Here is a 57,671-nt window from a genome sequence, read left to right on the forward strand (position 1 = left end):
CGCAACGATTTGCCCGAACAGCGGTTCCGGAAAGTAATCTTTTTGTTGTTAAAATCGGCCATCACCATGCCGATGACAAAGAGTACCACCGCGGTCAGCGGATAAAGCGCCGCGTTCATATAAATCTTGTACCACTCGGTTTGGCCGGTCTGGCGGCGAGTCGATCCCACCATCCGAACCTCGGCTTTTTCCTGCAGCGCGCCGTCTAACCGTTCATAATTAATCCCGCCGTCCTTATCCCGGCTCAGGTTGAGCAAATACATATAACCGCTCAGATCCTGGACGGCCTTATAAGCCGTGGTCGAAAAGGTACTTTGATGCACCTCGATCTCCCGCTCCCCGCCGGCCTCGGCAAAGCCCTTAGGAATAACCGCGACCATGTCAAACAAACCCATATAAATCTGCTCATCGATATCCTGCTTATCCGGCGCCGGCAGTAGTGTATTGCCCGCCGCTAAATACTCGCTTAAATGCCGGGCCGCCGGGCCGCCGTCCTCGTCAATCAGCGCGATATTGGCTTTGACCGCCGTATACTGCTGCCCGCCTCCATCCTGCTGCGCCGCCATGATCCCGATCACCACGAACATCACCACATACATGCTGGCCGCCAAATGATAGCGGCCTAATATTTTTAAAAAATATCTAAAAACTGTCATAACTTCTCCTCCGTAAAGCCCGAACCGACAGCAGCGCAAACATCGTGCTCAGAGCCAGCAGGATGAAAATCCCCCTGCCGTAATAATTGTAATTGCCCAGCAGATTAATCCGGTAAAGTCCGCTGGTAATGATTGAAACCGGATTGATTTGATCCAGCCACGGCAAGCAGCGCATAATCATGGTCTTGATCGATATACTCATCATCCCGGAAAGAGCCGATAAAAACAAGGGAATCCCAATCCCCAAGCCCGTTTTCAGCTGCGGACTCAGGCGGCTGTTCGAGCCCAGCCAGACGCCCATCGTGATGCCCACCAGATTTCCCGCCGCAATCAGGCCGAGACTGGCCGGATACTCGGTAAACAGATGAATTTTAAGCCCCCAGTTAATATAAGCGATTAAAAGCAGATTGGCCAATAAATTTAAGCTGACTACCACCGCCAAACCGCTGAAAATATAGGGGCCTTTTTTGATCGGGGAAACCGTCATCCTTTTGCCCAATTCCGATACATCCGCCTGAAAGATGTCTAAAATTTGAACGCCGCCGAAAAATCCGTAAAAGCAAACCATCCCCAGCAAAGTATAAAACATGAGCGCATAAGGCGAAACCCTTTGTTGTTCCATTTTGATATAAGTTTTATCAAAGTCAATCCCGGCGGGATCCGCTCCATGCTCGAACAGATAAAAAAACTGCTTTAAATTGGTGACAATATTCTGAACCGCCGTTTGGCTAACCCCGGACTTCGCCACCAAAACTTCCATATCGCCGGTCACATAAGCGGCGATTTCTCCGGATTTTAGCGCGTCTTCCGCCGCCTCGGCCGGATATTCCTTTAACTGCAAGGCCTCAATATTTTTTAAAATCCCCTTTAATTCATTGTCCGGCCCAATCCCGACCGCGAACCGAATCGGCTTTTCGGTCAGAAGCGAGCCGAAGGCCAGATAAAAAAAGCTGCATAAAATAATCGGATATAAAATCGTCCAAAAAACAAAGGCTTTCTCCCGAAACATTGATTTGATTGTATACTCTAAGCTTCTCATCCTTATTCCCTCAATTCCTTGCCAGTCAGCTCCAAAAATACCTCGTTCAGGGTCGAGCGCCGGATATAAAGACTGTTATAAATTAGGCCCCGCTCTTCGATAAAGCTAAGCAGGCTGTTCAGATTCCCGCTCCGGGACAAAAACTGAAGCAGATAGCCGTCGGCATAATCATCGACCCGGACAATGCCCGGCAATTTTTTCAGTTCTTCGGCCAGCCCCGGCGCTTCGTTTTTAAAGGAAATTTCAATTTTTTCGCCGCCGCAGATTCTTTCCTTCAATTCCTCGGGACTGCCTTCGGCAATATTTTTGCCCTTATCCATGATAATAATTTTTTTGCACAGACTTTCCGCTTCCTCTAAATAATGAGTGGTATAAATAATCGTCGCTCCGGCCTTATTCAAATTGCGGATGCCCTCCAGAATAAAATTGCGGCTTTGAGCATCAACCGCTACAGTCGGCTCATCCAAAAAAATCAATTCCGGCTTATGAGCAATTCCACAGGCAATATTTAAGCGCCTCTTCAAACCACCGCTTAACTTTTTCGGCAAAAACTTACGGTATTTGGTCAGTTCCGTAAACTCAAGCGCTTCTTCCACCCGCTCTTTCCGCAATTTACTGTCGTCAATGTAAAGCCCGCAAAAATAATCAATATTTTCCCAAACATTCAGCGTATCAAAAACCGACACTTCCTGCGGCACCACCCCGATCCGCCTTTTCAGGTCATAGGCATTTGGCTCCATCCGGCGGTCAAACAGCTTAATTTCTCCTTTATCATAAGTCAAAAGTGCCAGTGCACAGTGAATAAACGTAGTTTTCCCAGAACCGTTCGGCCCCAAAAGACCGATAATATCCCCCTTTTGAGCGCTGAACCCAAAATGATCCAACGCCGTAACTTCCTTATACCTTTTGACCACATTATTTGCTTCTATAATCATAATTTGTCCCTCCGTAAAAGATATGCTGGTTTCCAGTTCAGGCAGTATCATACGCAACTATCCATCCGCCTAACACATACATGCACATTTTGTTTCCAGTTCAGGCAAGCGGATAGTTATGATTGATATGCCGGAGAGCTTGCTTTCACAGGCAGTATCAAGCATAACTATCCATTTGCGGAACATGCTGCTAATTCGCTTGCTGCGAATTAGCAGTGGCTTGCCTGAACTGCTAAAGTTTTAGAGCAAACCAATACTTATGTCCGATATGCCGGAGAGCTTGCTCTCCAAAGGCATATCAATCATAACTATCCATTTGCGAATAGCTTGCCTGAACTGCAACACGTTTTTCTCTTATCCCTAAAAAAATCAGAACCAGCGGTTATGTTTTCCCGAAATCCGCCGATACAATGATTAAGTGTTACTGTGATATTTTATTTTAAATATATCTTACCGCCTTGTTGCTTTGATTATATCCGCTTTGCCAATAGCAGACAAGTGCGGCTTGTCATGTTTGGAGATGACATTTGTCATTTTTAAGGAGTTTATACTATGCCGGTGCCTCTGCAAGTATCAAAGTTTAAGTTCTATATCATTATTTACAGTCTTTCTTTTATTATATCTTTAATCGGAAGTATTTCAGAGATTCCTTTGCTGCTTGATATCGGATCGCTTGTTTGCTCATGTGTTTTAGGAATCGTTTCGCTGGCCATATTAAGAAGCGCTGTTTCGTTTCATCGTTTTTTATTTTGGATTGTCAGCTTTATTTGGTGTGATTTTTTTTCCAGTTTTTCGATCCTGTTTATCCGCGGCAATTATTTTGTTCTGCCGGGCTGGTTTAATACACTAATTCATCTTATTGCTTTTTTGCCGGGAATTTTTCTTCTGATTGCCAGTCTGGAAATTATATATTTAATCCGGGAACGTCTGGATATAAAGCTGTTCTTGATTAATGTATTTGGGTTTTTTGCTTTTTTATGCACTTTTTTTTACGGGATCATCACTTATTTACTGCCCTTTGGCATTTTGGTTTTGGACGATCTTTTTGATTTGATAAATATTATATCCTTCATCCTGATTGCTTCCATTCTCGTTTCCCTCCCCCAAAAACAGCTGCATACAAGTCTTGTTTTCACTCTGTTCGGCATTGTTTTATACGATATTCTCGACAGCGCTCATATTCTTTTGCCGCTTTGGGGGGTTGCTGAAAATCATCAATTTTTAATGTTCTGGTGGATGATTTACTTTATCCCGCCGCTAATCTTAACGATTGCGCTTTTTACTTTAGTAAAACATTCCGGTTATCTGACCACTTATTCCGTGCAGAAAACAGATAATAATTCATTTACTTTTTCTTTCCGCCGAATTCGTATTCAGTATGTTTTGTTTTTGCTCTCTCTGATCACTTTCTGGTTCGGTTTGATCGGGCTTTCCATTTTCATGCTGACAACTTTAATTTTGCTGCTGCATCTTTTAATTGCCAATTTTTATCAGATTTCCACCCAGAACTGGCAATATATTCAAAAACAGAAAACTCTGCATGATGAACTGAAACAAGAAGTCACCCAGCGAAATATTGAGCTTTTAAAACAAAATATCAAGCTGCAGGAAGTAGTCAACCGGGATTTTCTGACCAACGCTTACAACCGCCGCTATCTGCAGGAACTGCTTTCTATTTTAAATGAGGACGCGCAGTTATTTGCAATTGATATTTTGCAGTTCAACAATATCAATCAGGTTTTCGGCGACAGCGTCGGCGACAGCGTTTTGATTCATTTATATAAAACATTACAGCAGGCTTTTCCGACTCAGCTTATTTTCCGGGTTGACTCGAATGAATACGTCATTCTCTTTCGCGGAGCGATTTATAACACCAACGAAATCAGCCGAAAGATTTTCGATGCAGTCAGCATCCCCTTTGTGTCTGAGTTCTACAAAATTTCACTGGATGTCGGTGTCGGTGTATCTACCTATTCGGTGTCAGATCCGGATGATAAACCTGATAATCTTTTAACAAAAGCAAACTTTGCCTTAGATGAAGTAAAATCCTCAGTCATTCAGCCTCGCATTTTGGTCTATGATCAAAAACTGGCCGACAAAAAATACCGCTATGGCCTGATTCAATCGCTCCTTGATTCCATCAACTATGATGATGAATTCCGGCTGTTTTTCCAGCCGCAGTACACCTCAGACGGAAATGTTTTGATTGGTATGGAGGCTTTGCTGCGCTGGACAAATCCGAAGCTGGGCATGGTTTCACCGGCCGAGTTCATTCCGATTGCCGAAGAAAGCTCAACCATTATCAAGATTGTTGAATGGACGCTGAAAAAAGCCTGCCTGCAGGTAAAGGAGTGGAACTCCAAATATAACCGGCAGTTAAAAGTCGGTATTAATCTTTCGCCTAAATATATTGAAAAGCCTGATTTTTATGAGGGTTTGCAAAAACTGGTGCTGGCTCAGGGCTTAAATGTCAGTTGGCTGGATTTGGAAATTACCGAAACCAGCGTTATGCACCTGGATGTGTCCGTTATCGACTTGTTTAAAAAATTATCCGGTTTCGGTATCAGTACCAGTATTGATGATTTTGGTACCGGCTATTCTTCGCTTAGCTATATTAAAAATCTGAAAATTTCAACATTAAAAATAGCGAAAGAACTGGTAGACAGTCTTTCGCAGGATTCCAGCGATGCATTAATTGTCAACGCCATCATTAAAATGGCACAGGGCTTGAATATCAAGACGATTGCCGAAGGTGTGGAAACCAAGGAGCAAGTGGCAACCCTGTATCACCTCGGCTGCGATTATATTCAAGGCTACTATTTCGGCAAACCGCTGCCGGCCGAGGAGTTTGTTAAAATGCATTTATAATAGAAAATAGCCAGCTGCGTGCGGTCGCGCAGTTCTAGCTTCCCCAGCAGTTCGGAAATATAATTGCGCACCGTCCCCTCGCTTAAAAAAAGCTGTCCGGCAATTTCTTTGTTATTTAAGCCGTCGGCTACAGCTTTGATAATTTCGCTCTCCCTCTCTGACAGTTCCGGCGCTGCCGTCTTTTTCGGCTCCGCCGGGCTGTCAGCTTTTATTTTGGAAATAATTTCCTCGTCAAAAACCATACTGCCGGCGTATGCCGCCTGCAGTGCCGGAATAATGTGGGAAATATTCTGCTTTAAAATATAGCCCTTACAGCCAATCCGCAGCGCCCTGAAAATATATTCCTGATCCTCAAATGTTGTCAGCAGCAGCAGCTTGGCCTCTGGAAACTCCGCTAACAGCCGGCCGGCCGCTTCAATTCCATCGACTTTTTTCATCCGGATATCCGTCAGCACCAGATCCGGCTTGGTCTGGCGGTACAACTCCAGCAGCTCCTCGCCGTCACCGCCTTCGCCGACCACTTCAATCTTATTATATTCCATAATACTACGCAAAGAACTTAATACCAGCCTGTCATCATCTATTAATAAAACCCTCATATATCCTCCTGTATGTCTTTAAACCCGCTCCGGCGGCAAAACAATATGAATATAAAATCCATTCTTATAATAGTAATTCATTTTCCCGCCGTATTTCTGCACGATTTCTTCCATCCCCGTCAGTCCCATGCCGAGTGTCATCTGATCCGGCTCCTGCCCGCCGTCATCATACAGCAGCAGAATTTGATTGCCGCCCTGCTCCTTTAAAAACACGGTAAAGCTGCCGGCATCGGAATGCTTCATCGTATTGGTCAGTGCCTCCCGAATAATGCTGAAAATGTCCTTTTTCTTATCAAAGGAAAGATTGCTTTGAATCTGATTTTCGACATGAACCGTCATCTCCGCCGGTGCCGCCGCCGCCAGTTCATCCAAACTCCGTTCCAGCGAAAAAACGGTATCGTACATACCGCGGAGCTGGCCGCGGATATCGGTCATCCCGTTAGCCAAAGTGTCCTGCAAAAGCTGTAATCTCTCCTTTTTGGCCGGCTCGGCTTCCGTCAGCTTCAGCGCCTCAATCTGCAAAATGCTGCTGCTGATCGTGTGACCCAGAGCATCATGGAGTTGCCGGGCAATCCTGTTTCTTTCCTCAAGCCTTGCAATTTCCCGGCTTTTACTCTCATTTTCCAGAAGCCTCGCATTATATTTTTCCAGTGAAATCATATCTTCCTTAAGTTGATCGGATAAGGCCAGATTCTGGCGGGTAAAGGCCCGGAACTGACCGGAACGGTAACTTAGATAAACCGCCAGTCCGGCCGGCAAAAGTCCCATCCAATTCCCTGTCAGCGGCCAAAGAATCCCCAGAGCCAGAGCCGGCAGCCCCAAGCCGGAAAACGCCGCATACAGCACCATCGGCAGAAAAAAGATAAATGGTTCCGCAGCCGCCGTCAACAGCGCAAAGCCAAGACAAAGCAAAGCCTGCCGCCATTTTGTCCAGCCGCTCATATTGGCCAGTTCCAGAGCCAAGGCAAAACTAAGCCCGACCAGTCCGTAAACTGTCAGGCTTTCCACCGGCCGATGGCTGACATAGCTTGCTCCGCAAAAAATAAGCACTATAAAAATTTCAAATAATCTTCTCATCCGTTCTCCTTCGGTTCGTCCCCTAGACGGCATATCATTCAAGCAAACATCCATAGCTGCATTCCTGATGTGCAGCATTTCGACAACTTGCCGAACCGTAACAGGATATATCAGGCAAACTTAAGTAATCCGCCGAAAATCCTTTACTTTTGTGAAATTTCTGATATAATTAGGGCCATTCAATTCAGTAAAGGAGTTATTATGTTTAGTGCCAAAAAATCTAATATTTATCATTTTTTATCTATTTTATTTATTATTTTCGGCAGCATCGTCTTTGGTATTGTACAAGGTCTGGGCGTTGATTTTCCGCCCATCGTTCCCTTGGTTTTTTCTCAGGTGGTTTTGGTCTTCGGACCGGTATTGATTTATTTCCTGACCCAAAGGGACTCTCTGACAAACAGCCTGTACCTGAAAAATCCGGGAATCGTTAATTTAGCTATGTCAGCTGTCTTGGTTCTGACCCTGATCCCAACCGTTTCCCTGCTTAATGTATTATCCCTGTTTTTCGTGCGGAATCAAATCGCCGATACGGTTTCGTCTTTAACTGATTCCCCATACCTCCTGGTATTACTTATTTTGGCGGTATGTCCCGGAATTTTTGAGGAGCTGTCAACCCGCTTTATTTTATTAAATAATTACCGGCATAAGCCCTATTATGTCGCCTGTATTTTCAGCGGTCTGTTTTTCGGCATGCTCCATCTCAATATCAATCAATTTATTTATGCCTTTGTACTGGGCGCAGTGTTTGCTTTTGTGGTTCAGATCACCGAGTCAATTTACACCTCCGTGCTGATGCATACCCTGCTGAATGCGACTACTTTTTCCCTTAGTTACTTCCTGTCGTCGTCCTTGGCTGAAGGTACACTGGCCGAAGCAGCCAATACCGTCCCCGACCTGAACGATGTCATCGCCCTGCTGGGCGTGAATGCCATCACCCTACCGCTGGCCATTTTTATTTTAATCTTTTTAATTAATTATAACGGCAAGCGCGGTGTTTTAAAGCAAAAACCCACGGTTTTGGAATTAACTCTCGGCCGCAAGTTACGAGCGGATGCCGATATGCCGATGGCTCCCGACTATCCCGAAACCGGCTCGGCACTGCCGGCACAGCCAATTTTTTCCGGCGCTCCGGTCGATGCTTTTTCCCAGCCTTATGAAACCGATTCTTCCTCGCCCTTTAACTGGGCTTTTTGGAGCAGCGTTATCTTGTTTTTGGCTTTAACCTTTTTAAACGAATTCGCCAGCCGCATGATGCCGTAAGTTCAGGCAAGCAGGTGTTGATGCCGGATATGGCGGCGGAGAGCTTAGTTAATGTTGAATAAGTACAACTTTTTTGTATTAGTTTAGCATTGTCATTGCTTTCACAGGCACTTTTAACCGGGCAGTCAGTTTATAAATTGGCTGCCCTTTTTCTGAGAACTTTTTCTCATACTCGGTCATCACATTTTCTATCGGCGGAACTTCCCGATGCAAATCCCAATAAACTTTTTCAATTTCCCAGTTTGAATCCTGTCCAAAGCTGTCTATGGAAAAATGAAACAAAGCCTCATTATCGGTTTTAAACTCGACTGTACTCCCCGGCTTTAACAGTCCGGCATAAAGCTTCAAAAAGCCCGGCGCCGTCAGACGCCTTTTGGCATAGCGCTCCTTCGGCCACGGGTCGGAGAAGTTCAAATAAATACCGTCCAGTGATGCCGGCCGGAAAAAGGTGTCCATTTCTCTGGCATCCTCCCATAAAAAGCCGATATTATCTGGCTTCGGCTCCAGCTTGTCGTATTTCGCCAGCGCCTTGATCAGCACGGAGGAATACTTCTCCATCCCCAGAAAAAAACTTTCCCTGTATTTGGCCGCCATACCCAAGAGAAAATCGCCTTTGCCCATACCGATTTCCAAATAAATCTTCCGGCCGCCGGCAAACTCAGCCAGCCTTACCGCTGCTTCCTGCGCCGGCCAAACCCGGCTATGTCCGGCTGCCGCCTCATCGGCACCGGCTATTTTTCGTAATCGCATTTTAGTGTCCTTTCCGATTTAATTTTCTATTTTCCTGCTTTTGCATTGGCAGTTCGTTTCCCGAAATATTTTCTGCTTTCATCCGGCGAAAACTATCCCTCCCTCTATCGTTAAATCTTTTTCCTTATTGTAGAATAAATATATCCTTTTTTTGCTTTGATTTTACCATTTTCCACCCACAAACGCAACACATTGTGAATCATTCTTGTTTTTCAGCTTGTCGTTTGTAAATCATTTTTGGCTCGGCTTCGCATCACAAGTTCAAGTATGATTGATACGGTAACAGCTTGTTTTTATGGAAGGCGTCAATCAGCAATATCCCTTTGCTTAACATCCACACTTGTAGCCCGTTGACACATCAATGAATTACAAGTGGTTTACCGGACAACAAACAGCGCTGCCGGTTTTTATCACCGGCAGCGCCTTTTGCTTTGCTTTGCTTTGTTTTACTTTATTTTATTGTATTTCGCTTTGTTTGTTCTAACCCTTATTCATTTTAATCTCAAAATTTTTACCTTTTCCGGCCGGCCGACAAAGATATGGTCTTTGACCTGCACTCCCTGCATCACCGGCGCTTCTGCCTTATACTCACCCGGCGACACCACCCGGGCATAGTAGGTATGCGTCCGATCCTCCGGTTTCCAGTCTTCGCGCCAATAACCGACATAAATGCTGACCTTTTGCTGCTCAATATCCTGCCACCACCAACGATCATAATATTCCCGGCGCAGGAAGCTGAAGTCCTTTTGGATCGGCTTAAGTCCGGACGGCACATAATCGGTAATCCGATAGCTCCCCTTCGGCGCGTCCGGGCTGATATCCCAGGTCAACTCAATCCGGACAATATCGCCTTCTTTAAACTCGGTCGTTTCCTTATCCCCTACAAAATATTTGCGCTCCAGCTGCAAATATTTGTCGGCGCTGCTCTTTAGCTGCTCGGTCTTGGGATAGGTCAAAACCACATCCACCTGGCCGCTGACCGCCTTGATCTGCAAATCGCCGAGTTTTACTGACGGCAGCCGGAAGGATACCGGATAAGCGCCTAACTTTTCGGTTTTCTCCTGTCCCAGATAAGCGTAGGTCACCTGACTGTCCGCCAGCTTCGTTTGCCCCAACGCTGCCTTGATAAAGCACAGCTTCTGCGCTCCGTTAAAGTAGTAAACAGAAGCGTTATCCACCTCAAACTGGAACATCTTGACGGCGTTTTCATCGCCCAGCTTCTGCGCTAAAAGCATGGCTATCCCGGTCAGCTGATAGCTCGTTGCCTTATTGTCCTGACGGAGCGAGGCAATCGTGTCATAAACTTCCAGCTGCGGCGTTACGTATTGCTCATAAATCTGTTTTGCCCGGTAAGTATCGCCCAGCTCGGCGTAGGCTAAGCCTACGTATAAGCGTTCTTCCATCGACAGATTTTCGATTCGGTCATACATCGCCAGCTGCTCCAAAATCGGCTGACGCAAAACCGCCAAGCCATACAGCGCCTTGGCACTGGTTTTTTCTTTCAACTTGCCTGACAGATATGCCTCCAACCGCCGGCGATTGGTCAAATCCTTTCCGCTGTCGGCCGGATCGATCAGCAGCGGCAGCATTTGGACGGTGATTTCCAAATCATCCTCGGCATAAGGCAAAATGGCAATTCCGCCGTTTTCCTTCTGGTAATCGGAAATCTTCACCTCCTCCAGCGAATTGACCTCCGTTTCCTGCCCTTGGATCTCTTTCAGCAGTTGACCGGCCAGCTTAGCCGTCAGCCTTTGGTCAATCCGTTCCCCGAAGTAATAATTCATCTCATACAGCGCCGGAATATACATTGATTTGGCCTGGTTAATGAAGCAGACCGTTGTCATCCCCTTCTCACCGGCCGGCAGCTTCATCCCTTTCTCCGCCGCTATGATTTGGCTGGTCATTTTTTCATGGTAAGTGGACAGCACCTTCAGCTTATAGCCCAAGGCATCGGCCAGGCCGCTGCCGGCTCTGGCTTCAATCCGCAGCGCCGCCTCGCCCGTCGTCTGAAAGGCCGGCAACGGCAAATTGACCCGCTCAAAGGCCTGACCGCTGACCTTAGCCACCGGTTTATCCTCAACAAAAGCCTGGTATTCAATGACCGTATCCGGCTTTAACTGGCTGCCGTAGCCGGTCACGCCCAGCGTCAGCTGGTCGCCCTGCAAATATTCGGTATTCAGCGAGGCGCTGATAAAGAAGGGCAAACTGACCTTTAAGTTCTGCGTGCCGCTCCCGGCCTGCAAATCATCGGTGATCGCCGACAGCATTACCCGCCACGAGGTAACATTATCCGGCAGCGGAAAGCTCAAGACTGCCTTGCCGTTTTCATCCAAATCAACTAAACGGAACACCGCCGTATCCAAAAAGTTTTCCCTGACCCGAACGGAACTTTCGCTTTTGGCCATATCCATTCTTGTTTCCGCCATCATCATCGGCTTTTCGGCGGTCAAGGCTACAACATCCGCATTTCGGTTCCGGTCTAAAAAGTTTTGCTGAACGCCATGCGAGCTATAGTCACTCCCCAAGCCGGAGGAAATGCTGCGGTACAGCTCCTGCAAAATGTCCTCTTCCTTGTTCGATAGGGCCAGCAGCGCCTCATCGATTGCTTTCAGGTGCACCTTGCCGCTTAAAGCGGGCTTTCCGGCTGCGTCCTTCACTTCCAGGAGGACCTTGACTTCCTCGCCCGGCCGGTAGCTTTCCTTATCGGTGGTCGCCTTGATGGTTAGCTTAGCCTGGTCGGTATCATACAGGATTTGCTCGCTGTCAGCTTCTTCCGCCGCGTAGCCGCCGAAGATAACAGCCGCCACATCCAGCCTCGGCGCTTCCTGCGCCGTATACGGCAGACTAACCTGGCCGCTGCCGACAAAGGCCTGCCGCAGTCCGCTCTGCGCTGTCAGATACAGCACCTTTTGACTGACTGCCTTGCCCTGATGCATTAACCGCAGCTGAACGGTATCGCCGATTTGATAGCCGTCCTTATCCTTAATCAACTCAAAGCCGTCGTCGGCCGGCCGGTAGCCGTACCATTCCCGGTCATTCCAAAAGTATAATTCCTGTTCAAGCCAATTGTCGCTTTGATCGGTCGTGGAAATTTCCGCGGTATAATAAACATCCTCCGCTTTGGGCAAAGTCCTTTGATACTTAAACCGGCCGGTCGCGTCGGTCGTCAGTTTCCTGGTTTCCAGCAGGGTTTTCTCTCGCGTCCATTCATAGTCTTTAATCACCACTTTATTGATGTAATCATAATGCTGACCGCTTTCGTGGCGGATCCACTGATTCCGGTAAATCTGGGCTGTCACCTGATGATTGGCTAAGGGCTGCGCCAAATAATCGTAATCATCCTTGGCCGTGCCGTTATTTAAGCGCTCCAGAGTAATAGCACGCACCTCACCGCTTAAAGTCCCCTGATCGCCGGATTTTTTGGCCGTCGCCACCAGAGAAGCATCTTTTAAAAATACCCGGAAGCTCTCCTGACCGCTGATCTCGCCCGACTCAGGTAAAGTCGCCGACGCACTGGCCTCGCAGTAAGCGACAGTGCCCCAGCTGCCGGACTGAGACGGCTGGTAAGTAAAGCGCGCCTGACCGGCCGTATCCGTCCGGCCGTTGCCATCCCGGCCGTTTTGACCGTAAACAGCATAGTGAAAAGCTAAATTGCTGACCGGCGTACCTTCAAAAAACTGGGTATTCACGGTAAAATTAATCGGTTCATGCCAAAAAACCGCTTTCTTATCCGCTTCAATCGTAATCTTATAGGCCGGCTTGACATAATTTTCAACCTGAAAATAACGGTTCTGCAAAACCATATCGCCCAGCTTGATCCGCAGCTGGTAACTCCCCTCTGCCAAATTGGGCAGAGCAATCTCGCCGCTGTAAAAGCCGTCTTTGACCGGCAGCTCCTGTCGGGCGTAAACTAAGGAATTATCATTGCCGCCATAGAAATACCAGTAGTTTTGGGTAATTTCGGCCGTGACCTTGGTAATCTCCCGACTTTGTCTAATCCTTTCTTCCCGGCTGAGCGCTTTATTGCCGTCCTTTTCATAGCGGGGCGCGGCAAAGCCGAAAATGCCGACTTTATCCGACGGCTGATATAAGTTCCGGTCTAACTGCATGACCTTCCAGTACCGGGTCGCGCCGCTGTCCCCGTTATCACCGAAACGCCGCCAGTACAGCGGCTCATAGTCCCGCGACCGGTAATACATCACGCTTTCGGTTTGTCCGCTCCGCAAAAGCAGCGCCACCGGCCCGATTGCTTTTTTCGACAAGAGCGCCAAACCGTCCTTGTCGGTCTTTACCCGCTCAATCTCTTTGGGCGTGATCACTTCGCCTTTCTCATCGGCGGTCTCAAACGAAATCACCTCAACATCAGCCAGGAGATTGCCGGTCTTGATCTGATGAAGCCAGAGCACATCCTGCGTATCGGTCTGACGGTAATAGCTACTGATATCCGTCACCTGCAAAAAGGTCTGAGCCACGTTCCTGCCCTTTTTCGCTTCCAGCAAATAATAACCGGCCGGCAGCGCCAGCGGCAGTTCCATTTGATAAGACCAGCTGTCTTCATTCCACTCCGCGATTTGGTCAAGGTCAGCCGCCTTTCTTAAGTCCTTTTTGCTGATCAAATCATCGCCGTAGCGCGTCCATATCGGCGTATTTGCCTTTTGGCTGAGAGCCTTGATATAGTCCTCTGCCTTGGCAAAACGATATACGCCCAGATTTATTTTGATCTTGTCTTCTCTCCCGTCCTTAGAAGAATAATACTGCATTTCCAGCCGCGGATGATCCGCGGAGCCGATTTCGTTTTGCCAGGTCTCGAAGTCCAAATACTCGTAGTCGTCGTGGTTGCCGAAAATGCTTTCCTTTTGGGCCGTTTCAAACTGAAAGGCCCGATCAGCTGTCAGCGCCTTGCCGGATCCGGCCAGCGGCAGACCGGCCTTGACAACTACCGTGTAAACCGTCTTGGGCTGCAGTCTTTGGCTCGGCACAAACACCGTCAGGTTCCCTCTTTGTTCAAACTTGCCCTTGACCGTCGGCGTAATTTCAATATATTTTTCCGGTTCGGCCGCGCCGGGAGCGGAAAACAAAAACTCAATCCCACTGTCCAGCGGTACGCCGGTTGCCTCGTGCGCCGGCAGCACAGCCTGCAAAGCAAACTCGGTTTCGGTCTGAAACAGCCAGGTCGCTTCCTGAAAAGCAAAAGCATAAATGCTGTTTTCCTTCAGCTTCTCCCCTAAAATAATCTTTACCCCGTCCGCCTGCTGCTCGGCTGTAAACGGCACAGCCGGCGTAATCTGAAGTCCGGTCTTGACTTCGTCGGCACTGACTTTCCTGTCTTTACCGGTCAGTACAAAACTGCTGTCAACCTTAACGCCGGTATCATCCTGCTTTTCCGGCGTCAACTGATACCCACCCCTTACTTCGGCGGCGTATACTTCCGTTCCCAATCTGAGCACCCCCACTTCTGCGCAGCCTGCCAGCATCACTACAGCCAGAAAAATTGAAAAAAATCGTTTCGCCATAAATGTTATCCTCCCTTCGCCCTTTTATCTTCTTGTTGCAGAAATATATTCTGCTAACACATGTTTGATAAAAGTTACTCTCATCTTACCGCATTCTCAAGTGCTTTCATCATTTTAACCATGGTCTGGCCTTGAGAAAATCATTCCGAAACAACCCATGACAAACACTGCGCTTTTACATTTTGCTGTTCTTATCACTCTTTATTTTACCATTTTTCGTCAAATTACACAAGAAATTTTGATTACAATTTGGTTAAAATCCCCTTTCCGACACTAAAGCAAAAAAAGAGCGGCGGTAAGCCTTATACAAAAGGCATACGCCACTTTTCACAAAATGAAAATGTTGTATGGAAATTTTACTTTCTTCACTGATTCCTGCTTGCAAATATAACAGGTGACATACTTGCCATAATAGAATTCAAAGGATATCCCTCTTTTGCAACATCCTAATCTTCTGGATCATGCATTCAGCTTCTTGTAGATATCTCCTCTTGACCCGATATCAAAAACATAGACCAGTAATTCATTCTCTACAATACGAAAGACAGCCCTATAATCACCTATTCGCAGCCTGAAAATATCATCATAGTTTTTAGAATGGAACTTTTTCACATCATAAAACTGGATATTCTCCTTGTCCTCTGCTAATTCTACGAATGCTTTGAAAAACCGGATTCCTATCGCCTTGTTTTTCTTTATGAATTCTTCAGCGGACTTTGAATATTTAACCTTGTAAAAGCTCATCTAAAGTCAATTCCTTCCCGCTTAAATTATCAAAATCGATATTCAAAGCTTCCATTTCTTCCTGTTCGTGTTTGTCCATATAGGCACAATTTGTATTGATATACTCCAACAGGCCCAAATTTTCGCTTTTAACAATCGCTTTTAAGGCGGTATCTCTTAAAAATTCAGAAAAGGACATGCCGCATTTTTTAGCATAATCATTGATAGTTTCATAAGCTGTAATAGGCAAAGTGATATTTTTTCTAACCATGTTCATAGCATCATCTCCTTATATCTCTATTATACACATTATACATACCATGTCAACTTGTGTTTTGATATCCTTGTACCGAATTATTTTGAGATTTTAATTTTGCAAATGAATACTCATAATTTTTTTAAGTGTCAAAAAGCCGGTAAGCTGTAATTTCACAATCTGCTGTTCTTATTTCTTTTTATTTTACCTCTTTCCCATTTTCCAGTAAAAATCTGCCGCTGCATTGCTTTTCCGGCTGTTTTGCGATATAATGAAGCCATTATCTGCGATTGTTTTGGACTGGCAGCAATCCTTTTATAAATTCATTCATCGAAACACTATTTAACCCCGCAAATAAATTACCGTTCAGACAAGCCGTTCCTAATTCACCGAAACACAAACCGTACATTACCTTTTCCTAAGCTTGGCTGAACTGTAACCCATATAAGGATACTCTATGAATACAAAAGCTTTAAAAATATTGGAATACGCTAAAATTATTGACCGCTTGGCCGCTCTGACCATCAGCCCGTCCGGGCGCGATATGGCGCTGGCACTGACTCCGTCAACTGATTTATCAGAAATTCAGCTTTGGCAGAAACACACCGCTGAAGCCGTTTCTCTTAGTTTAAAACAAGGCCGCCTGACCCTGCGCGGCTTTCACGAGATTCGGCCGGCGCTGAAGCGCTTGCCGATCGGTTCGATTTTGTCCATGAAAGAACTGCTTGATATCGCTGATTTCTTACTGACCGCCGGCCGGGCAATTACTTATTTTAAAGATTTGGAGGAAGAAGGGGAAAGTCTTAGTTTAGCAGAGTTTTTCCGCCAGCTTCAGCCGCTTTCTTCCCTAGAGCGGGAGATTCACCGCTGCATCGTCACCGAAGAAGAAATGGCGGACGATGCCAGCCCGAAGCTATCCGAAATCCGGCGCAGCATCAAAAGCAATCAGGCCAGCGTCAAAAGCGAATTAAATAAGCTCCTCCAATCCTCGTCAATTCAAAGTTATTTACAGGATACGCTGATTACCATCCGCAATAATCGTTATTGCCTGCCGATTCGGAGCGAGTACCGCAACGAAGTGCCCGGCATGATTCATGACCAGTCCGCCTCCGGCTCCACTCTTTATGTTGAGCCGATGGCCGTCATTAACTTAAACAATAAATTAAACCAACTCTTATCGGAAGAAGAAAGTGAAATCGAACGGATTTTATCCATGCTGTCAGCGGCAGCGGCTCTTGATTACAGCGCTTTGACCGCTAATCTGGAAGCCTTGACCCATTTGGACTTTATCTTTGCCAAGGCGGAACTGGCGCTGGCAATGGACGCCAGTGAGCCGATTTTTAATGAGGATTCGGCCATTTACCTGAAAAATGCCCGCCATCCGCTGCTGCCGGCCGAGAGTGTAGTCGCCTCCACCATTTATCTGGGTGACACTTTCAGCACTTTAGTTATCACCGGACCGAACACCGGCGGTAAAACGGTTTCATTAAAAACACTGGGGCTGCTTTCCCTGATGGGACAGGCCGGACTTCATATCCCGGCTGCCGACCATTCCAAACTGACCGTTTTGGAAAATGTTTACGCTGATATCGGCGATGAGCAAAGCATTGAGCAGTCGCTGTCCACTTTCTCCTCGCATATGGTCAATATCGTTGAAATTTTAAAAACAGCCGATTATCGGTCACTGGTTCTGTTTGATGAACTGGGCGCCGGCACAGATCCGGTCGAAGGCGCGGCGCTGGCAATGGCAATTTTGGAAAACTTGCGGGCGCGCGGTGTTTTAACAGCCGCGACCACCCATTACAGCGAACTGAAAGTCTACGCCCTGTCGACCGACGGCGTGGAAAACGCCAGCTGCGAGTTTGATGTCAATACCTTAAAACCGACCTACCGGCTTTTAATCGGTGTGCCCGGCAAAAGTAATGCCTTCGCTATTTCCAAGCGCTTGGGACTGCCGGCGGAAATCATTACTGCGGCGGAAGAGTTCATCGGCGGCCGGGAAGTCCGGTTTGAAGATTTAATCACTGATTTGGAAATGAACCGCAAGACAGCGCTCTTAGAAAAAGAGCGGGCGGAAAAACTCCATGCTGAAGTTGCGGAGCTAAATCAAGAGCTGCAAAGTCAAAAAGAAAAATTAAACGCCCAAAAGAGTGAAATTATTAAGCAGGCCCGGCAGGAAGCCTACCGAATTTTAGACGAAGCCAAGAGCGAAGCCGACCAAATCCTGCGGCAAATGAATAAGATTGCCAAAGCCGGCACACCGGTCAAAGAATTAGAAGCCGAGCGCGGTAAGCTCCGTGAGAAAATGAATGACGCTCTGGCCGCGGCCGAAGCAGCCGCTGCTCAAAACCGGCAAGCCCCGAAAATCAATCTGAAAAATTTAAAAGTCGGACAATCCTATTTGGTTACTTCTTTTCAGCAAGTCGGCACTCTGCTCAGCCTGCCGGACGCTAACCGCAAAGTCAAAGTCCAGTTAGGGATTATGACGGCCACAGTTGACGCGGCTGATTTGCGAATTGCCGCCCAAACCAAAGGTCAGACGCAAACGCCGGCCAGTCCCCGTGCCGGTTACAGCGCCCAGCATACTGCCAAAAGCCTGAGTATCAGCAAGGACATTGACCTGCGCGGTTACAATGGGCTGGACGGCATCGAAGCGCTGGATAAGTATATTGATGATGTGTTCTTATCCAGTTTAAACGAATTGAATATTATTCACGGCAAAGGCACCGGTGCACTGCGCAGTCAGATACACCAGTTTTTAAAACGTGACCCGCGGGTCAAATCCTACCGCTTAGGTGATATCAACGAAGGCGGCGCGGGCGTGACGGTGGTAACTTTGAAGAAATAAAATCCCTTCATGAGTTCATTTGTAATTTGCCGAAATGTGAAATATTTCTACTTGGATAAAAACAGCGGAACTGTTCGATTAAACAGTTCCGCTGTTTTTATCCGCTTCTAAAATTTGGTTGTATAATTTTTGCACTTTATATTTTATAAAGACTGTTTTCCTACCCGGCAGCTATATTCTTTTCTATCTCTTTCGCCAATATCTTAGCTGATTTTGAATTAAAATGAACCCCATCGACGCTTACTTTCAGTCCCCGAATTTGAGCAAACCAGTCCTTACTGAAAGGCAGCACGGTCATGATCACCGCGTCTGCCACCCGGAACAGAAAGCCATATTTCCAGTTGTAAACTCGCCTGTCCCTATCCATTTGTTCTTTTTGCAGCTGATAAATGTCAATAAACGGGGATTCATATTTTTCGGCTAATTCCTTAATCATTCCATTTCGTTTGATTAAGCGGCCTTGCGGAAAGTTCTGCAAATTAATAAACGGTAGGCCAAAAATAATCACTTTTTTATTTTCCCGGCATAAACATTTTAAAAGCCGGTCATATTCTTGATAAAATTCAGTATCTTCCTCAGTACATTTCTTAATCCAACAGCGCAGGCTCATCGGCAGAAACCAAAGCGGAGAAAGCGACCTTAAATACGGCAGCAGGATATCATTCGTGCCAATACCCAGAATATATACCGCATTATATTGAGGATTATCGAACATTTTTTTCAGCCTGCCATATACACCTCTGACGGTATCTCCGTCTCTGCCCTGGTTAACCGCCTGAATTTCTTTCCCCAAAAAAGGAATATAGGAATAGCCTACATTTCCGGAAGTCAGGCTGTCGCCCAAGCAAATAATTTTCATGGCACTATTCCCCTTTCCATAACAAAAAAGCATTCTTTTTTCGTTTTTTCTTCGATTTGATTATCTCTTTTTATTTATCAATATGTTTCCTAATTTATTTGTCGATATAAATATTGACATTTTTTCTTTCTTTTATATAATAAACTTAACGATAATAATCACTTTTTAGGTTCACTCTGTTTAATCCATTGAACTAAAATTGCTCACCAGCTCAACCGAAGGAGGTTTTTGATATGAATGAAACATCTGTTATCCATGCCATGCGTTCCATTGTGCCAATTACCAGATTTAATAAAGGAGAAGCCAGCCGGATTTTTGATGAAGTCGCCGCCAGCGGAACAAAAGTAGTAATGAAAAACAACCGGCCGGCTTGTGTCTTGATGTCCCCTGACCGGTACGAAACCTTAATCGAGGCATTAACCGATTATCTGGAGCGGGAAGAAGCCGACCGGCGAATGACTCACTACAACTCTGCCGACTCGCTTTCCCAAGAAGAAATGATGGTTTCTCTGGGAATCCGTCCGCAGGAACTTGATGACATTGATGTTGAAATTGAAGAATAAAGCTATGGCTTATAAGATTGAATATATCAAAGAAGCACAACGTGATTTAAAAAATTTAGATCCCTACACAGCCGCCGCATCAAGGGCTTGCTTTAAAATTATTATTATTTCAACTTCCGATATGCCCCGAAATAGAACCAACTCGGCAAAATCAGACCTTTGACCACGCTGGAAATCGTCATGCTCCACCACACTCCGTCTAAACCCATAAACGAAGCCAAAAGCATGGCCAGCGGAATCCGCATGCCGGTAAAAACAATGCCGACAATCGAGGGCGGCAGCGTCCGCCCCAGTCCGTTAAAACCGCCGGCCGTAATAATTTCCGCACTCATAAACATTTGACAAACACTCATAATCCGCATACAGTGAATCCCCATTTCCAGCACTTCCGGCTCATAAAAAAAGGGAGCCAGTAAAATATGCGGAAACAAAGCCAAAAGTACGGTCGAAAGCACACCAATCGCCGTTCCCTTGCTAACCGCACTGCGATAGCTGGCTTTGACCCGCTCATTTTTCTGCGCCCCATAATTTTGGCCGACATACGCCGTCAGCGCCGTTCCAAAGCCTTGCGCACTCCGCCAGGAAATGGCTTCTATCTGGGCAGTTACTTTCTGGACCGCAATTGCCGCCGCCCCCCAAACTGTAATAATCCGAGCCAGCGCCACAGAAATCAAAGTAAATAAAACTCCCTGTACCGCTGCCGGAGCACCGATCAGAAACACCCGCCGCCACCGGTTCCACCTGATTTGCAGAATCGGAATCCGGGAAAATTCATCTTTATTCCGCAGCATAAAAATTACAAAGCAGACACTGACTGTCATTTGGGCAATCACCGTTGCCAAAGCTGCCCCCTCAACTCCCATCTTCGGCAGCCCCAGCCAGCCGAAAATCAAAATCGGGTCTAAAATCATATTGACCACCAGTCCCGCCGTATTAAAATAAAAAGGAAGCTTGCTTTGCCCATGGGCATTGAATGTTCCGGTAAAAACCGGGTTTAAAAAGGCAAAAATCAGCCCAAAAACGATAATTTTTAAGTACTGGCCGGCCATTTGCACCACATCGGTCTCCCTAATCTGAAAAATATTCAGCAGCCAGCCGCTGTTCAGATAAACAAAAAAGCTGTAGAGCAGCCCCATAACAATACTCATCTGCAAAACCGCAGCGATATAGCCCCGCCGATTTTCTTCATTTTTTTGACCGATTGACCGGGCAATCAAAGCCTCGGCGCCGATTCGGGGAATCGTCACCAGCCCCATCATTAACCACGGGAAATAACCGGCCGTCCCGACCGCCGCTACTTCCTTGCTGCTCAGATTGCCAATCCAAAACATATCCGTCAGATTATAAGCCATCTCCAAAAAAGAGGTGGCCATAATCGGAATCGCCAAGCGAATCAATCCCTTGGATATATTGCCCTCTAAGATTTCCTGCCCTTGTGCTTTCATCGCTTTGTCCTTAATAACTAAACAGTTTCTGAACGCCATTCATCGGCATCCTGATCATGCCAGTAAAAAATCTCAGTTACATCTTCATTTTCAAAAACTTCCAGCATCTGCTCAAAGCTTCTGGCCATCCGGTATTGGCACAATTCCTGCCGGTTGACCCAAAAAACCTCGCCCTCCTCCGAAGACCGCAGCTCCCCGCGAAAACTGTCCGTTTTATATAAAAAAACGACATAGCGATAGTCCTTATCCCGATCGGTAAATTGCTTCAGCCCGCAAAACTGCAAATCCCAGACATCCAGCCCGGTTTCCTCTTTGACCTCCCGAATCGCAGACAACATAAATGACTCCTCCGGCTCAACATGTCCGCCCGGAAAAGTCACCCCCGGCCATTTGGGATCCTTTCGATCCTGCACCAGAACCTTATCGCCATCATAAATCATACACATATTCGTAAAAATCGCTTTTTCCATTTTCTATCCCACGCTCCTCTTTAAAATGCCGGAGCTCATCGCCCCGTTTCCGGCTAAACACCTAACCCTGACCGTTTTCCTATATTCCTGTCAAAGCTGCCAGGATTCTGTTAAATGATTGTCAGCGCACAACAAGCCCTGTCGAAGCACTGTATGCTTTTTCGCAGACGCGCGACCGTCCGGCCTAAAAAGACTGTTCTGCGAAACCGGGCAAGTTCCGTTGACAAAAATAAATCTTACTTAATTGTTCCTCTAAGCATTACCAATGCAGCCGATGAAGCTGGCCTGCCGTTTCCAAGTCCCAAAAATCATTTTGCCGCAGTGCCTCATACACCACAATCGCTACCGAATTCGACAAATTCAGTGAGCGATACCCAGCCCGCATCGGAATTCGAACACAGTTTTGCGGCGCCCGAATCAGAATCTCCTCAGGAATCCCCTTGCTTTCCTTGCCGAACATAATATAGCAGTCCCGGTCATAGCTAATATCGGTATATTTTTTCTCCGCCTTCGTCGTCGCCATGATTACCGGCGGATTATCATTTTGCCGTAAAAAATCATCGTAATTTTCATAAACCTTCAGCTCCAAATCCTTCCAGTAATCCAGCCCCGCCCGCCGGACCGCCTTTTCGGAAATATCAAAGCCCAGCGGTTTGATTAAATGCAGGCTCAACCCCGTTGCCACGCAGGTCCGGCCGATATTGCCGGTATTATCCGGAATCTCCGGCTCCAATAAAACAATGTTCATCATGTCTCCCTTAATCCTATTTTTCCGAACTCCCGCCATCCGTAACATCACCAAACGGCGGCATTTCGCTGACCGCCGTTTGATGGGAAGCTGCGCTTTCTTCTAAACCGATTTTTTCGGTTTTAAATTATATTTTTCCACAAACTTGCCGATCCGCTGCACCGCAATTTTCAGTTCATCAATGCTGTAAGCATACGAGCAGCGGATAAAACCCTCGCCGCTGTCACCGAATGCATTGCCGGGAACAACTGCCACCTTTTGCTCCTCCAATAATTTCAGGGCAAATTCCTCACTGGTCAGTCCCGTTTCCTGAATCGACGGAAAAACATAAAAAGCTCCCTCCGGCTCAAAGCAGGCCAATCCCATTTCCCGGAAAGACTGCACCAAAAAGCGCCGCCTCTGATTATAGGCCTCCTTCATTTTCTCAATATCCGCATCGCCGTTGCGAGCCGCTTCCACCCCGGCATACTGGCTGACGGTCGGCGAACACATAATGGCGTATTGGTGGATTTTCTTGGCTACCGCCGTAATTCCTGCTGGCGCTAAGGTATAACCCAGCCGCCAGCCGGTCATGGCATAAGCCTTGGAAAAGCCGTTAATCACAATTGTCCGCTCTTTCATGCCCGGCAGCGCCGCAATTGAAAAGTGCTTGCCCGCATAGGTCAGCTCGGCGTAAATCTCATCGGAAATGACATACAGGTCATGCTCTTTGATCACCTCTGCGACTTCTTCCAATTCTTTGCGGGTCATAATCGCACCAGTCGGGTTATTGGGAAAGGACAAAATAATCCCTTTGGTTTTAGGCGTAATCTTCTCCCGAATCTCGGCCGCTGTGATTTTAAAATTATTTTCCTCTTTGGTGGCAATCGGCACCGGAACAGCTCCGGTCATCGCCGTACAAGGCTGATAGCAAACAAACGACGGCTCGACTACCAAAAACTCATCGCCGGGATTCAGCAGCGTCCGCAGCATGATATCCAGCCCCTCACTGCCGCCGACCGTAACCAGACATTCGCTTTCCGGGTCATACTCCAAGCCAAAGCGACGTTTTTGATAATTACAGATTTCCTCACGCAGTTCAGCCAGCCCGGCATTAGCCGTATAAAAGGTATATCCGCTCTCTAAGGCGGCAATGCCCTCCTCACGGATATGCCACGGCGTTTCAAAGTCCGGTTCGCCCACACCCAGACTGATGGCATCTTTCATTTGCAGAACAATATCAAAAAACTTTCGGATACCCGATGGTTTCATATGCAGTGCAGTTTGATTTAATTCTTTCATTATAGTGTTACCGCCATTCTGCCGCCTTTTTGATCCGGCTCAAGTACCGTTCCGTAGTCCTTGTAGCGCTTTAAAATCAGATGTGTGGCCGTCGCCGTCACCGAATCAAGTGGTGCCAAACGTTTCGCTACAAACATCGCCACTTCTTTCATGGTTGTACCCTCAACAATCACCGTAAAATCATAGCCGCCCGACATCAAATACACCGAGCGCACTTCATCAAAGCGGTAAATCCGCTCGGCAATCTTATCAAAGCCCTTGCCCCGCTGCGGCGTAACGCTGACCTGAATTAAGGCCGTCACCCGCTCGCTGGAGGTTTTTTCCCAGTCAATCAGGGTATGATAACCGCAAATCACCTTTTTCTTTTCCATTTCCGTCAGCTGTGCGGCAATATCATCCTCATTTTCCGCCAGCATTTCCGCCAAATCCTTGACGCTCCGTCTGGCGTCATTTTCCAAAATATTGAGCAGCTCAATCTGCTTATCAAACTTCTTTTTTCTGGTAGTTTTCTTTGCTTCCATTTAAAGCCTCCCTAATTTTAACTTTCATCTGCGACATAACTCAATTTTTTCCGCCCTTGTTTCCCATCCAGCCAAACAGCCTAGGAATAAACACAAATAAGACATTTCACGAGCAAATAAATAAAAAAGAGTATTCCAGTTTTGCAGAACACGGGAAAGTTGAGTAAGTCCTATAAAAATATTTTTATCGTTTCCGCATCCGGTTCATCTCTATGAAATTCCATAAAATAAGATAAACTTACAGCACCTTATAAATTTCATCGGCCGCCGGCGGTAAAATGGCTTGCCGGATACCGGCATAGCAGGCCACTCTCTCTTTGGACGGCAAAAGCCGGCCGATTACCTTAGCCGGAATCTCGGCGGCTGTCAGCGCTTCTACTAAATCCCCGCCGTTTTCGGCAATCATCAGCATCGCCCCACTGCTGATGAGTTTATACGGATTGATATCAAAAAATTCACTAATTTCAATCGTTTCCCGAAGAATCGGCACGGCCGTCAAATCGGCCTCAAGCCCCATATCGGCTTTAGCCGCCAATTCCCATAGCGCACCCAGCACGCCGCCCTCAGTGATATCATGCATCGCTTTTAACCCGGCCGCATCACAGTTCATCGCTGTTTGGGACTCCGGCAACACCGATAAAAACCGATCCAGTGTCTGCGCCCGCCGGATAAAGTCAGTGCCAAAACGACCGCTTAGCTCAGCTGCCTTCGCTTTGGCCAAAATCGCTGTGCCCTCTAAGCCGGCGTACTTAGTCATCACAATACTGTCGCCCGCCTGCATGGTCTTATGCAGCAGGGCTTTCTCTTTTCTGATCTTGCCTACCCCGGCAATCGACACCACCGCCCGGCTAACCGCGTCCGTTACCTCGGTATGTCCGCCCAAAATCGCCAAATCCTGCGCCGCCGCCGTCTGCCGCAGCTCCATAAAAATTTGCTCCAGCCGGCTCTCTGGATAATTCGGCGGCAAAAGAATCGTTGCCATCAGCCCGATCGGTGCAGCTCCCGCCGCCGCCAAATCGTTAAGCGTCACATGAACGGCCAAATAGCCGATATTTTCCTCCGTCGCCGTAATCGGATCCGTCGATAAAATCAGGATTTCTCCGGCCGCCAACTCGACCGCCGCGCAATCCTCGCCCAGTCCGGGGCCTTGCAGCACTTCCGGCCGCTCCGCCGCCGGCGCGGAAAAGACCCAGCGGCTTAATAATTTTTCCGGCACTTTACCAATTGTTAAATAATTATCTTCCATTTATTTTTTCACCAAAATCGTATCCCAAACAATCAGCGCCATTTCTCCCCGGGTAATAATCTTATCCATCGGCGTATTCCCGCCGGCCGGAACAATGCCCAGTTCCTTTGCCTTAGCGATATAATTTTCCGGCCAGTTCAGCTCCGGGTTTAAATTGTCCTTTTGCCCCAAGGCATTGACCATAATCGTCAGCACCTCAGCATAGCTGATTTTATTCTCCGGCGCAAAGCTCCCGTCGGAATAACCTTGAATAATGCCGATTTGATAGGCTTTTTGAATATAATTCCAGCCCCAGTGCCGGCTGGAAAGATCGGAAAAAGCCTTCGTTTCCGGATTAACTACCGGGCTTTCCGTTAAAATCCGAACCATAATCGTCGCCACCTCGGCTCTGGTGATATTATTTTCCAGGTGCAAAGAACCATCGCCGCTGCCTTTTAAGACCCCTAATGTCCGCAGCTGATTGCCGGCATAAACCTGCGCCGTCGGTGTTGCCGCCGAAATCTGCCCCCCTGTCCAAAAAATCAACAGCACTATCGCAATACTGCAAATCAAAGCTCTTTTCTTCAAATCTTCAACCTTCTTTCTTGAAATTCCCTTATATTTCCGTTCGGCCTTCCAGCGCTCTGGCTAAGGTCATTTCATCAACATATTCCAAATCGCCGCCCACCGGCACACCGTTGGCAATCCGCGTGACCCGGACACCCAAAGGCTTTAGTAATTTACTCAAGTAAATCGCCGTTGCTTCGCCCTCGACCGTCGAGCCGGTCGCTAAAATAACTTCTTCCACATTTTGACTGCCTAAGCGAGTGAGCAGTTCCTTCGTCCGCAAATCCGCCGGCCCAATGCCCAGCATCGGCGAAATCACGCCGCCCAGCACATGGTACAGCCCCTGATAACGGCCGGTTTTTTCATAGGCGACCAGATCCTTTGTTTCCTCCACCACCATGATGGTTGTTCGCTCTCTTTTACCGGATGCGCAAATCGGACAAATCTCCTCGTCGGTAATCGTAAAACATTCCCGGCAATAGGCGGTATTTTTTTTTGCCTCGACAATCGCCTGCGCAAACTCCTCGGCCTGCTCGTCCGTCATGGCAATTACATAAAAAGCCAGCCGCCGGGCACTTTTATAGCCTATGCCCGGCAGTCTTGTAAATTGTTCGATCAAGCGGGAAAAATATTTCCCATAGTAATCCATTAGAATAAGCCTCCCAATCCGCCCGGCAGGTTCAGTCCGCCGGTCAGTTTAGACATTTCCTCGTTCATCTCGGTTTCGGCTTTGCGGACGGCTTCATTGACCGCCGCCACAATCAAATCCTGTAACATTTCAATATCTTCCGGGTCAACCGCCGACGGAGATAATTCAATGGCTTTTAATTCTTTTTTGCCGTTGACCGTGGCTTTGACCGCTCCGCCGCCGACTGCCGCTTCAAACTCCTTGTTTTCAATCTCCTCCTGCATGGTTTCCATCTGCTTCTGCATTCTTTGCACTTGCTTCATTAAGTTTGCCTGATTTCCCGGCATCGCTCCCGGAAAGCCGCCTCTTTTTGCCATAATGTTCTCCTTTTTATCCTTTTCGTTTATTCCTAAAGTCGAGTAATAGTATAACACAAATTCATAAATTGTAAAATTAAATTCTAATCACGTTTCTTACCGGTTTTTCTCCTGGCCAAAATACCGCCCGCTTCTACTTATGTATGCAGCCGGCATTGTCTTCTTTTCAGCCGGTGACATCACCATTGCCTAACATCCCCGTGCACCGGCGATTTCTCTTCCCTTGGTTCGGTTGACCATCGGCATCGTATGTTCAGTGGAAAGCCTCCGCCCAAGCACTGCCCCTATTTTTTCAGCCGCTGCTGCAGCCGGCTTAAAAACTCCCACGCCGCTTTGGGCATCATATCATCCAGCTCCAAGGCCTTGATTTCCGCCAAATAATCCTCATCGCCGAACAAATCCAGCTGCATACCGGCCGGCGCTCTAAAAGCCAAGTTTTGCGGCTTAATCTCCCGCTGAGCGGCAATATCGGCTGCCGATAACTCCGCCAATATTTCTCTGGCCCGCTGCACCACCACATAAGGAACTCCGGCTAAGCGCGCCACCTGAATCCCATAGCTTTTATCAGCGCCGCCCCGAATGATTTTACGCAGAAAAATAATATCTTCGCCTCGCTCCGCTACCGAAATGCAGTAATTAACCACGCCGTCAATCTTGCCCTCCAGCTCCGTCAGCTCATGGTAATGCGTGGCAAAAAGCGTCTTGGCACCGGAAAGCTGACGGCTGGCCAAATATTCAACCACTGCCCAGGCAATGCTGAGGCCATCATAAGTCGAAGTTCCCCGCCCGATTTCATCTAAAATTACCAAACTGTCCGGCGTAGCATTCCGCAAAATATTAGCGGTTTCCGCCATTTCCACCATAAAAGTTGATTTGCCCGAGGATAGATCGTCCGAGGCACCCACTCTGGTAAATATCCGGTCTACAATGCCCAGCGTCGCACTTGCCGCCGGAACAAAGCTGCCGATTTGCGCCATTAGCTGAATCAGCGCGATCTGGCGCATATATGTCGATTTGCCCGCCATATTCGGCCCGGTAATAATCAGTAAATGTTCCGTCCGGCTTAAGCTGGCTGAATTAACGATAAACTCATTTTCCGGCAGCATTTTCTCAATCACCGGATGCCGCCCGTCGGCAATCTCCGTTTTGCCTTGCCGGTTAAATGCCGGCCGAATATAATTTTGCTGCGCCGCCACATAGGCCAAGGACTGGTAAGCGTCCAACGCCGCAACCCGTGCCGCCGTCTGCTTAATCCGCCGGCTCTGACCAGCGCAGGTATCACGAATCTCCTGAAACAACTCATACTCAAGGGCCAGTCGCTTTTCCTCCGCCCCCAAAATCGTTTCTTCCATTTTCTTGAGTTCTTCGGTAACATAGCGCTCGGCGTTGGCCGTCGTCTGCCGCCGGATATAACGCTCCGGCACCAGCTGCGCATAGGAATTGGTGACCTCCAGATAATAGCCGAACACTCGGTTATACTTAATTTTCAGGTTTTTAATCCCGGTTGCTTCCTTTTCCTTTTGCTCCAACTCCAGCAGCCAAGTCTTGCCCTGTGTCGAGGCTAAACGGTACTGATCCACCTTTTGATGGTAACCTGGCTTAATTACGCCGCCCTCCTTGGAGGAAATCGGCGCATCCTCCGCAATCCCGGCCTCGATTTTTTGCCATAAATCCTCCAAAACATCCAGTTCCTGCCGGAGGCCGGCCAAGGCCTCGCATTTGGCCTCAGCCAGCAGGTTCTTAATATGCGGCAGCATTGCCAGTGAATTTTTAAAGGCAAGTAAATCTCTGGGATTCGCAGTTTTGGCAATCAGCTTGGCCATCAGCCGCTCCAAATCATAAATCGGCTCTAAGAGTTCCCGCAGTTCCGCCAAAAAAAAGGGCGCATTTTTCAATTCCTCAACCGCTGACAGCCGCGCCTCAATCAATGCTTGGTCCAGCAGCGGCTGCTCAATGAAAAAACGAAGCATCCGAGCGCCCATCGCGGTCCTCGTCTTATCCAGCACCCATAGGAGCGAGCCGCGCTTATCTTTATCGCGCATGGTTTCCGTCAGTTCGAGATTGCGCCGGGTGGCCGGGTCAAGCAGCATATATTGACTGGGTTGATAAACCTCAATATGGCTGATTTGGCTGATATTCCCCTTTTGGGTATCGCCGGTATAACGCAGCAGCGCTCCCGAAGCGATTTGATGAGCCGGTTCCAAATTGCCGATGCCCTCCAGCGTCAAAACGCCGAAATGCTTTTCAATCACCTGCCGGCAAGCCGCCAAATCAAAAAAATAATCTTCTTTGGTCGTTACAAAGATATGCTGCCGGCCGGTTACTCTCTGCATAAAATCCGAATCCTGCTGCATGTCCGTCTGGAGCAAAAGCTCAGCCGGTGCCACCTTGGCGATTTCTTCCACTGCCTGCTCAAAGCTGTGTGCCTGTGTCGTCCGAAAATCGCCGGTAGAAATATCGGTATAAGCAATACCATAGCTGCCGCCATAGGCAATCAGGCAAAAAATATAATTGTTTTTGGTTTCATCCAAGTTGTCCGGATTTAGGTTCGTCCCCGGCGTAACAATCCGCACGACCTCGCGCCGGACAATGCCCTTGGCCGCTGCCGGATCTTCGACCTGCTCGCAGATCGCCACCTTGTAGCCCTTCCCGACCAAGCGGTACAAATAATTATCCACTGCGTGATAGGGCACGCCGCACATCGGCGCTTTTTCCTCCATGCCGCAGTCCCTGCCGGTCAGTGCAATTTCCAGCTCCCGGCTGGCGGTCTTAGCGTCCTCAAAAAACATTTCATAAAAATCGCCTAAGCGAAAAAATAAAATGCAGTCGGTATATTCCTCTTTCAGCGTGAAATATTGCTGCATCATCGGTGTCAGCTTTGTTTTATCCATAACTGATCATCTCTCCCATTAAGTAAAATGTTCTGGCCCTTGTGACCTTAACGTCGACAATCTGCCCCAGCAGCGCAGAATCCCCGTCAAAATGAATCAGGTGATTATTATTTAATCTGCCCCTGATTTTTCCGTTCTCGCCAATGGCCTCGGCTAAAACCGGCTGAACCGTTCCCAGCAGCGCCGTCGATTTTTTGTGAATATTTTGATTCACGATTTTCAGCAGTCGCCCAAAGCGCTCCTTGCTGACCGCTTCCGGGATTTGATCCACCCGGGCGGCTGCCTTCGTTCCTGTCCGCGGCGAGTAAAGAAAGGTATAGGCCATATCAAACTCCGCTTTTTCAGCCACTTCCAATGTTTGGGCAAAGTCTTCTTCCGTTTCCCCGGGAAACCCAACGATAATATCCGTACTGATGGCAATGTCCGGTCTGGCCCGGCGAAGTTTCGCCACCAATTCCATAAAATGCGCCTTGGTGTAGCGCCGGTTCATTTCCTTTAACACCTTATCAGAGCCGGACTGCATCGGCAGGTGAAACTGCGGACACAGCTTTTGGCTGCTGCCGATAAAATCAATCAATTCATCGCTTAAGTCTTTCGGATGCGAAGTCATAAAGCGCAGCCGTTTTAAGCCGGGAACCTCCTCGAGCCTACGCAGCAGACCGGTAAAATTGATATCCTCGGCCAGTCCCCGACCATAGGAATTGACATTTTGCCCCAGCAGCATGATTTCCACGACTCCCTCGGCAATTAGCTTTTCCACCTCGGCCACAATATCCGCTGACGGCCGGGAACGCTCCCTGCCCCGGACATAGGGCACGATACAAAAGGCGCAGTAATTATTGCAGCCATACATAATATTGACGCTGGCTTTATATGGATTATCCCGCCGAATCGGCAGGTCTTCCACGATTTCCTGATGCTCCGGCCAAATATCAATAATCTGTCCGCCGCTTTCCAGTCTGGCCGTCAAAAGCTCGGCAAACATATAAATATTATGGGTGCCGAATACGATGTCAACATGCCGATAGGTTTTTTTGATCTTGTCCAGCACTGTTTGCTGCTGCGTCATACAGCCGCACAGGGCAATCAAAACATCCGGCCTTTGCCGCTTCAGTGTCTTTAAATAGCCGAGCCGGCCATATACCTTTTGCTCGGCACCGTCGCGAATAGCGCAGGTATTATAAACAATAATATCGGCCTGCTCGTCACTTGCCGCCGGCCGGCAGCCGATATTTTCCAAAATCCCCCGCAGCTTTTCCGAATCGTGCTCGTTCATCAGACAGCCGTAGGTGGTGATATGATATTGAATGGGCCGGCCTTTTTCTGCGGCCATATTTTCCAGTTTTTCCCGCAGCCCGGTCAAAATCTTTTCATAATCAGCGGACATGACCCGCTGCTGTAGTTCTTCTTTCACAGTAGTTCCTTCCTTAAATTATATTATAAGCTGCTCGTAAAAGGCAACACGCCTGACGCTCCTTTTACTCATATCCTGCACTCACTTTCGGTGTTCGGCGTGCCTGCATGAGAAAATCTTCCGGATTTTCTCTCCGCTTCGCCGCTCTTATAGCCGGCTTCGTTAAAAGGCGCTTACATGCAAGCATGACGCTCCTTTTTCTCACACCCTGCACTCACTTTCGGTGTTCGGCGTGCTCGCATGAGAAAATCCTCCGGATTTTCTCTCCGCTTCGCCGCTCTTATAGCCAGCTTTGTTAAAAGGCGCTTACATGCAAGCATGACGCTCCTTTTCTCACACCCTGCACTCACTTTCGGAGTTCGGCGTGACTGCAAGAGAAAATCCTCCGGATTTTCTCTCCGCTTCGCCGCTCTTATAGCCGGCTTCGTTAAAAGGCGCTTACATGCAAGCATGACGCTCCTTTTAACAAAACGGCTGCACTCACGCCTTATTACGCAACATTATAGCATATTGAGTGGGAAAATGCCAATAAAAAACTGACAGGGTTTTTACTATATGCCTGTCAGTTTTTCGTATTTCTTCCTATTTAATATTTTCTTTTACACCAATCAATGTGCCGTTTCCTTGGCTATCCGGTTGACCATAATCTCTGACCGCATAAACATCAATCTCGCCTTTGCCATCCAAGTTGTGCAACTGCCGCATAATACCCTTAAACTCCCCACTGTCAAATGACTTGCCATTTGACTGCATAACATCGACAAAAGTCCTGACCAGCTTACCATGATAATAAAAGCAGTCTTGCTCTTTATCATAAACTAAGCCAAACGGCTTATAAACGGAGTATAATTCTTCCCATTCATCGGCTGTTAATTCCGCTCCCACTTCTGCGGCACTGGCTCTTTGAATCCAGGGATCTGCCGTCGGCTCGGCCTGCCCCTCCAGTCCTGTATCTGCTTTTTCGCCTTCATAGCTGCTGCCGCTTTCGGTCTTTCCGTTTGAAAAGGTTTCTGCATTCTCATCCGCCGAAGTGGTTCCGTTCCTTAACAGAATTTGTTCCTCCACTGCTCTGTCTTTCTCATCCCATACTTTTTTTAAATATACCTGCTCGGCGGCAATCTGAAAAGATATCTTCTGACTGCTCTCCGCTGCGGCAATCTGATTCAGCCTTTCTACGGCTTCAGCGTCTGTCATTTTTAAGATATCCTCTATCTTTGCTTCTCGCCAAAACTGCTCTATGCCCGACATTACTCTGGCCAGGCAAGCGTCCCGCTCGCCAATCGTCAGTACCTTTTTATCAGAAATATGATACGAAAGATGATAGGATAAGCTGCCATAAAAGCTATGAGTTCTGTTCTGCTCCTCTTTGTCCGGCAAAATAATCATAGTTTCCGGGTCTTTTTCCTTGGAACCCATGTAGCCGCTTTTGACCAATTCGGCATTTTCCCGACCGGACGCCCCAACCGTGAGAACAATGAATCTTTTTTCTTCGGCTGATAGGGAAACCCCATAATCATTAAAGGCAATATCCTCGTCAATTCGCTCCGAACACTCAGGATTACTGCTGGCCCATTCCAGCAGCGCCTTATTAAAATCCGCTACTGTCATCTTCTGATAATCCGGTGTTTTCAGCGCAAGAAGCAAACGGTAATCCTCCTCCGAGGCCTGCGGGCAGCGGCGCGGTTCGGACTGCTCCGCATGGTTATCGAAGCTTTCCCCGTCAGATTCTGGGAGCGGCGTATAAAAATATTCTGCCGAAACCCAAAGTTTATCGCTGCTCCACTCTTTTTTGATTTTTTCAATTTTGGCGTCAATCGCTTTTTGCATAAAATCTTTATTACACAACTCCTTCTCAGTTTTATCCTGCAAAGCAGTTAATAAAGCGTTCTTCACCGCCGAATGGGCAGCGGCATATTCGCCAACCGTCAGTTCGTCCGCTTTTTTGATGTCCAGGGTAAAGGAAAACTCCAGCGCTGTTTCATCATTCGTCCATCTTTCGCCAGAACCCGTTGTTTCAGAGAAATAGGAGCCAATACTGCCGCCAAATTCTCTGGTCTGCCATTTTTCTGAAGTAAGCGGTACTAAAATATTACACAAGAAAGAAGCAAACGCATCGCTGGCCACCTGCTGCTGCAAGGCTTCATTTTGTGCGACCCGCTCCAGCAGTTCCTGATATTCTTTCGTATCGGCCATTTGCCAGACCTTATTTTGATACTCAGAAACACTCATATCTTCATAGCCGTTCCATTGCAGAGCCCGCAGCCAATTCCTTTCTTCCTCTGAAAAAGCGGCCTCGGCGGCGCTGGTTTGGTTTGACTTTACTCCCGCAGCAGAAATAGCAAATATAACCGTCAGGCTAACTGCCAACAGCAATGCCAAAACAAGCGCAGCCACCGATGTTTTTTTCATTTTCATAATCGCCCCAATCCTTTCTTCAATAGCATTTTTGCTAAAATTATTGCACAGCGGCGCCAGCCCTGCCTGATGAATTTCCATATCAATCAGAGTATAGGCATACGCCGACCGGCTTTTTTCTCCAAACATCCGAATAACCGTTTCATCGCATACTAACTCAATATCCCGGTTAAGCAGCAAAAACATAATCCATACCAGCGGATTAAACCAATGAATACTAAGTGCCAAAATCATAACTGCTTTGGTTAAAATATCAAAATGCCGAATATGAACATATTCATGAGTCAGGATATAATTCAGGACTTCCGTATTCGTCAAATCCAGTTTTTCCGGCAGCAGGATAACCGGCCGAAACACCCCGTAACTGAGTGGTGTTAGAACCTGATTAGATCTGCGGACAGCAAGCGGCCTTTTCAGTGAATGCTTTGTTCTCCAATCATGGATAAAATCGGTATCTACCGGCAAAGCCGTTTTGAACTTTTTCATCCCTCGGCCGTAGGCAATCAGAAAAAAAACAATACACAGGAAACAGCCCGCTGCCCAAACTACAACCCACAACGATATCGGCAGGCGTTCCATAAAAGAAGTTGACGGCAGCTGATAGTTCCGCTCCTTGTCCAGTCTTTCCGTTATCCTCTCCGCGGCAGCCGGAACCTGCGGTGCGTAAAATCTTGCTTCCGCCTCCGTTGCTTGCGCTTCGCCGCCCTGCGGCAGCCATGAATAAACGCTAAACGGCGACGGGATTGAAACCGGAAGCAAAAGCCGCAGCAAAACCAATCCCCATAAAAATAAGAAAGTTTTTTTCGGCAGTTTATAAATCAAAGCGGCGCGTAGGATGATAATGGCCGCAATCATCACCGCCGCCGAAATACTCATTTGCAGCAAATTCATCGCTTTCACCTCACTCCAAGTCTGCTACCATTTTTTTCAGCTTTTCAATTTCTTCTTTGGACAGCTGCTTGCTGCTGATTAACGCCGCAAACAGCTTATCAACAGAGCCATCAAACATCTTGCCAAGCAGTTCATTGGTTTCTGCAATCTGCACTTTTTCCCGTGGAATTAGGGCATGGCACATAAAATTAGGCTCTGACCGCTCAATCGCACCTTTGTTGATACAGCGCTTGATTAAAGTATAGGTGGTATTCATATTCCAGCCGGTTTCGTCCTTTAAGACATCAGAAATATGCTTAGCCGTAGCATCTCCCTCTTTCCACAAGACATTCATCACTTTCAATTCGGAATCAAATAACTTGACTGTCATTTTGTGCCTCCTTTCGCAAGACAGCAGTAGTTTTGTTTTATACTACCACAGTCTTGTGGAGATGTCAATACTACTGTTGTAGTTTTTAGGGAAATTTTTACATAGCTTTTTGATAAGTTCTTGGTTGGTCTTTTCCTATTTTGTCCCCAAACTCTTATCTATCCAGATAATCCGTTTCTTGCGATCCTTTAGTAAATCATGAACTTAGTAACCAGCTCAAATTTTCAAAAAACCATTCTATCGAACTTAGGAAAGTTGAGCAACCCATTTATCGTTAATTAAAAATTAAAAACCTTAAAGCACCCAAATAAAGTGCTTTAAGGTTTTTCCGTCCGCTGCTTCCTGATCAGCCCTTGACGCTGCCAGCCGTCAGCCCCTCAACAAAGAATCTTTGAAAACTGATAAATACCAACAAAATAGGAATCAGGCTAAAAACCGAAAGGGCAAAGACATATCCCCATTGGGTAAACTGATGCTGGCCAAAAAAGCCGGATATGGCAATCGGCAGAGTACGCTTGGCATCATCGTTAATGACTGTATTTGCCCAGACAAATTCTTCCCAGGCCGTTAAAAAATTAAAGATTGATACCGCTGCAATGCCGGGCTTAATCAGCGGCAAAGCCACCTGAAAATAAATGGTCAACACGTCACCGCCGTCCATATAAGCTGCTTCGTCCAATTCCTTGGGAATATTTCCTGCAAAACCCTTTATCATAAAGGTCGAATACGGAATCACCCAGGCAATATAGAAGGGAATCAGCCCCCAAACACTGCCCACCGCGCCAAGCTTAACTGCCAGTTCATACTGCGGCACAATCATGGTTGTACCCGGAATTATCATCGTTAAAATGATGAAGCCAAATAGGAACCGGCGACCCCAAAATGAAAACCGGGCAATGCAAAACGCCAACGCCGAGGAAACAAAAGCCGCTCCCGCCACTGTTACAAGCGATACTACCGCGCTGTTGATAAAATTGCCAATAAATTTGCTCTGACTTAAAATAAAACGAAAGTTTTCTAAAGTGATTTCTGCCGGTTTTGGGAAAAAACGGGGCGGATATTCGTACAAAGCTCCATTTGGCCGAAGCGCCGTGCTTATCATATACAACATCGGCAGCACCACAATCCCAATTCCAAGACAAAGCAACACATAAATCAGTCCAATCTTGACCGCCCGCTTCTGCCCGGAATACCAAACAGCCAATTTCTTTCTTGGATATGAGCTTCTTATTTTCTCCATTCCGCTATTCCTCACTTTTCATCAGTCGAAACTGGACAAACGCCAAAACTGCCAACACTGCTGCCATAATAAACGACAGCGCCGCTGCATAGCCGAACTTACCGGTACTGAACGCCTTATAATACATCCAAGTTAAAATTACTTCCGTACTATGTGCCGGTTTTCCGTCTGTGATCAGTTTTGTGGAAGTGTACACGTTAAAACCGCCAATCGTCAGCATCACCGTAGCAAATAGGATCGTGCCTTTAATTCCCGGCAGTGTTACGTTCAAAAACTTCGCCCAGCCGGATGCCCCGTCCAGCTCTGCCGCTTCGTAAAGCTCTTTCGGGACGGTATGCAGGGCGGCCAGAAAAACAACCATATTCCAACCAACCCCTTTCCAAATGCCAAGCAGCATCGCTACCGTCATCCCGCCCCATCTGGTGTCCAGCCAGTGAATATTTTGCCGCGTTAAATGAAAAATGCTTCTTAAAACATAATTCAGCAGCCCCTCGGTGTTAAAAATATACTTAAAAATCAGCGAAGCAATGACCCATGAAGTAATAACCGGCAAATAATACGCTACCCGAAACAGGATTTTGCCCTTTGGCACCGAATGGATCATCAGTGCCACAATAAAGCCAAACAACATTTGGGCGGGTACCGTGACCAGCGCATAGGCAGCGGTATTGCCAAAAGCCGTATAAAAATATTTATCACTCAGCACCGCCTTATAATTTTCCAGTGCAATAAAGCTTTGGTTAAAAAAGGAACCAAAATCCCACTGGAAAAAGCTCATTAAAAATAAGCGGAAAATAGGATAAACCGTAAACGTTCCAAAAATCAAAACGCCCGGCAGCAGCAATAATCCAATTTGCAGCTTTGCCCTTTTGTTTAGCTTCATGACTGTATTTCCTCCTGTGATCCTCAGCTTCATCCACCTTGTTGGCCGCTTACTCCTCTGCCAGCAACTGATCGACTTTGGCCGCCAATTCATCCATTGCCGCCTGTGCCGTTTTCTCCCCGTTAAACACTTCTGTTATTGCCGCCGAAAGCTCGGCGTCGATTTCACTCCAGGCAGCTACTGTCGGCCGGGACTTAGCCGTTTTTAACTGCTCAATATAAGGTGCAAAATCAGCCTTTTTCACAGTATCACTTTCCAGTGCCTGCTTGTTACAAGGAATTTGTCCGCATTTGGCCATTTCTTCCTGTGCCAATTCGCCGGTCATAAAAGTCATAAACTTCCAGGCCGCTTCTTTATGTGCGCTGCGAAACATAGCAATATCTTCGCCTCCCAGTACCGAAATGGAACCTCCCTCGCCGGCGGGAACCGCCGCTACCTTATATTCCAGTTCCGGATATGCACCGGCCAGCTCCGCTACTTTCCACGGCCCTTCTAACAGCATGATATAGCGTCCGGTGCCAAATCCGTCCGTCATCGGGATATCTCCACTGTTCCAGCCGGTAATCGCCCCTTTGGCATGTAAATCTGCCAGCATTTGAATGGCCTTCACGGTATTTTCCCCATTGAGATATCCAGATGCCTTGGTTTGCTCTGGATTGGTCAAAGCGCCACCCATGCTCCAAATAAAGGGACATAAGTTCCAGCCGGAAAGCCCCGGCTCATCATAGCCCCAAATTTGCTGTCCTGATTCGTTCATGCCGGACAAACTTTCACAGGCTTTTACAAATTCGTTCATAGTTTTAGGAACCTCTATTCCCGCCTGGTCCAAAGCTTTCACGTTATAAAATAAAATCTTAGTATTGGTGTTTAACGCCAAGCCATAATAATCACCACCTATTTGCGCGGTACTCATGGCGCTGGCCAATAATTTATCCGCTGCCGATGCATAATCCTCAATTTCCTTATTCAGTGCCACTAAAATTCCAGTTTTTTGAAATTCAGGCACCCAGGCACTGTCTAACCGGGCAACATCTGGCAAAGTATCAGATTTGGCACTGATTAAAATTTTATCATGCAAATCCGCCCATTCATGTGAAACCGCATTGACTCGAATCCCCGGATTTTCCGCTTCAAACTTAGGAATCAGCACATTCATCAGGGTTTCGTTCTCAGCTGACTGGGCGCTGTAATGATGCCAAAAGTTCAGGGTGATTTCTTCGCTGTCCGTCTTGCCTTGCTGTGTTTCTGCCGGCTTATTCTCTGCTACCGGTGCCTTTAGCTGCTTAGTGCCGCAGCCCGCTAAAATTGCTGCTGACAGCAGTGCACAAAAAATCCAAATTAAGCCTTTGCTCTGTTTTTTCCTCATTTTCTTGCTCCTCCTTTAACTATTTTTACTTCCATTGGCATTAATCGAAATGGAATTACTCCTTGATAGTCCCACATATCCGCATTTTCAAACCCGGCCGTATTTCCTGTAATCACCTCATATTCTTTGTTATCGTTAAAAATCCCGCTATGTTTCCCATCAAATAATACCGGCGCTAAAAGCTCCGCGTCCGTTTCCCCCGCATTAACCACTGCCATAATTTCTTCCTGCGTCTCCCAATCAAACCGGAGAAAGCCAAACACCTGACCGTCGGCGACATTAACCGCCAAACTGCCACCGCGGATGCAGGGATTTTCTTTTCTAATAAAAATAAGTCTGCTGTATACCGCCTTTATATCCATATCCTGTTCCGCCTCGCCCCACGGCATACAACGCCGACAGTCCGGGTCGTTATCGCCCGTCAACCCGACCTCGTCGCCGTAATAAACCGACGGAGCACCCGGCAGCAACATTTGCAGCGCCACCGCCAATATCAGCTTTTTCTTATTGCCCCGGCATAAAAACAAAAATCTGGCCGTATCATGAGAATCCAATAAATTAAACATAATATGGCTGATCTCCGGCGGATACCCGGCCAGCATATTGCCCAGCCGGTTTGCAAAACCTGCCGCTGAAATACTGCCTTTTGCTATAAAGTCACAGACAGCGCTGCGAAAAGTATAGTTCATAATGCTGTCCATTTGCATGCCATTCAGCAGTCTTTGTCCGCTACCCCAGGTTTCGCCCAACAGTAAAATATTCGGATATTTTTCTTTCAGCCGCACCCGAGCCAAACTCCACACACTCTCCTCCACCTCGTCGGCCACATCCAGCCGCCAGCCGTCTATGCCAAACTCTGCAATCCAATAGTCCATTACTTTCAACAGGAATTCCCGAACCGCGGAACTATCGGTATTTAATTTCGGCATATACGGATAAGCACCAACACACTCATAACAAGCGTTTGATACCGTAACCGGAAATTGGGTGAGCAAATACCAGTCCTTATACGCCGAATTTTGCTGATTTTTCAATATATCGGCAAAGGCAAAAAAATGAATTCCGGTATGATTAAATACGCCGTCCAAAATCACCTTCATATTACTGTCATGTGCTTTTTGCACCAATTCCCGCAAATCGTCCTTGTCACCAAATTGGGGGTCTATTTCAAAATAGTCCGTTGTGGCATATTTGTGATTAAAATCCGCTGCAAAAATCGGAGTTAAATATAAACATTCCACCCCTAACTGCCGGAGATAATCCAGTTTTTCACAAATTCCCCGTAAATCGCCGCCCATATAATTTTCCCGGCTGGGCGCCGTTCCCCAGTCCACTGTTTCCGGCCGGTCGTTTTTTCGGTCACCGTTATAAAAACGTTCCGGGAATATTTGATAATAGACTGCTCCCTTTGCCCATTCCGGAAAATTCAGCACATTTTGCTGATTGGCGTAAACCATTTCAAAATAATTATCTTCCGGCGGCATTTCGGAAAATCCAACTGCTGACAAATACCTTACTTCCTGCCCGAAAAAAAGTGCAAAATAATATTTCTGGTACCTAGCCACCTGCGAAAATGAGACTTCCGTTAAAAAATAATCAAAAAACTCATCCCGGCAACACTTTGTCATAACAGCTGATTTTTTTTGCTCGGTCTTATCTCTGGAAAAATAATATAAAATACACTTTTTAACGTCGCCTCGGGCAGTTCTGATTTTAAAACCCAAAGTATTTCGATTTCTTAAATATAAATCAGGGTACGCCGCCTTATGTTCGACTGCTTCCATTTTCATATCCACATCAACTCCTTTTGTCATTCTCCATTTTCCGGCCGGCCTCCCGCCACCCTTGATTAGACTTTTCCCTGCGATGAACGGCGGACAATTAAGTCTACTGCCAGTAAAATCTGCTCCTGCCTCAGCTCTTTATTCTTGATCTGCTCTAGCAGTTTTTGCGAGGCAATCCGCCCCAGCTCATAGGTATTGATATCTACTGCTGTCAGCGGCGGAACCATAAATTCCGCCAGTGGATAATTATCAAAAGTAACCACCCCGATATCAGCCGGTACTCTATACCCGCTTTGATCAATGGCTTTTAACACATAATAGGCAATTTCATTGCCGGAACATAGAAAAGCATCGGCCTTTTGCACTTCTATCGCCGCTTTCACTTTTTCCGGCAAACTATCCATATCCCGGCATTGAATAATACTTTCTGCTCTACTCTGTCCGTTTTCTTCCATTGCCTTTTGAAATCCCCTCTGCCGGCTTTGAGCAAAAACCGTCGTCAAATCCTCCAACACTAAAAAAATATTGGTATATCCATTGGCCTGCAAATGTTTGACTGCCAAATAGCCGCCTTGCTCATTATCAATATCTACCCAAGCTGCAACGGCGGTTTCTGCACCGGGAGCACCTAAAATAATATAGGGAAAGCTCTCGCTGTTTAAAATATTCATCAGCTTAGCATCAAAGCAGCTAGACGGTATAATCACGCCATCCGCTCTTTTTTCATAAATCAAATTGCTGATTACTTTCTTTTTTGTGCCGCCATTAACAATCAGCAAATCATAGCCATTCTTCTGCAAAACATTTTCTATCGCAAAGATGCTCCGGTTAAAAAAATTATTGGCAAAGGCTTTTTCATTGTCCGCGTCAATCACCAGCGCAACCGTATTGGTACTGCCCATCACCAGCTTTTTAGCGGCACTGTTCGGGTGATAGCCCAATCTTTTCATGGCCTGATTAATTTTCTCCGTTGTGTCAGCGGAAATGACCGCACTTTTGTTGATGACCCGCGATACGGTCGAGGGCGATACGCCAACCTCTCTGGCGATATCCTTAATCGTTGCCGCCATAATAGCACTCCTTTCTGGATTCGAAATGCAAACGTTTGCATTAATAGCTAAAAAAATATATCTGACAAGAAGCTAAAATCCTTTGACCAAGTTAGCGTTATCAGCAGATTTTATTCATGCAATCGTTTGCGCTAATTTCTAAACAAAAGATACACCTAATCATAACTCTTGTCAAGCGTTTTTTAGGAAAAATTTTTATAAAGTATTTTTTTGAGCATTTTTATGTTTTTTGTGAAAAAAATTTCTCTTTTGGTAACGAGCTATGTTTGTTTTTTATGCTATTCGTTAATTTCATATATTACCGCCTATTTTAAGCAGCTACTTTAAAATCACCCATATTATTCTTCTTATAAAACATAAGCTTATCGAAGACTTCGTGACAAATTTTTAGGATTTTTTATTTTACTTATTTCCGGGCTTGATGTATACTAAGCAGATAGGAGGATGAAACAATGTCGCTGGAAAAGGTACAACAATATTTTGAGGGCGTCGGGCTGGGCTCGCGGATAATAGTGTTGGAGAAGTCCAGCGCGACCGTCGAGGAGGCGGCCGAAGCGATTGGCTGTCAGCCAAAACAAATTGCCAAAACCATGTCCTTGCTGGTAAATGATAAACCAATCCTGATCGTCACCGCCGGTGACGCGAAAATTGATAACAAAAAATATAGAGATCTGTTTCATCAGAAAGCTAAGATGATCCCCGGCGAACAGGTAGAGCCGTATATCGGGCACGCTCCCGGCGGCGTTTGTCCTTTTGCCGTCCATCCCGGAGTGACGGTTTGGCTTGATATTTCACTTAAACGTTTTGAACGGATTTATCCGGCTGCCGGAAATGGGAACAGCGCCATTGATCTAACTTTAGCGGAATTAACGGAACACTCCCATTTCGCAGGCTGGGTCGATGTCTGCAAAGACTGGACTATTACCAGCCCTTGACCAAGTTAATCGTGTCCATAAAGCGAAGCTGCCAGACTTCCTTATCCGCAGTAATTTCCTCGTATATATCCTTGAGGGTATGGGCCGGCGCCAGCGACCATAAGGCATAGTCCTCCAAAGTGACTTCACCTATCTTTTCCAGATCATTTAGCAGCAGCCCCAAATCCTTGTGATTAAACCAGCAGTCTGTATCTATGGCATATTTTGTATTTTGCTTCTTACAGGCGATTTGACTGTTTAGAAAGTCCTCCATTGTCGGCTTCTCTTTTTGCAGGAGCCTAGTACAAGCCAGATGATATTCTATTTTTCTTGGACTCCGGTCAACATCCGAGACAAAAACTATCCCATATTCATTTTCAAAGTGAACGGCCAGCACATCGCCGACCTTAAAATACGGTTCCCGCTTTATTTTGGCCTTGGGCACTTTCAGCGGTTTGGGATTGACGCTTTGCAGCTGAAGCGCCAGCTTATCCAGCACCTTTTGTCTTTGTTTTAAAGCCTTATCGTCTATTTCCAACCAAAATGGATCGGCGCCCCTATCAATAATTTCTAACGCTTTATGCTTTATTTCTTCCGGCAAATGCCCGACCTTCCACAGGGAATAGGCCAAAGCTGTCCAATAAATTTCCGTATAAAAGCCGTCTGTGCAGTAATTTGCCTCGTCCTTTAAAAGATCGGCAATGATCTGGTCGATCTTTTCCCCATCCTTATAACGCTCAACCACCGCATTATAAATATCATAGCCGTCGTCGCTGTCGATAATTTTCACTCCGTCAATTGCCATTTTCGTCCTCCTACTCCTGTACCGTCATCCGGCAAAGTGCGATCCGGTCCCTTTCATCACTGATAAAAACATGATCCTGCCAAATGTCCATCACCCTAAACTTCGCGTAGCCCCTTGGCAGCGTAATATCCAAAAGTACTCGGTCAAATAATCTTAACAGCTTTTGCTTTCCTTTCCATTCATCCGTCTTAAACACCGGCGACAGAATCAGATATTCTTTGCATGCGCTGAACTTTCCCCGCATGCCGTGCTTGCCCGGCCGCTTATCTAACTTTTCCTCGCCCCAGATCTTGCGCCGATATACCCCGTCCCGGGTTAGCTCCAAGTACCAATAATACTTAAAGGACGATAACCCGCAGGGGTTGATGATATCCGCCTCCAAAAAAGCGTACAGGCCGCTCTCCCGTAGCATCAGCGCGCCTATTTGCGGATAAGCATAACGAAAATCCATTTGGTGATATACACCGCTAGCCCGGACCAAGGATTGCTGAAACAACGTTTGCGTCTTTTCCGTGGTAAACACCGGAGTGATTTGCTGCTCCCAGTGGAGCGCCGACGTTTTATTGTCATAGTGCAAAAAAGTAAAGCTATTGGCGGCAAACACTTCTCCGTCCACCCGGCAGATGATCGGATAATTCCCATTTTCTCCTAGGGTCGGGATTTCCGTGATATTTTCCCCGGCACACCAATTCTCACATTCCACCGCGCATGGCCGCTGATCCGGCGACGACAACCGCCAGGCTTTTTGATCCGCCCCGCCAATAATCAGAATATCAGAAGCGGTGTCAAGTAGCAGCGGCTGGTTCCAATTTTTCTTTTGCGCCGGCGACGGAATAAATGTCCACTGTCCGTCCTTTATCCAGCCGATCCCGCTGCTTTCCCCTGTCTGATCGCTGCACCAAATAACGAACTCTTCTTTGCCCCGGGCAAAATGGTTCTTGGCGCTAATAGGAGCATAGGCATAGGCGCTGAGCCCCAGGCTCAGTCCGGCCGTTATCCACTCAGAAATCTGCTCTAACTTTACCTGCATAAAATCCTCCTTGCAAATAGTTTATCAAACCAACTTTCCTACCCCTGCCGGCGATTGGTATGATGGTAAAACAGCTCGGCCTGCTCCTTACTAAGCAAGCCGTTCTCCGCCAGCCTGTCTACAAAGTTTTGCTCATATCGCTCAAAATCCTCAGCACAGCCGGTATTTTCGGCAAGCAAGATTAAGGCGGCATTGACCGCTTCCGACTTTGGCGCTTTGTTCAGCTCAGACTCTATCATTCTGCACAATTCCTCCAAAATCTGAACGTTTTCCTGATCAGCTTTTTCCCAATCAGCGCTCCAGTCGATCCGGTCAAGCCTTTGCCTTAAAGATAATATTTCCATTCTTAAAAATCCCTCATCTCATCAAAAATCCGCAAAAGCCCCTCTTTATCAATGGCCAGCTCCGCCGGCAGTAAGTCCAAAATTTCAACCAGCGCACTATAAATATCCTCGCGCTCGACCGTTTCAATAAAATACTTGCGCTTATCCATCTTATTAAAACCCTCGGTATAGGCCCGCACCAAGGCTTCGGCCGAGGGCGCGGCTTCCCCGGGCGAGCTGCCTGTGAGCTTTAGGATGCCGGCTCTGGTCCTGCGGTACAAATCCGCCGCTTTTTTGGCATTCGCCGCCGAAATATTCTCCTGCCCGTCCCAGGCGCGAAACGGATTATCCAAGTTCTGCGCCAGCCATTCCGGCTTTCTGGCCTTTTGAATCCAAAGGTTCAGCCCCTGCTCTTTTCGCTTTTTATACAGCTGCTTCGCCCTTTTGGCCGCGTCCTCCGGTAGGCTGCTCATCCAGAACCAGTTTAAGCTTGGCATACTCTCCGGCACCGGGATATCCGCGGCGGAAAAGCCAAATAAATCCACGGTGGTAAAGCCTTCCAGTTTGGTAAACCGGGATAGCAAAGCAAAGTTAGACAGCATGCCAGGCTTACCCCACAGCCGCAATTGCCGCAGCATCGGGTATGCTTTTAAAACCTCGGCCAGATCCAGTTCCGCAATCTCCATGCAGCGCAATTTGCCTAAACTCTCTAGTCCCCGCCCGCTCGGAACGGTCGCGCTAGCGTTTAGCAGCAGCTTTGCTCCATTCTCGGCCGCGTGTATTTGGCAGTTAGCCGCTATTTCCCCTAAAAAGGTCAGCTGCTCCAAGTCGTCATTCAAATAAAGCTCCTCTACACCGTTCATATCAATTGACAGGTCATGAATATGTGCGCCGGCAAAATCCAGCCTTTTTTGCCGGTGATTTTCCAGTACCAATTCCGTTAAAAATGGGTTTCCCCGCAAGTATTCGTATAAGCCGGCATGCCATTTTTTACAGGCCAAATAGGATAAGCAGGGAAAAGCCTTTAATTCCAGCGCGTTTTCAAAGGGCACCCAGTCATCCTGCAGGCGGCGCAAGGAAACCGCCGTTTCTTGCCCGGCAAATAGGACTTTTTCCTGACTGGCGACCGCTTTTTTAAAGGCATTCCTTTGTTCTTGGGGGATTTCCTGCCATTTAAGCTGCCGGTATACCCGGTAGCCCTCGTCCCACGAAGAATAGAAATTGGTGCTTTCCCTCGTTAACGGGCTGATATTCCCTGCCAAAATATAATTGGCCGGCACCTCCGGCTCGACATTAACCAAATGCAATTCACGCGGCCAGTACATAAAATCCTGATACAGCGGTCTCAGCGCGGAAAGCTCCGTTTCCTTAAGCGGCTGATCGCCCGACCAATCAAGCGACAGCAGTACCGCCGTTTGTCTTTCATCCTTATTTTCAAGCTTTGTGACCTGACAGGCGGTATATTTTTTTAAATAGAAATTGTAAACACAGTATATATCTCCGCTTTTGGCTTGCATCATCAAAATCCTCCCCGCACTCTTAACTCAGTTTGTACTTTGCATATTTTCCGCCGCAATACTTGTATATCTTTCCTACCTCGACAAGCTTCTTAATTTCAGAATATGCTTGCTCCGGAGTTATCTTTAGCAATTCTGCCACATCCTGCTTGGTGATGATTCCATCTTGTGTTCGAGCTAACTTAATAATCATTTCAGGATATGCCACTCTATCGATACCGGATTGTCTCACATATTGGATGCTTCTATTACTTGCCTTATATACTTTCCCAGAAAGAATATAGGATCTTAATTTGCCACTTCTTACTCCTTCAACCAGCCCATCTTCAACTAAGTTTTCTATTGCTCCAAGCAGTTTTCCCTCTGCCAAGTGTGTCATTTCCACAATGCGATCTACTGTCAGTCGTTTCTCATTCTTTAATAATGAGAGAATCATTAAAGCATATATTGACAACGGTCTCCCCAATCTATTTTGCTCATCTGCTATGAATTTGGTAAAAATATCATCTGCTTTCGCTCTTTGAATGAAGAGCCTGACATTGGTACTTGTAGTTTCGGAATAGTCCGGCCATGGTCTTCCATATATTATAGAACCTTCATATATACGATCTATACCACGTCCTGTTTTCTCAGCAAGTCCTATTCGCTTTAAAGCATCGGCAAGGGCGGGGTTTTTACCATGTGGTTCCACGGTAAGTAAGTTCTCTAATGTAACTCCATCAATAAATCCTCCTGGACTGCTTATCGTCATTCCTTCATCATCGATCAATACCCGAACCGTTCCCAACATAGTGTAATCCCTATGACAAAAGGCATTGATCAAGCCTTCACGAAATGCCGCTTTATCGAATTCCGGTACTGCAACCCTAAATAAGCCATATTCTACTTCGCGTTCAGGATTCCAAGCCTCTGCATATGTTTCAAACTTTTCAAATACTTCAAGCAAAGGTGCTGATGTTTCAGTATTTATTCTAACTTTTGTTCCCTCCAAAACTTGGAAAGATGCTTTTACAGTCGGCATCAACTCAGCAACTCGATTTTCTTTCCCTAAAATAAGCATCCCTGTAACCGTCGGATAAATTTTGCCATCAACTTCTGCAGTAAATCGTAAAGCCTTGTCTAATTCATCATCCGTTAGACTAAGCAGATTTTTCTCCCCTCCCGGTTTTGTCTGTATAATGTTTCTTAATCTATTTCTTTGATTTGGATCAAAATCCTCAACAGCAGAACCGGCAAGAGGTCCTGCCGAGAAATCCAACAATGCTAGTTCTGACAATCTTGTAACTATTTCATATGAGAACATCGGAATAACTTCGGGAGTCCCATCTGCCTTTAATCTTCGCTTTAACATCTTACCCGATCTTGTAGAAACCACAGTTCTGCTTATCGGTATTTCAATCTTGAGTACATCTTTTCCCTCTGCTGTGACTATCTCCGCACGAACAGATACCGATGGTACCGTGTTATTTGCCACAAGAGCTACCACTCCTACTGCATCTTTGTGTATTTTGTTTACGCCAGTTATCGCTCCATCGTCCTCTACTCCCAAATATAAAGTTCCGCCTTTGGTGTTGGTCATACCAGCAATTTCATCTATTAATTCACTATCCGGATACCTTTTAATGTCACTTTTAAATTCAATAATCAAATCCTCTTTATATGGAATCGTTCGCATCGCTAATTCCTCCCTAACATAGATTTAACTCAATTATAACTCAATTTGTAATTTTTGTCGAGTTAAAACCGAGTTAAAATCGAGTTAAAATAAATAATTGTCAGCCACAATTTTTTTTAAAAATTTCCCTTGCATTTTTCTCCGTTTTAGGATACAATACCATTTATGTTAGACCTGTGGAGAGGTATCGAAGTGGTCATAACGGGGCTGACTCGAAATCAGTTTGTGAGCAATCACACGCGGGTTCGAATCCCGCCCTCTCCGTTCATAAGCAAACGCTTACCGGCGTTTGCTTTTCTTTTTACCCAAAATACGTACCGCTTAGGAGGGAAAATACTATGAACTATATTGATGAAATCATTGATCTGGTTAAAACCAAATACCCCGACCAAGCCGAGTTTCAGCAGGCTGTCAGTGAAGTCCTGACTTCGCTTGCTCCGGCCATCGCTTTAAATGAAGAAGTTTACCGCAAAAACGCGGTCTTAGAGCGGATGATTGAGCCGGACCGGCAAATTCAGTTCCGGGTCGGCTGGGTTGACGATAACGGTCAGTATCAAGTCAACCGCGGCTATCGCGTTCAGTTCAATAACAGCATCGGCCCCTACAAAGGAGGCCTGCGCCTGCATCCTTCGGTTAATTTAAGTATTATGAAGTTTTTGGGCTTTGAACAGGTTCTGAAAAACTCTCTGACCGGCCTGCCGATGGGCGGTGCCAAGGGCGGCGCCGATTTTGACCCCAAAGGCAAGTCCGACCGGGAAATTATGGCTTTTTGCCAAAGCTTTATGACCGAACTGTCTAAGTACATTGGAGCGGATATTGACGTGCCGGCCGGCGATATCGGTGTCGGTGCCCGGGAAATCGGTTATTTATTCGGTCAGTACAAGCGCATCCGGTCCTGTTACGAAGGTGTCTTAACCGGCAAAGGCCTGAGCTACGGCGGTTCCCTGGCCCGCAAGGAAGCAACCGGCTACGGTCTGCTTTATATCGTGGAAAAAATGCTGCAAGCTCACGGTCAAGAGCTGAAAGGCAAAACCATTGCCGTCTCCGGTTCGGGAAATGTTGCCATTTATGCGATTGAAAAAGCCCAGCAGCTTGGGGCTAAGGTTGTTACCGCCAGCGATTCTTCCGGCTTTGTTTACGACGAATTCGGCATTGACCTTTTGCTGTTAAAAGAGATTAAAGAAGTAAAGCGCGGGCGGATGGCTGATTATGCCGCCCAAAAACCAAGTGCCGTCTATCATGAAGGCAAGGGTGTATGGCAGTACCCATGCGACATTGCCCTGCCCTGCGCCACCCAAAATGAATTGGTGCTGGAAGATACCGAAGCTCTGGTTGCCAACGGCTGCATGGCTGTGGCCGAGGGCGCTAATATGCCGACAACACTGGAAGCCACCGAATATTTGATGAAAAATAAGGTCCTCTTTTTACCGGGCAAAGCGGCCAATGCCGGCGGTGTTGCCACTTCCGGTCTGGAAATGAGCCAAAACAGCCAGCGCCTTTCATGGAGTTTTGCCGAAGTCGATCAAAAGCTGCAAGCCATCATGACCGGCATCTTCCTGAATATCGACGCAGCCGCCGCCAAATACGGCGCACCGGATAACTATGTCCTTGGTGCTAATATCGCCGGCTTTGAAAAAATTGCCGATGCGATGCTGGCTCAGGGCTGTATTTAAAAACTAAATTAATTACTCAACTTTCCTTTATCCGATAGAACCGTGTTTTGGAGCCGACCGCGCAGCTTTCGACAGGGGAAAGTTGAATAAATTTAAGAAAGGATTTATTATGGTCAATCAATCTCGTCTGATTCAAACTTTCACCGATTTAGTCGCTATTGACAGCCCCTCCTTTGGTGAACGGGCCGTCTGCGACCATTTAAAAGCAATTCTCCGTGACCAGCTAAGCCTGAACCCGGTCGAAGACGGCGCGGCTGCCCTTTTAAACGGAAACTGCGGTAATTTATATACTTATGTCGACGGCGGGCTAAATCTGCCGCCGCTGCTGCTGAGTGCGCATATGGATACGGTTGAGCCTTCCTGCGGCAAAAAAGCCATCGTTCATCCCGACGGAAAAATTACTTCCGAGCAAAAAACGGTATTGGGGGCTGATGATTTAGCCGGTATAGCGGCCATTATTGAGGCGCTGCGCTGCCTAAAAGAACAAAACCTGCCACACCGCCCGCTTGAAATCCTTTTTACCGTGGCCGAAGAACCCTATAATGTCGGCATTCACTATGTCGATCCCGCCTTGCTCCGCTCCAAAGAAGCCTATGTCTTTGACCTGACCGGCCCCGTCGGTACTGCCGCTTATCAGGCACCGACGATGCTGACTTTTACGGCAGTTTTCCATGGTCGTCCGGCCCACGCCGGATTTGAGCCGGAAAAAGGAATTCATGCCATCAAAGCCGCCGCACACGCCATTGACCGGATCCCCTGCGGCCGGGTGGACAGTGCAACCGTTAATATCGGTACAATTGAAGGCGGCCGGGCCGGCAATATTATCCCGGAATTCTGCCGCTTAAAAGGGGAAATTCGCAGTCATGACCACCAGCGGGCACTGGATGCTTTGGCTCAAATCAAGGCGCAACTTGAAGCCTCCGCTGCCGCTTTTCGGGCCGAAGTCAGCGTCACAGAAGAACTGCACTGCATTGCTTACCAAACGCCGCTTGATCACCCGGTCGTCAGCCGGTTTAAAACCGCTTGTCAAAGCCTTGAACTGACCCCGCAGTTGGTCACCACCTTCGGCGGCAGTGATAACAATCAGCTTTCGCAGTACGGGCTGCGCGGTTTAGTTGTCGCTAACGCCATGCAGGATTGCCATTCTCTGCAAGAATATACCACGGTCAGCGATTTGACCAAAGCGGCTGAACTGGCACTGGCCCTGATTTTAGCTACGGAATAAAACACATAAAAATCAAGCGGCTCAGTCGGCTAAAATGCCGGCTGAGCCGCTTCATGTCCTTAAAGCGCAGGGTCACATCCTACAAGCCGAAGCCGCTTCCGCCCAGTCATAACAAATTACCAGACTACCATCGCTTTCTTTATATAATGGCAGCTTGGGAACACTGAGTTCTTCAATATCGCTGATCTCGCCGGCTGCAAACTGCCCCATCCGGCAGGCGGCCGAGTCATATCTGGCCATCAAACCGCCAAACCGGCGATCCAACACTTCAAATCCATACGGCTTATTTGTAGAAAACCAAAGTTCTCTGGTTGCCTGCCGCAGCGTTTCAATCGCCGCCTTAATTTCCGGAACCAAAGCGCACAACTTTTCGGCTTTTGCCCGGTCATGACTGCGGACACAGCCGGCCGCCTGCGAATGCCAGAGTGACGTCCGATACATGGCCTGCGCCAAAGCTGCATAAAAATCAAATAATTTCCGCAGATAGGCGGGACATTCCACCTGATGATACCGCTCCGCCAGCGCCTGATAATGTCCGGCTATATCAATCCCCCGATAATCTTCTTCCGACATCGGTAAAAGCGGATCCTGATACAGCAGCGTCCTGACAGCATTCGCCGGTCTCTCAACCGCAGATTTAACTCCCGGCAGTCTTTGGAACTTACTGAGTTCTTCAAAATCCGCCGCTTTTGCGCCGGTACAGGCCCCAAAACGCTCCGCTAAAGTCGCTCGGTCATACTTTCCGGTATAACACATCTCTGCATAAAGCTGCATACCGTAAAGCACTGCCTGTAAATTGCATTCCGCACCGTTATCGCCCCACGCCGTCAAAAAAACTTCCTCCACACCGGCCCGACGGCACTCCGTCAAAGCCGGCACTGTCGCCGCCAAGGACTTTTCATAATCAAGCGCCGCATTTGGCAAAGGCCGGTTTTTCCTCAATCGCCACACTTTCCTCCATCCGGTATTGGTGCAGCAAAGACAAGCCTCGGCCCAGATCGCACAGCCGGCCTTCGATTTTGGCCTTTCGTCCGCTTCTTACCACTTTTAAACTGGCCGCCGCTTCCTTGGCTTCCGCTTCCAGTTCCCAGTCCGCCGGACCATCCGTCAATTCAAAGTCCAGTTCCGGAACGAGCGCTGCCACTAAGCGTTGCTCCCGGTCTTCGGCTTTTAACAACAGTTTAATCAATTTCTTCCTCCTTTTCCCACTGCAGAAATTGCCTAACAAACTCATCATCGGCTAAATGCGGATAGCTCCGCCACACCCGATCAATCTCTTCCGCCTGCCCCGGCGAAAGACTTTCTTCCGGCTGTAAAGTCCATATCCCCGGCATCAAGCCCTGCCGGCGCAAAACTTCATGAATTCCGGTAATACAGCCGCTAAAGGCGTTAGCCGTATCAAAAAAGGCCGCATTACAATCCGTTACCTGAGCGGCAATCGTCAGCAACTCAGCTGAAATTTGACCGGCTTCCCTCTCCCGGCAAATTCTCTCATAAAGTCTGACCGCGCCGTGCGTCCAAACCGCCCAATGTCCGAGCAGCCCTCCGGCAAAGCGGATTTTCTCCCCACCGACTTCAAACTCCGTCAAAAGATCGGATACAATATTATCATCATTGCCGGTATAAAGCGCCAGTTCATTTTTCCGGCCGCTATCGGCTACCGCCCGGACAATATCTAAGGTTTGATACCGGTTAAACGGAGCTGCTTTAATGGCCGCCACGCCTTTTAGACGACAAAGTTTTTGCCAATAGTCATAGCTAAATCTCCGGCCGCCGACCGCCGTCTGTAAATAAAAACCAATCACCGGCAAAATCTCCGAAACCGCTTCCGCCCGCTGCAAATGCTCGGCTTCACTCAGATCGTTCAAACCGTTCGGACTAAGCAAAACGGCATCATAACCCGCTTCCTTGGCCAGTTCTGCCTCTCTGCAGGCGGCCTCTTTCGGCCCGCAGACACCGCAGACACAAACTACCGTCTTACCTGTTTTTTGCTCAAAGCGGCCAATTTCCTCGCGTGCAATCCGGATCAGCGGCTCAAACAGTCCAATTGCCGGCTGCCGGATTTCAAACTGGGTGGTGTGTACGGCTACCGCCAGTCCCCCTGCTCCCGCCTCCAAATAATAGCGGATCAACCGGCGCTGACCGGCTTCGTCAAAGCTTCGGTCCTCTCGCAAAACCAGCGGCAGCGCCGGGATAACGGTTCCTTTTTGCAGTATATTTCTTGCCTCTTCTCTCATTAGTAGCTTCCTCCCTTTTCTTCAAAATGCGTCGGTATATTCAGCACCCGGCCGCCGGACAAAAGCCATTCCGCCTGCCACTTAATCATCTGGCGTAAGGTTACCGCCGGATAGCCGAATAATTCAAAGCAACGGGCAGCATTGTTTAAATACGCTTTATCTTCTTCCGCCCCGGTCAATTTTGGTTCTTTCCCGAACAACTTTCCGAATTCTCCTGCCACATAACGGACCGATACCGTTTCCGGGCCGGTCACATTCAAAACCGCCGCCGGACTTTCCGCATGAAGCAGTCCCCGAATTGCCGCTTCATTGGCATAACCCTGCCACACACAATTAAAATTACCGGAAGTCAGATCGATTATTTCATCTTTTAACACTTTTTGCGCCAAGTCATACAACACGCCATAGCGTAAATCCACCGCATAGTTCAACCGGTAGAGCAGCACCTTGGTTTTGCCGTCTTTCGATGCCGCCTCAAAAACCCGCTCCCGCCCCAGTGTGCTCATGGCATATTCACCAACCGGTACCGGTTTTTCCCAGTCAGCACAGCCGCCGCTGCAAATCGGCACCTGCGGATAAATATTGCCGGATGAAAAAACAACGATATTCCCCCCGGAAAAGCGTCTGGTCACTAAAGTCGGCAAGCTGACATTCATTTTCCAGGTTTCGCTTTCATTGCCGTTGGTACCGAACTTCTTACCCGCCATATAAATCAAATTGGCGGCGTCCGGAAGCTGCTCCAGCGCTCCGTCAGCCATTAAATCCAAAGAAATCGTAGTTACGCCGTTTTCTTCCAAAAACCGGCGGCCGACCTCATCGGAAAAACGGGACACCGCCCATATTTTTTTATTCACTCCGGCGCCCCCGGCGGCCTTAGCGGCCAGCACCGCCAAAGACGGTCCCATCTTCCCGCCGGCCCCCAATATCATAATATCGCCCTTGATTTTTTTCATATCCTCAATCAAGCCCGGCGACGGTTCCACTAACAATTGATTTAATCTTTCTTCATTCCAGTTCAATTTTTTCTCCTTTTCCAAACCAATTCCGACAACCATTTTAGTTTTTGCCGCACATATAGGATAAAACCAAATCCAAAGTATGCTGTTTGCGGTTTTCTAAAATTTCTTTTTCCGTTAAGTTTTTTGAAAACAAACGGGACAAGGTATAACGATTGGAAAAATTAGCAAAACATACCACAATCAGCGATAATACCGTTTGCTTTTCATCTACCTCCGGCAGAAAAATGCCGGCCCTTTTGCCTTCAATAATCTTTTCGCAAAAAATATTTAAAGTCTGGCGGCGCACCTGCTCAGCCGGCATTTCCTCCAGATACTTACCCTTATTTAAGTTTTCCCACATCAGGATATTAACAAAAGAAGTATTTTCCGCCAAAAAATCAAAATACGTTGAGATAATCCCGCCAATTAGCTCTTTCCCTGATAAATCATTTTTTAAAAGCTCTTTTTCGGCGCTTTCCATGCGGTGATAAACCTCAAACAACACTTTTTTATACAGCGTTTCCTTATTTTCAAAATATTCATAAATCATGCGTTTATTGATTTGTGCCTGCTGGGCAATCTCGTCCACTCGCGCCCCGTAAAAGCCTTTTTCCGAAAATTGTTCTTCCGCTGCCGCCAAAATATCCCGCCTTGATTTTTCCGCGTTTCTTTCTTTTCTTGCCATCGCCATGTCCTTTCGTTGGTTACAGTTCAGGCCAGCTAACGCCACTCTGGGAAGTCGATGAACGCACATTATAAACGTCTTCCCTGAACTCTAACTTTCTTTAATCAGCCTTTGACCGCATGCAGGCGGCCGTTTTTTTCAGCACATATCCTGTAAAATCCTTCGACCGATAAGAACTAACTAGTTATTTACTTATGATTTAAGTATATAATAGCTCTTTTGCAAATGGAAGTCAATCCATTTATTTGTTTTCCATAAAATCTACAATTTTTTTGCTCGATTTTTGTTAAAATTTAAAAAGCTTTGAACAAGCGGCTAAACTTGCTCAAAGCTTTTGGATATCTTCTGTCCTTATTTAAAATATTCAATCTCGCCAATTTGCCCCATTTTGGTCAGCGCGGTGTCAAACCACTCCACACTTTTCGGTGAACTTATACTCCTGACCATAAAATATAAGGCTCCGCCGGAATTATCCCGGCCGCTCAGCGCTTCCTCAACCGCCTTGCGGGTACTGTCCTGAACGGTAACAGAATAATAGCTGCCGTTAGAAATCGGTGAAAATTGATAGGTCTTACCATTATTCTGAAAAACGACGTCCGTAATATTATCAGGAAATCGCTCGCTTTCCACTCGGTTTAAAATGATATTGGCAATCAGCAGCCGAGTGGTATAAGGCTCCGCTCCGGATTCCGCTTCCACAATGCGCGACAAGATTTCGTACTCTTCGGTCGACACATCCCTAGCCTGCCGGGAAATCAGCTTACCCGAGGTCACAAACTGGCGGTTTTTGGTATCCTCCGCCAACTGCAAAACATGTTCTTCCGGCTTGATTTGGCTGACATATTCCTCAATCTTAGCCGTATAATAATGCGATCCGACTTCTTCCTCGTCCGGCACAAGCCCCGATTCCGCTTCCTGCTCATCCTCATCGGCAGTCAGCTGCCTTCGCTCCGCTGTATTTTTATCGCCTTCTTTTAATACAAAACCATTGACACCTAAAAGTAACACTATCACACAGCATGTTGCGAAAACGACCAGACCGTTTTGATGTCCCTGCTTTAAACTACTGAACAACTTTTTTAAAAAGTTCATCCTTCGTCTGTTCCTTTCTTATTTCTCAATTTTCCCTGCGCCTGACTTCCTCTTTCGGCGCGACATCCGGCCGCTCCACAAGAGCATTCGGCCAATACGGAAAATTAAGTTTTTTGCTTATCTTCGTTTGTTTTCGTTCCATCTATGATAAACGTCAGAAACCTAAGTTTGGATTTGCGTCCGCCGCTACTTTTTTAAGACCGGCACCACTGGTTCAGGTTTTAATCCCGCCAACCATTTGAGTGGTTTCTTAACGATTTGCCAATTATACCGATAGCCAAAGAAAGTGTCAATATGATTTGCCGATATTATCTGTATTTTCGATATATGTAATTTTTCAGAAAATTCACGCCGCCATTTTGTTGCTCTAACTTTTCTTATTCTTATATTTTTTATATACTTTGCACAAAATCAAATCAGGGTTTTTTATACTTCTTTTAAGAAGGACTATTTATTATCCGGTTGAAAAAACAGCAAAAAGAGGCTGACCCTGGTACCCCTAACTTTTCGATATATTGTCCAAGGTAATATTAAAAGGCGCCGTCAGCGATTTGTACCGCCGACGGCGCCTTTATTGGTTGTATAATTTTTGGGTGCTGGTAATGGAATTCGTTCCTTGCTAGCACCATTATTTTTAACGATTCGCATAAACTTCGCAATTCGTCAAAATGCGGGATAACTCCCTGTTTTCCTATCGTTCCCGCCCGCCGCCGAAAGGGGTAGCCTTTCTGGAAGCAACGAACCCCTTGATCGAAGTGCTTCTCTTTCTGCCCGGGCAGCAGTCTGCCTAAAAAAGACTGTTCTAGTTTTGCAGAACATGGGAAAGTTAAGTTATTGTTTTTCCGGAATTGCTTTGATCTTATCATCTTCCATGACAAAGCGAACCAGCGTCACGTTTTCCAGCTCTTTATCCAAAAACATCTCGGATAAACGATCTTCAATATGGACGGTGATGCTCCGACGCAGCGGTCTGGCCCCATACGCCTCATGGTAGCCGTCTTTGACCAGAAAGGCCCTCACTTCATCCGATACCTCGATATCGAAGCCCTTTTCCTTGGTCGTCTTCCGAAGCTGCTCCAGCATAATGTCCACAATCTCCGCTAAACTTTCCTCGGTCAGATTATCAAACACAATGATATCGTCCAAACGGTTAAGGAATTCCGGCTTAAAGAACTCATTGAGCGCCGTTTTCACCTTTTCCGTCGTCCTCGGCGCTTCGCTCGGATTAAAGCCAATCCCTGCACCTTTGCGGTCGGTACCGGCATTGCTGGTCATCAACAGGATCGTATTTTCAAAATTAACCGTCCGGCCTTGACTATCGGTCAATCTTCCGTCTTCTAAGATTTGCAGCAGCAAATGAAAGATATCGGGATGCGCTTTTTCAATCTCATCCAGCAAAATAACCGAATACGGCCGGCGGCGCACCCGCTCCGTCAGCTGACCGGCGTTATCATAGCCGATATAGCCCGGAGGCGCTCCAATCAACTTAGACGCCGTATGCTTTTCCATAAACTCCGACATATCAAAGCGGATCAGCGCGTCTTCGCTGCCAAAAAGCTCTCTGGCTACCGCCTTGGCCAGCTCCGTTTTACCGACTCCGGTCGGGCCGACAAAAATAAAGGAGGCCGGCCGCAGCCTTGGCATAAAGCCGGAGCGGCGGCGCTTAATCGCCGTAGAAACAGCGGAAATCGCTCTGTCCTGCCCCTTGACCCAGCGGCTAAGGCGGTTATTTAAGCGCTTCAGCTTAATCGCCTCTTCTTCCGTCAGCTTCTGCACCGGAATCTTGGTCCACGACTCAATCACATCCGCAATCAATTCTTCGGTCAATTCAACCTGATCGCATTGCTGCTCAATTTCTTTAATCTTATTCTCGAGCCTGAGCTCATCCATCCGGCAATCTGCCGCTTTTTCATAATCATCCGCCGCCGCCGCAATTTCTTTTTCCTCAACTGTCTTGGCCAATTC

Annotated in this window: 50 protein-coding genes and 1 tRNA gene (2 of these 51 running past the window's edge); 9 read left to right on the forward strand and 42 right to left on the reverse strand. The window is 47.1% G+C overall.

The annotated features are described in order from the left end of the window. The 3 genes in view from C3V36_01425 to C3V36_01435 are tightly spaced (at most 2 nt apart) and all read right to left on the reverse strand, a layout consistent with a single transcriptional unit that may run on beyond the window. On the reverse strand, positions 1–656 hold the 5' portion of the coding sequence (locus C3V36_01425; GenBank protein AVM68041.1) for a hypothetical protein. It extends 472 nt beyond the left edge of the window; 656 of the gene's 1,128 nt are visible here — the first part of the coding sequence; it begins with the start codon at positions 654–656; its stop codon lies off the left edge, out of view. Continuing rightward, positions 643–1,695, reverse strand: a complete 1,053-nt coding sequence (locus C3V36_01430) for a hypothetical protein (GenBank protein AVM68042.1) — start codon at positions 1,693–1,695, stop codon at positions 643–645. The genes C3V36_01425 and C3V36_01430 overlap by 14 nt, the downstream gene beginning before the upstream one ends. Positions 1,696–1,697: 2 nt before the next feature. Continuing rightward, positions 1,698–2,630, reverse strand: a complete 933-nt coding sequence (locus C3V36_01435; protein ID AVM70393.1) for an ABC transporter ATP-binding protein — start codon at positions 2,628–2,630, stop codon at positions 1,698–1,700. A 552-nt stretch (positions 2,631–3,182) separates the two neighbouring features. On the opposite strand from C3V36_01435, the gene C3V36_01440 reads away from it, so the two are divergent. Next, positions 3,183–5,498, forward strand: a complete 2,316-nt coding sequence (locus tag C3V36_01440; GenBank protein AVM68043.1) for a hypothetical protein — start codon at positions 3,183–3,185, stop codon at positions 5,496–5,498. Here the strand turns inward: C3V36_01440 and C3V36_01445 are convergent. Beyond that, positions 5,447–6,097, reverse strand: a complete 651-nt coding sequence (locus tag C3V36_01445) for a DNA-binding response regulator (GenBank protein AVM68044.1) — start codon at positions 6,095–6,097, stop codon at positions 5,447–5,449. The two genes, C3V36_01440 and C3V36_01445, sit on opposite strands and share 52 nt — an antisense overlap. An 18-nt stretch (positions 6,098–6,115) precedes the next feature. Next, on the reverse strand, positions 6,116–7,252 hold the full coding sequence (locus tag C3V36_01450; protein AVM68045.1) for a hypothetical protein: 1,137 nt from the start codon (positions 7,250–7,252) through the stop codon (positions 6,116–6,118). Positions 7,253–7,375: 123 nt separating this feature from the next. Here C3V36_01450 and C3V36_01455 point away from each other — a divergent pair, with 123 nt between their 5' ends. Continuing rightward, positions 7,376–8,434 (forward strand): hypothetical protein, encoded by a 1,059-nt coding sequence (locus C3V36_01455; protein ID AVM68046.1) that lies wholly within the window; start codon positions 7,376–7,378, stop codon positions 8,432–8,434. A 78-nt stretch (positions 8,435–8,512) separates the two neighbouring features. Here C3V36_01455 and trmB read toward each other — a convergent pair whose 3' ends face one another. The 4 genes from trmB to C3V36_01475 all read right to left on the reverse strand — a co-directional run bounded on the left by trmB (position 8,513) and on the right by C3V36_01475 (position 15,697). Further along, positions 8,513–9,184: a tRNA (guanosine(46)-N7)-methyltransferase TrmB gene (gene trmB / locus C3V36_01460; protein AVM68047.1), complete on the reverse strand. Its 672-nt coding sequence runs from the start codon at positions 9,182–9,184 to the stop codon at positions 8,513–8,515. A 491-nt stretch (positions 9,185–9,675) separates the two neighbouring features. Then, a complete protein-coding gene (locus tag C3V36_01465; protein AVM68048.1) occupies positions 9,676–14,697 on the reverse strand; it encodes a hypothetical protein in 5,022 nt (1,673 codons plus the stop codon). A gap of 459 nt (positions 14,698–15,156) precedes the next feature. After that, complete coding sequence (locus tag C3V36_01470; GenBank protein ID AVM68049.1) at positions 15,157–15,441, reverse strand: hypothetical protein; 285 nt, start codon at positions 15,439–15,441, stop codon at positions 15,157–15,159. After that, positions 15,422–15,697, reverse strand: a complete 276-nt coding sequence (locus tag C3V36_01475; protein ID AVM68050.1) for a hypothetical protein — start codon at positions 15,695–15,697, stop codon at positions 15,422–15,424. Before C3V36_01475 ends, C3V36_01470 begins: the two co-directional genes overlap by 20 nt. A gap of 436 nt (positions 15,698–16,133) precedes the next feature. Between C3V36_01475 and C3V36_01480 the strand changes: the two genes are divergently transcribed. Further along, complete coding sequence (locus tag C3V36_01480; GenBank protein AVM68051.1) at positions 16,134–18,524, forward strand: endonuclease MutS2; 2,391 nt, start codon at positions 16,134–16,136, stop codon at positions 18,522–18,524. Positions 18,525–18,684: 160 nt separating this feature from the next. Here the strand turns inward: C3V36_01480 and C3V36_01485 are convergent, their stop codons facing one another. Further along, complete coding sequence (locus tag C3V36_01485; protein AVM68052.1) at positions 18,685–19,383, reverse strand: GDSL family lipase; 699 nt, start codon at positions 19,381–19,383, stop codon at positions 18,685–18,687. Positions 19,384–19,616: 233 nt separating this feature from the next. On the opposite strand from C3V36_01485, the gene C3V36_01490 reads away from it, so the two are divergent. Continuing rightward, positions 19,617–19,946: a prevent-host-death protein gene (locus C3V36_01490; GenBank protein AVM68053.1), complete on the forward strand. Its 330-nt coding sequence runs from the start codon at positions 19,617–19,619 to the stop codon at positions 19,944–19,946. Positions 19,947–20,050: 104 nt separating this feature from the next. Here the strand turns inward: C3V36_01490 and C3V36_01495 are convergent, their stop codons facing one another. The 19 genes from C3V36_01495 to C3V36_01585 form a co-directional block, all read right to left on the reverse strand. Next, positions 20,051–21,430, reverse strand: coding sequence for an MATE family efflux transporter (locus C3V36_01495; GenBank protein AVM68054.1), 1,380 nt, complete (start codon positions 21,428–21,430; stop codon positions 20,051–20,053). Continuing rightward, the gene (locus tag C3V36_01500; protein AVM70394.1) at positions 21,409–21,831 is read right to left on the reverse strand and encodes a DNA mismatch repair protein MutT; all 423 of its coding nucleotides are present in this window, start codon (positions 21,829–21,831) and stop codon (positions 21,409–21,411) included. The genes C3V36_01495 and C3V36_01500 overlap by 22 nt, the downstream gene beginning before the upstream one ends. Before the next feature lie 289 nt (positions 21,832–22,120). Next, the gene (locus tag C3V36_01505; GenBank protein AVM70395.1) at positions 22,121–22,612 is read right to left on the reverse strand and encodes a tRNA (uridine(34)/cytosine(34)/5-carboxymethylaminomethyluridine(34)-2'-O)-methyltransferase TrmL; all 492 of its coding nucleotides are present in this window, start codon (positions 22,610–22,612) and stop codon (positions 22,121–22,123) included. Between the two features lie 99 nt (positions 22,613–22,711). Beyond that, on the reverse strand, positions 22,712–23,890 hold the full coding sequence (locus C3V36_01510; protein ID AVM68055.1) for an aromatic amino acid aminotransferase: 1,179 nt from the start codon (positions 23,888–23,890) through the stop codon (positions 22,712–22,714). Further along, complete coding sequence (locus C3V36_01515) at positions 23,890–24,411, reverse strand: AsnC family transcriptional regulator (GenBank protein AVM68056.1); 522 nt, start codon at positions 24,409–24,411, stop codon at positions 23,890–23,892. Before C3V36_01515 ends, C3V36_01510 begins: the two co-directional genes overlap by 1 nt. 238 nt (positions 24,412–24,649) lie before the next feature. Next, complete coding sequence (locus C3V36_01520) at positions 24,650–25,657, reverse strand: hydrogenase maturation factor (GenBank protein ID AVM68057.1); 1,008 nt, start codon at positions 25,655–25,657, stop codon at positions 24,650–24,652. After that, complete coding sequence (locus C3V36_01525; GenBank protein AVM68058.1) at positions 25,658–26,224, reverse strand: hypothetical protein; 567 nt, start codon at positions 26,222–26,224, stop codon at positions 25,658–25,660. A gap of 28 nt (positions 26,225–26,252) precedes the next feature. Next, entirely contained in the window at positions 26,253–26,852 is a 600-nt protein-coding gene (locus C3V36_01530) for a recombination protein RecR (GenBank protein ID AVM68059.1), read from the reverse strand. Continuing rightward, complete coding sequence (locus tag C3V36_01535; protein ID AVM68060.1) at positions 26,852–27,208, reverse strand: YbaB/EbfC family nucleoid-associated protein; 357 nt, start codon at positions 27,206–27,208, stop codon at positions 26,852–26,854. Before C3V36_01535 ends, C3V36_01530 begins: the two co-directional genes overlap by 1 nt. Before the next feature lie 284 nt (positions 27,209–27,492). Continuing rightward, the gene (locus C3V36_01540; protein AVM70396.1) at positions 27,493–30,075 is read right to left on the reverse strand and encodes a DNA mismatch repair protein MutS; all 2,583 of its coding nucleotides are present in this window, start codon (positions 30,073–30,075) and stop codon (positions 27,493–27,495) included. A gap of 16 nt (positions 30,076–30,091) precedes the next feature. Next, entirely contained in the window at positions 30,092–31,513 is a 1,422-nt protein-coding gene (miaB, locus tag C3V36_01545; GenBank protein AVM68061.1) for a tRNA (N6-isopentenyl adenosine(37)-C2)-methylthiotransferase MiaB, read from the reverse strand. A gap of 173 nt (positions 31,514–31,686) precedes the next feature. Then, positions 31,687–31,965: a hypothetical protein gene (locus tag C3V36_01550; protein AVM68062.1), complete on the reverse strand. Its 279-nt coding sequence runs from the start codon at positions 31,963–31,965 to the stop codon at positions 31,687–31,689. A gap of 130 nt (positions 31,966–32,095) precedes the next feature. Beyond that, positions 32,096–34,819: a hypothetical protein gene (locus C3V36_01555; GenBank protein ID AVM68063.1), complete on the reverse strand. Its 2,724-nt coding sequence runs from the start codon at positions 34,817–34,819 to the stop codon at positions 32,096–32,098. A 10-nt stretch (positions 34,820–34,829) separates the two neighbouring features. Then, positions 34,830–35,189 carry a BlaI family transcriptional regulator gene (locus C3V36_01560; protein AVM68064.1) on the reverse strand — a complete coding sequence of 120 codons (360 nt, stop codon included), beginning with the start codon at positions 35,187–35,189 and terminating at the stop codon, positions 34,830–34,832. A 346-nt stretch (positions 35,190–35,535) separates the two neighbouring features. After that, positions 35,536–36,429, reverse strand: a complete 894-nt coding sequence (locus C3V36_01565) for a carbohydrate ABC transporter permease (protein ID AVM68065.1) — start codon at positions 36,427–36,429, stop codon at positions 35,536–35,538. A 4-nt stretch (positions 36,430–36,433) separates the two neighbouring features. After that, on the reverse strand, positions 36,434–37,312 hold the full coding sequence (locus C3V36_01570) for a sugar ABC transporter permease (GenBank protein AVM68066.1): 879 nt from the start codon (positions 37,310–37,312) through the stop codon (positions 36,434–36,436). A gap of 49 nt (positions 37,313–37,361) precedes the next feature. After that, positions 37,362–38,678 (reverse strand): ABC transporter substrate-binding protein, encoded by a 1,317-nt coding sequence (locus C3V36_01575; protein ID AVM68067.1) that lies wholly within the window; start codon positions 38,676–38,678, stop codon positions 37,362–37,364. Next, positions 38,675–40,492 (reverse strand): alpha-glycosidase, encoded by a 1,818-nt coding sequence (locus tag C3V36_01580; protein AVM68068.1) that lies wholly within the window; start codon positions 40,490–40,492, stop codon positions 38,675–38,677. The genes C3V36_01575 and C3V36_01580 overlap by 4 nt, the downstream gene beginning before the upstream one ends. Positions 40,493–40,527: 35 nt before the next feature. After that, complete coding sequence (locus tag C3V36_01585; GenBank protein ID AVM68069.1) at positions 40,528–41,532, reverse strand: hypothetical protein; 1,005 nt, start codon at positions 41,530–41,532, stop codon at positions 40,528–40,530. 116 nt (positions 41,533–41,648) lie between these two features. Here C3V36_01585 and C3V36_01590 point away from each other — a divergent pair, with 116 nt between their 5' ends. Beyond that, the gene (locus C3V36_01590; GenBank protein ID AVM68070.1) at positions 41,649–41,846 is read left to right on the forward strand and encodes a hypothetical protein; all 198 of its coding nucleotides are present in this window, start codon (positions 41,649–41,651) and stop codon (positions 41,844–41,846) included. A 138-nt stretch (positions 41,847–41,984) separates the two neighbouring features. Beyond that, on the forward strand, positions 41,985–42,467 hold the full coding sequence (locus C3V36_01595) for an EbsC protein (protein ID AVM68071.1): 483 nt from the start codon (positions 41,985–41,987) through the stop codon (positions 42,465–42,467). Here the strand turns inward: C3V36_01595 and C3V36_01600 are convergent. Genes C3V36_01600 through C3V36_01620 form a run of 5 tightly spaced genes read right to left on the reverse strand, consistent with a single transcriptional unit; the run spans position 42,454 to position 47,796 of the window. Further along, the gene (locus C3V36_01600; GenBank protein ID AVM68072.1) at positions 42,454–43,251 is read right to left on the reverse strand and encodes a hypothetical protein; all 798 of its coding nucleotides are present in this window, start codon (positions 43,249–43,251) and stop codon (positions 42,454–42,456) included. The genes C3V36_01595 and C3V36_01600 overlap by 14 nt on opposite strands. Positions 43,252–43,261: 10 nt before the next feature. Beyond that, a complete protein-coding gene (locus C3V36_01605; GenBank protein ID AVM68073.1) occupies positions 43,262–44,281 on the reverse strand; it encodes a hypothetical protein in 1,020 nt (339 codons plus the stop codon). A 38-nt stretch (positions 44,282–44,319) separates the two neighbouring features. Continuing rightward, positions 44,320–44,625, reverse strand: a complete 306-nt coding sequence (locus tag C3V36_01610) for a hypothetical protein (protein ID AVM68074.1) — start codon at positions 44,623–44,625, stop codon at positions 44,320–44,322. A gap of 2 nt (positions 44,626–44,627) precedes the next feature. Then, complete coding sequence (locus C3V36_01615; GenBank protein AVM70397.1) at positions 44,628–46,121, reverse strand: gliding motility protein; 1,494 nt, start codon at positions 46,119–46,121, stop codon at positions 44,628–44,630. Between the two features lie 22 nt (positions 46,122–46,143). Further along, positions 46,144–47,796, reverse strand: a complete 1,653-nt coding sequence (locus C3V36_01620) for an AAA family ATPase (GenBank protein AVM68075.1) — start codon at positions 47,794–47,796, stop codon at positions 46,144–46,146. 178 nt (positions 47,797–47,974) lie between these two features. Between C3V36_01620 and C3V36_01625 the strand changes: the two genes are divergently transcribed. The 3 genes from C3V36_01625 to C3V36_01635 all read left to right on the forward strand — a co-directional run bounded on the left by C3V36_01625 (position 47,975) and on the right by C3V36_01635 (position 50,694). Then, positions 47,975–48,060, forward strand: a tRNA-Ser gene (locus tag C3V36_01625). Between the two features lie 74 nt (positions 48,061–48,134). Next, positions 48,135–49,469 (forward strand): NADP-specific glutamate dehydrogenase, encoded by a 1,335-nt coding sequence (locus C3V36_01630; GenBank protein ID AVM68076.1) that lies wholly within the window; start codon positions 48,135–48,137, stop codon positions 49,467–49,469. Positions 49,470–49,575: 106 nt separating this feature from the next. Then, entirely contained in the window at positions 49,576–50,694 is a 1,119-nt protein-coding gene (locus C3V36_01635) for a peptidase T (GenBank protein AVM70398.1), read from the forward strand. Positions 50,695–50,766: 72 nt separating this feature from the next. Here the strand turns inward: C3V36_01635 and C3V36_01640 are convergent, their stop codons facing one another. The 8 genes from C3V36_01640 to C3V36_01675 all read right to left on the reverse strand — a co-directional run. Then, on the reverse strand, positions 50,767–51,618 hold the full coding sequence (locus C3V36_01640) for a hypothetical protein (GenBank protein AVM68077.1): 852 nt from the start codon (positions 51,616–51,618) through the stop codon (positions 50,767–50,769). Continuing rightward, positions 51,599–51,883, reverse strand: a complete 285-nt coding sequence (locus tag C3V36_01645) for a hypothetical protein (protein ID AVM68078.1) — start codon at positions 51,881–51,883, stop codon at positions 51,599–51,601. The genes C3V36_01640 and C3V36_01645 overlap by 20 nt, the downstream gene beginning before the upstream one ends. Further along, complete coding sequence (locus tag C3V36_01650; GenBank protein AVM68079.1) at positions 51,876–52,931, reverse strand: dihydrodipicolinate synthase family protein; 1,056 nt, start codon at positions 52,929–52,931, stop codon at positions 51,876–51,878. The genes C3V36_01645 and C3V36_01650 overlap by 8 nt, the downstream gene beginning before the upstream one ends. Continuing rightward, entirely contained in the window at positions 52,931–53,920 is a 990-nt protein-coding gene (locus tag C3V36_01655; GenBank protein AVM70399.1) for an epimerase, read from the reverse strand. Before C3V36_01655 ends, C3V36_01650 begins: the two co-directional genes overlap by 1 nt. A 67-nt stretch (positions 53,921–53,987) precedes the next feature. Beyond that, entirely contained in the window at positions 53,988–54,683 is a 696-nt protein-coding gene (locus tag C3V36_01660; GenBank protein AVM68080.1) for a TetR/AcrR family transcriptional regulator, read from the reverse strand. A 282-nt stretch (positions 54,684–54,965) separates the two neighbouring features. Next, positions 54,966–55,706 carry a hypothetical protein gene (locus C3V36_01665; protein ID AVM68081.1) on the reverse strand — a complete coding sequence of 247 codons (741 nt, stop codon included), beginning with the start codon at positions 55,704–55,706 and terminating at the stop codon, positions 54,966–54,968. Positions 55,707–56,236: 530 nt separating this feature from the next. Further along, entirely contained in the window at positions 56,237–56,572 is a 336-nt protein-coding gene (locus C3V36_01670) for a hypothetical protein (protein AVM68082.1), read from the reverse strand. After that, positions 56,538–57,671, reverse strand: the 3' portion of a protein-coding gene (locus tag C3V36_01675) for a chaperone ClpB (protein ID AVM70400.1). The gene runs 1,119 nt beyond the window's last position; 1,134 of the gene's 2,253 nt are visible here — the last part of the coding sequence; its start codon lies off the right edge, out of view — the gene reads right to left on this strand; the stop codon is at positions 56,538–56,540. Before C3V36_01675 ends, C3V36_01670 begins: the two co-directional genes overlap by 35 nt.

The sequence above is a fragment of the Lachnospiraceae bacterium oral taxon 500 genome, assembly GCA_002999035.1.
GTDB lineage: Bacteria > Bacillota > Clostridia > Lachnospirales > Vallitaleaceae > W11650.

Bases quoted from the DNA above. Each gene is read 5' to 3' on its own strand.
- C3V36_01510 (AVM68055.1), bottom strand. From the start codon at position 23,890: ATGAAAGAATTAAATCAAACTGCACTGCATATGAAACCATCGGGTATC.
- C3V36_01445 (AVM68044.1), bottom strand. From the start codon at position 6,097: ATGAGGGTTTTATTAATAGATGATGACAGGCTGGTATTAAGTTCTTTG.
- C3V36_01485 (AVM68052.1), bottom strand. From the start codon at position 19,383: ATGAAAATTATTTGCTTGGGCGACAGCCTGACTTCCGGAAATGTAGGC.
- C3V36_01585 (AVM68069.1), bottom strand. From the start codon at position 41,532: ATGGCGGCAACGATTAAGGATATCGCCAGAGAGGTTGGCGTATCGCCC.
- C3V36_01590 (AVM68070.1), top strand. From the start codon at position 41,649: ATGCAATCGTTTGCGCTAATTTCTAAACAAAAGATACACCTAATCATA.
- trmB (AVM68047.1), bottom strand. From the start codon at position 9,184: ATGCGATTACGAAAAATAGCCGGTGCCGATGAGGCGGCAGCCGGACAT.
- C3V36_01600 (AVM68072.1), bottom strand. From the start codon at position 43,251: ATGGCAATTGACGGAGTGAAAATTATCGACAGCGACGACGGCTATGAT.
- C3V36_01480 (AVM68051.1), top strand. From the start codon at position 16,134: ATGAATACAAAAGCTTTAAAAATATTGGAATACGCTAAAATTATTGAC.
- C3V36_01580 (AVM68068.1), bottom strand. From the start codon at position 40,492: ATGACAAAAGGAGTTGATGTGGATATGAAAATGGAAGCAGTCGAACAT.
- C3V36_01530 (AVM68059.1), bottom strand. From the start codon at position 26,852: ATGGATTACTATGGGAAATATTTTTCCCGCTTGATCGAACAATTTACA.
- C3V36_01575 (AVM68067.1), bottom strand. From the start codon at position 38,678: ATGAGGAAAAAACAGAGCAAAGGCTTAATTTGGATTTTTTGTGCACTG.
- C3V36_01670 (AVM68082.1), bottom strand. From the start codon at position 56,572: ATGATAAGATCAAAGCAATTCCGGAAAAACAATAACTTAACTTTCCCA.
- C3V36_01615 (AVM70397.1), bottom strand. From the start codon at position 46,121: ATGCAAGCCAAAAGCGGAGATATATACTGTGTTTACAATTTCTATTTA.
- C3V36_01610 (AVM68074.1), bottom strand. From the start codon at position 44,625: ATGGAAATATTATCTTTAAGGCAAAGGCTTGACCGGATCGACTGGAGC.
- C3V36_01660 (AVM68080.1), bottom strand. From the start codon at position 54,683: ATGTGCGTTCATCGACTTCCCAGAGTGGCGTTAGCTGGCCTGAACTGT.
- C3V36_01470 (AVM68049.1), bottom strand. From the start codon at position 15,441: ATGAGCTTTTACAAGGTTAAATATTCAAAGTCCGCTGAAGAATTCATA.
- C3V36_01500 (AVM70394.1), bottom strand. From the start codon at position 21,831: ATGATTTATGATGGCGATAAGGTTCTGGTGCAGGATCGAAAGGATCCC.
- C3V36_01565 (AVM68065.1), bottom strand. From the start codon at position 36,429: ATGGAGAAAATAAGAAGCTCATATCCAAGAAAGAAATTGGCTGTTTGG.
- C3V36_01495 (AVM68054.1), bottom strand. From the start codon at position 21,430: ATGGCGTTCAGAAACTGTTTAGTTATTAAGGACAAAGCGATGAAAGCA.
- C3V36_01535 (AVM68060.1), bottom strand. From the start codon at position 27,208: ATGGCAAAAAGAGGCGGCTTTCCGGGAGCGATGCCGGGAAATCAGGCA.
- C3V36_01450 (AVM68045.1), bottom strand. From the start codon at position 7,252: ATGCTGCACATCAGGAATGCAGCTATGGATGTTTGCTTGAATGATATG.
- C3V36_01520 (AVM68057.1), bottom strand. From the start codon at position 25,657: ATGGAAGATAATTATTTAACAATTGGTAAAGTGCCGGAAAAATTATTA.
- C3V36_01455 (AVM68046.1), top strand. From the start codon at position 7,376: ATGTTTAGTGCCAAAAAATCTAATATTTATCATTTTTTATCTATTTTA.
- C3V36_01595 (AVM68071.1), top strand. From the start codon at position 41,985: ATGTCGCTGGAAAAGGTACAACAATATTTTGAGGGCGTCGGGCTGGGC.
- C3V36_01650 (AVM68079.1), bottom strand. From the start codon at position 52,931: ATGAGAGAAGAGGCAAGAAATATACTGCAAAAAGGAACCGTTATCCCG.
- C3V36_01465 (AVM68048.1), bottom strand. From the start codon at position 14,697: ATGGCGAAACGATTTTTTTCAATTTTTCTGGCTGTAGTGATGCTGGCA.
- C3V36_01620 (AVM68075.1), bottom strand. From the start codon at position 47,796: ATGCGAACGATTCCATATAAAGAGGATTTGATTATTGAATTTAAAAGT.
- C3V36_01440 (AVM68043.1), top strand. From the start codon at position 3,183: ATGCCGGTGCCTCTGCAAGTATCAAAGTTTAAGTTCTATATCATTATT.
- C3V36_01490 (AVM68053.1), top strand. From the start codon at position 19,617: ATGAATGAAACATCTGTTATCCATGCCATGCGTTCCATTGTGCCAATT.
- C3V36_01605 (AVM68073.1), bottom strand. From the start codon at position 44,281: ATGCAGGTAAAGTTAGAGCAGATTTCTGAGTGGATAACGGCCGGACTG.
- C3V36_01560 (AVM68064.1), bottom strand. From the start codon at position 35,189: ATGACAGTCAAGTTATTTGATTCCGAATTGAAAGTGATGAATGTCTTG.
- C3V36_01515 (AVM68056.1), bottom strand. From the start codon at position 24,411: ATGGAAGCAAAGAAAACTACCAGAAAAAAGAAGTTTGATAAGCAGATT.
- C3V36_01475 (AVM68050.1), bottom strand. From the start codon at position 15,697: ATGAACATGGTTAGAAAAAATATCACTTTGCCTATTACAGCTTATGAA.
- C3V36_01665 (AVM68081.1), bottom strand. From the start codon at position 55,706: ATGAACTTTTTAAAAAAGTTGTTCAGTAGTTTAAAGCAGGGACATCAA.
- C3V36_01570 (AVM68066.1), bottom strand. From the start codon at position 37,312: ATGAAGCTAAACAAAAGGGCAAAGCTGCAAATTGGATTATTGCTGCTG.
- C3V36_01540 (AVM70396.1), bottom strand. From the start codon at position 30,075: ATGATGCAGCAATATTTCACGCTGAAAGAGGAATATACCGACTGCATT.
- C3V36_01505 (AVM70395.1), bottom strand. From the start codon at position 22,612: ATGATGAACATTGTTTTATTGGAGCCGGAGATTCCGGATAATACCGGC.
- C3V36_01630 (AVM68076.1), top strand. From the start codon at position 48,135: ATGAACTATATTGATGAAATCATTGATCTGGTTAAAACCAAATACCCC.
- C3V36_01430 (AVM68042.1), bottom strand. From the start codon at position 1,695: ATGAGAAGCTTAGAGTATACAATCAAATCAATGTTTCGGGAGAAAGCC.
- C3V36_01550 (AVM68062.1), bottom strand. From the start codon at position 31,965: ATGCTTGCATGTAAGCGCCTTTTAACGAAGCCGGCTATAAGAGCGGCG.
- C3V36_01555 (AVM68063.1), bottom strand. From the start codon at position 34,819: ATGAATTTGCTGCAAATGAGTATTTCGGCGGCGGTGATGATTGCGGCC.
- C3V36_01435 (AVM70393.1), bottom strand. From the start codon at position 2,630: ATGATTATAGAAGCAAATAATGTGGTCAAAAGGTATAAGGAAGTTACG.